The organism is Corynebacterium sp. HMSC061H03 (assembly GCF_001838215.1).
Taxonomy (GTDB): Bacteria; Actinomycetota; Actinomycetes; order Mycobacteriales; family Mycobacteriaceae; genus Corynebacterium; species Corynebacterium jeikeium_D.
The window spans coordinates 1-57473 of sequence record NZ_KV836047.1; the positions used below are offsets into that span (position 1 = coordinate 1).

Genomic DNA, 57473 nt, shown 5'->3' on the forward strand with positions numbered 1-57473 from the left:
CGGAAAAGACACACTTTTCTTTACTTAACCCTGAATAGGTAATCCCAGTCATCGGCGCTCTCCTTATCGGCGGAGGGTCAACGGCTGGGATTGATAGCAACCACTTTAATTGCGCTTCGTAATCGAGTCAATGCCTACAACCCCAGCTCCGCTCGCACCGCAGCCACAAACTCGCTGGTAGTCGCAGTGCCGCCGAGGTCTGGCGTCGGTGCAGTGCGCGTCGCGGCGTAGACGGCCTCGCGCAGCTTGGCAGCGGGCGCAAGTTCTGAGGTCGGTGCCCCAAGGTGCTCCGCGCACATAGCCGTAGAGAGCAAAAACGCAGCCGGGTTGGCAATGCCATGCCCCGCAATGTCAGGTGCCGAACCGTGCACCGGCTCGAACACCGCGAAGTTGTCGCCCACATTCGCCGATGCCGCCAGCCCCAGCCCGCCAATCAGGCCTGCGCCGATGTCACTGAGGATGTCACCGATGAGGTTCTCCGCGATGATGACATCAAAGCGCGCTGGGTCGGTCACTAGCTGCATTGCCACGGCATCCGCATTGGCAAAATCGAATGTGACCTGCGAATACTCCTCAGCCACCTGCTCAACTGCCCCGCGAATCACACGCGCAGAGTCCCGCAGGATATTCGGTTTGTCCGCCACCGTCACCGTCGGCGTGGCCTCCGAATCGAGGTTTGCCGCCTGCCGCGCGAGAGCCAACTTGGCCGCCTGTCGCGCAAGGCGGTGCCACGCAAAGGACGTCGTCACGCGCAAAGAAACCGCAACGTCGCCACGCTTATCGACGGCGCGGGCCACCGTCGAGTCCTCTGCCACCTCTGCCCACAGGTGGTGGTGCGGGGAGTCGGCCGGGGCGTCGTGAGGCGGAAGGAGATAGTCGTGGCTGTAGAGGCCCTCGGTGTTTTCGCGAACGATGGTGAAGTCGGCAGTCGCGCCGGGCAGGGTGACCGGGCGGATGTTGGTGAAGAGATCGAGGCGCTGGCGCAGCTGGAGAACAGGGGAGCGGTAGGTCAGGCCGGTATCGCGCAGATGCGGTGCTAGTTCTTCCTCAGCCTCGCGAGCGGGCTTGGAGGTAATCGCCGCGAGCAGAGCGGCGTCGCTGCGTCCGAGTGTTTCCCAAGTTTCCTGCGGGACGGGATTGCCGTGCGCGCACCACTGGGACCAGCCAATTTGTGCCTCTGTCAGCTCCCAGTGCGGGAAGACATCGGCGATGAGTCCTCGGCAGGCATCGGTGATTTCAGGGCCGATGCCGTCGCCGGGCAGGAGTGTGATGCGGCGCGGTGCCGCTTCTAAAGCAGTCGCAGGCTGGTCGGTTTCCATGGCTCTTAGCCTAGGACTGCGACGCCTGCGCGTGTGCGGTTTGGCTACTTTGCGAAAGTAACCGGGATCTCGGTGATGTCCTCGAAGCCCTCGCTGTGGTCACCGAAGAGCTTCAGCACGCAGTCCTGCTGGGTGCAGTCCACGGCCTCGCCGGTGGGCACAACGCTGAGCTCGAAGTGTGCGGTGTTGTCGTCGGCGATGGTGGTGGTGCCGCCGGACTTCTTGGTAATCCACTGCTGCGACTGGGTGCCGGCACTGCGGTCACCGGTGCAGTCCGGGACGGGGTTGCCTGGAGCCTTCTCGGCGGCGCAGAGTGCGGCGTAGTAGCCGTAGTCGGGGTCGAGACCAGACAGGTCGACGGAGATGACATCGCCCTCGGAGAGGTCGTTGACCGGCTCGGCCTCCATGGTTACTTCGCCGGCGCTGGCGTCGGTTTCTTGATCTGCAGCCGAGCTGGTGGTTTCCGAGGCGTTGGTAGCATCCTGCGCGGCATCGGACGCGTCATCTGTGCCACAGGCGGCGAGAAGTGGAAGTGCGGCGACGGCCGGGATAGCTAGGAGAGCTGCGCGACGCTGGAGTGTGCGAGTAGTCATGGGCGGTAACGTCCTTCCGAAAATTGTAGAAATTACTATCTTTGTTTAAGGGTAGGCTAACCTAGAACTAAAAGATAGCCTAAGATTCTTTGGGTGAGTAGAGCAAAGTCCTTTTTAAGCTCTTTGTTACTAGTGTTAGTCGTTATTTAGTCATTCTTTTTGTCGTCTATCTCCGTGCAGCGTCAGCTCACAGAGGGGGAATATGTTCACCGTGCCTGCCTGTCGCGTTCGCAGTCTTGCCGGAACACTGCTGAGTGTTGTCCTAGTCGCAGGACTAGTCGCCTGTGGTTCCGATGATGCCGCGAGGGAGGGGGCATCGTCGTCAAGCGCTGGCGTGACGACGGTTCCGCGCGCCGACAACATTTCCGCTCACGGTGCCGCGCATGCGAACCTGCCTTCGGAAAACCCCGAAGTGCTGCTGAAAGACCCGAAACCGGCGGCGGACAAGGACTACCAGCGTATTCTCACGCTTGACCGGGCGGGAGCACTCAGTCGTGCGGTCTACACGCTTGGTCTCGGAGACCGTCTGGTGGGGCGCGACGCCACCTCCGATTTCCCGGCGGTAAAGGATTTGCCGAACCTCACCATCGGCGGGCATGCGGTCAATGCTGAGTCGGTGATGAAGCTGAAGCCGGAGCTCATCATTACCGATGGCTCGATTGGCCCCAGCCGCGTGTTCGACACGTTTGAAAAAGCGGGGATCACCGTCGTCCATGTGTCGGACGAGCGCACTCCCGAGACCATCAACACGCTTATCGACGAGGTTGCGGGCGCAGTCGGCCTGGCTGACCAAGTTGGCCCGGTGAAGGAGCACCTGGACAAGGAGCTGGCGGCTGCGACCGAGTACGCGCAGGCCAAGGCCGATGGCCGCAAGATGATGATTCTGTATGTGCGCGGAACCGGTGTGGCCATGATTGCGGGACCGGATTCTGGTGGGCGTTCTCTGATCACTCGTCTCGGCGGTGTTGATGCCGGTGAGGGCGTGGGTATTGAGGGTGCGTTCACGCCGATTACTCCGGAGTCCCTGATTGCTGCGGCTCCAGACACCATCCTGGTTATGTCTGGTGGCCTGGAGTCCGTCGGCGGGATTGAAGGCTTGAAGGAAATCCCGGGCATCGCACAGACCCCGGCGGGCCAGAATGAGTCCGTTGTGGACGTGCCCGATTCGCAGCTGCTGTCCTTTGACTCGCAGTCGCCGCGTGCGATTCGCGCCATTGCGGATGCTCTCTACGGTGGCGGTGCTGGTGATGGCGCTGACAAGACTGCGGGAAAGTGACTGGCTGAGCAATGCAGACAACCGCGAACAAAACTAGTCCGTTCAGACAGGTGGCCGTTTTCATTGGACTCGCCCTAGCGCTGGTGCTGGCAATAGGTTGGTCGGCCTCCGTGGGGCAGTTCGGCGCTACCATCGGCGAATCACTGAGCTCAATGGTGAGGCTAGTGTTCAATGGCGGTCTCGGTGACGCGCCAGAGCCCATCGACACCGTGCTGTGGCAAGTGCGACTGCCGCGCATCGCGCTGGCCTGCCTCGTTGGCGCGGGGCTCGCCCTCGCAGGTGTGGCGCTGCAAGCGGTGTTCGGCAACCCGCTTGCCGAACCCGGCCTCATCGGCGTTTCCTCCGGCGCCGCGGTCGGCGCTGCCACCGCCACAGTTTTGGGCACCGCCGCCGGGCTTTCCGGAGTGCTCGGCGGAGTGTTGAGTGTCTTCGCCAGCAGCTGGGCCATTGCGGTCTCAGCTTTTATTGGTGGCGCGGTAGCCACGGCTATTGTGGCCGCCAATGCGCACGGTGGCCGCGATATCGCTCGAATCATTCTGGTCGGTGTGGCTGTGAACTCCATCTGTGGTGGTCTGGTTTCGCTCCTGACATTCGTAGCCTCCACGGCTGCCCGCGACCGCATTGTGTTCTGGCAGATGGGCTCGTTTGCCAGTGCCACCTGGACGCAGGTTGTCATTATTACGTTGGTGACAGTTCCGGCCGTGATTGCCATGTGGGTCAGCTACCGCAAGCTGGACATTCTGAGTCTTGGTGAAGCGCAAGCCCGCCACCTGGGTATTAACGTCGTCACGCTGCGTCGCGCCATCATTTTTGGCACGTCCCTGGTCGTGGCGGCTGGAGTGGCATTTTCCGGCATCATCGTCTTCATCGGCCTGGTCGTGCCGCACGCTGCACGACTGCTGCTGGGACCAGCGCATCGCACGCTGATTCCCGCATGCATCCTCGGCGGCGCGCTGGCCACAACGCTGGCCGACCTCGCGGCCCGCACCATGATCACCGGTGCGGACCTGCCGCTGGGAATGCTCACCTCGATTGTCGGTGGCCCACTGTTCTTCTGGCTGCTCCTGCGTTCGAAGAGGGCGGTGCACTAATGGAAATTCACTCTGGCCTGGGTATTTCTGCCGAAAATGTCAGCATCACCCTGGGTGGTCACCGCATCCTCAACGATATTTCCGTGGTCGCCGAGCCCGGAAAAGTCACCGCGCTGGTCGGCCCGAATGGTGCTGGAAAGTCGACACTGCTCGCAGCGCTTTCTGGCGACCATGAGCTCAGCGGCGGCAACGTCCGGATTGGCGAGCACTCCATTGCCGAGCTCTCCATCGCCGACCTGGCCCGCTACCGCGCCGTCCTGGTACAGAGCCAAGAACTGTCCGTGCCATTCACCAGCCGTGAAGTCATCGACTTCGGACGCAACCCCTGGGGCTGCCCGAACGAGGAGCTGCTCGCGGAAGTGATCACTGAATGCGACGTCGCGCACCTCCTTGACCGGGAAGTCCCGACCCTCTCCGGCGGCGAGCGCGCCCGCGTCCACAGCGCACGCGTGTTCTACCAGGACACTCCCGTCGTGCTTCTCGACGAACCGACTGCAGCCCTGGACCTCCACCACGCCGAAAAAATCATGGGAATGATGCGCGCCCGCGCGGCGGCGGGCAAAGCCGTGGTCGTGGTCCTGCACGATTTGTCCGCCGCAGCGGCGTATGCCGATCACGTTGTGGTGGTGGCGCAGGGGCGCGTCGTAAAGCAAGGACCGCCTGCGGAAACCCTGGATGCACAGACCGTCAGCGAAGTCTACGGCATCGGTGTGGAAGTGCTTCAGGACTCCGCGGGCAACCCCGTGCTGGTGCCTCAGCGCGCGAGCCACAATCTCTCACCCCAGTCTCCGAACCTCACAGAGAAAGAAGAAAACCATGGTTGAAAACACGATTAAAGAAGGTGACAAGCAGGCTGCTCAGCCCCTGGCAGAACGACTCAAAGTGGAGACTGCGGGTGTCCACAGTGAAGCGGAGAACTCCGACTTCATGTCGAGGCTGCTTGCGGGTGAACTGAATGCGCAGGCGGCCATCGATCTAACTGGTCAGCTGTACTTTGTGTACGAAGCGTTGGAGCAGGCCGTGCGGTCCACTGCGGAGTCGCCGCAGGTCAGCGCGGTCTACGATGCGCAGCTGGAGCGCCTGGAGGCTCTGGCGGCCGACCTTGAACATTTGGTGGGGCCTGACTGGCGGGAAAAGATCTCGCCAGTGGAGGCGACAAAGAACTACGTGGCCGAGCTTCGTGAAATCGAAAGCAACGGCAACGCCAACGCCGCATTGGCACACCATTACGTTCGCTACCTGGGCGATCTTTCTGGTGGCCAGGTGATTGCGTCCATGCTGGCCAAGCACTACGGCATCGGTGCGGAGGGAACCCGATTCTATGACTTCTCCGCGATCGGAAAAATTAAGCCCTACCGCGACGGCTACCGACAGAGTCTGTCTGAGCTGGGCATTTCGGATGCCGACAAAGATGCCGTGGTTGACGAGGCGAAAAAGGCATTTCGTCTCAACCGGGCCATTTTCCACGACCTAGCTGGCGGCCTAGACGACGCAGTGGCGTAGGTCGCGGACTGGAGTGCTGTGACCGTGGCGGTGGGCGGTATGCGTTAGCCGATGTACACCACTGCGTTACGGCCGCCCGTGCACTTGATGTTGCTGCCAGCAGGACGGCACCACATGTTGTAGGTCAGGCCAGTCGTTGGGCTGTAGGCCGTGATGGTGCCGGATTCCGCACCAGTGGAATTGCGATAGCGGACGTAGGCGCTGTGTACATTTCGAACGAACGGATCGCTCGTTGAGGACGTGCCCTTCCATGCGCTGGAGAGGTTGCCGCCAGCCAGGCCCGATGAGCGAGACGAGCCCGAATTACCGGATGAGCCACTCGAATCTTGAACAACCACGGTCTCAGTCTGTGTGACCGGTGGGTTGGGCTGGCTCGAAGCATCGGCAGCGGCCTGTGTAGTGGCAGCCGTCTGTGTGTCGGCCGCAGTTACCGAGTCATCTTTACTCAGGGTGACATAAAGTACCGCGCCAACCAGGCCCAGCAGGACCACGACCAGCACTGAAATGAGCGCAATCATTGCGCCGGAAGTACCTGATCTTTGCTGCGGATACGCCGGGGCTGTGTAAGCGAAAGTTGGTGCCGGCTGCGCAGCGAATTGGGGCTGCGGCTGTGGTTGGGGTTGAGGTGCCTGGTTCGGGTACACGGGGCCGAAAGAACCGGTGGAAGGATTCGAATTGTAGTTGGGGTCTGAGCTGGGGAACTCGTTATGCGACATGCTGGACGTACCAATCACGAGGAGGAAGTGTTCCCCCTGTGATGAGCCCAACCCGCGTAGCGAATGGTGTTCCATCCCCTGGGGACACGGTTAACGGCTTTTATTGTATTACTGGGAAAACTGTAAAGCATGTTAGGAGACGCATGTTGTCCGCAAAATGCGGCAAGGACGGGTTTAGCTAGACCCGAAATGAGGTGGTGAGCTTCAAATGAGGTTGTGACCATCGAGAAACTGCCTAAGTTTATGTCAGTTTCGGCACTAATTTCTGCTTGTTTTTGTCATAAACCTAGTCAGTAACTTGTGAGCCGGCCCAAGACTCCGGGCTGCACATGCGAAACTGGGGTGCGCGTGAAACCCCACGGCCATTTTTCGGCCGTTTTGTTCATGCGCACCCCAGTTTGTTGCGAGGTGTAGCTGGTAGCTGCCTATTGGTTAGCTGCTTAGTGGCTACATCCCCAGGATTTCCTTGAGTTCGGCCTTAATCTGGTCGAGCCGCTCGGCCGCGGCCACGTGCGGAATCGCGGCCGAAGCGACCGGCAGCACGACTTCCAGGTAGCACTTCAGCTTCGGTTCCGTGCCGGAAGGCCGGGCAATGACGCGGTCGTTGGCCTCGGTGAGGATGAGAATGCCGTCGGTAGGCGGGATGTGATAGCTCTCGCCCTTGGCGTCGACCATGTCAAGGCCATCGTTCATGTCTGTGACCTGCGTGACCTTCGCTCCGGCCAGTTGTGCAGGCGGGTTGGCGCGCAGAGTGTCCATGCCCTTGGTGATCAGCGAGCGGTCCTCGACACGGAAGGTCAACGGTGCGGTCTTGTAGAGACCATGGGCACGGGCGACATCATCCAGAAGGTCCTGGATGCCAAGACCCTGGCCCTTCAGCCGCGCCACCGCGTCAGCGACACGCACCGCCGCGGATACGCCGTCTTTGTCTCGCACGACTGCCGGGTCAGTGCAGTAGCCAATGGCCTCCTCGTAGCCGAAGACGAGCCCGTCCACACCAGCAATCCACTTAAAGCCGGTCAGTGTAGCGCGATAATTCAGTCCGTGACCTGCGGCAATCTTGCCCAGCAGGCGTGAGGACACAATCGAGTTAGCCATTGTGGCCGGGAACTCTGCGCCCTCATCATTGGTCACGGTCGCAATCCCACGGGCCTCCGCATCCGCAGCGATGACTTCACCCAGAAACGCACCGATGTCGTCGCCGGAGAGCTGTCGCCAGCCGCCATCGACGCCGCTGTCCGGAATAGCTACCGAGCAGCGGTCCGCATCCGGATCAGCCGCGATGATGACATCCGCGTCTTCAGCACGTGCCAGCTCAAACGCAAGATCCAGCGCACCGGCTTCCTCCGGGTTCGGGAACGATACCGTCGGGAACTCCGGATCCGGCGCGAACTGCTTCTCGACCACGCTGACATTCGAGAAACCTGCCGCGTTCAGTGTGCGCACGATGGTCTCGCCGCCGACGCCATGCATCGGGGTGAGGACAATCTTCGCTGCCTGCTTCTCTTCGCTTGACGACGTCGTTGCGAGCGCAGCCGCCCGTTTCACATAGGCGTCCAGTAGTTCAGGACCAACCTGCTCGACGGCATCGAAGTCACGCGGGACCTCATCAGCTGGTGGAGCAGCGGCGATGGCTTCCGCAATCTGCTTGTCATGGGGCGCGATAATCTGGACGCCTCGGCGGGAATCAGACTCCACCGCGCGGCCACCGAGGTAAACCTTGTAGCCATTGTCCTTCGGCGGATTGTGGCTGGCTGTGACCATAATGCCGGCATCGGCATTGAGGTGGCGTACGGCAAAGGCGGTCACCGGTGTGGGCAGCTGCTGCGGCAGAGCCAGGGCCTTGCCGCCGGCTGCGGCGACAACCGCGGCGGCATCTCGGTGAAAATCAGCGGAGCCGTGGCGGGCATCGCAACCAATGACCACGGTGAAGTCGTCGCCCACAATGTTCTTCAGATGCGCAACCAGGCCAGCGGTGGCACGGATGACCGTGGCACGGTTCATGCGGGACTGACCAGCTGCAACGACACCGCGAAGACCTGCAGTGCCGAATTCGAGTGGCCCGGCGAAACGGCTTTCCAGCTCGGCAATCGCATCGGGGTTGGCGGCCTTGGCTTCGTCGTAAAGCGAAGAGAGCTCGGCGGCGGTGGCCTCGTCCGGATCGTGGGCGATCCAATCGGTGATGGTGGCTTGTAGCTGTTCGGAGAGCATCGGGGTTCGCCTACTTCAGACCATTGAGGACGGCGGCGGAGGAGGAAAGGCCCAGGCGGGAGGCGCCAGCGGCGATCATTTCCTCAGCGGCAGCGGCATCGCGGATACCGCCAGAGGCCTTGACGCCCAGGCGGTCGCCCACGGTTTCGCGCATGAGCTTCACGGCGTGAGCGGAAGCGCCGCCGGCCGGGTGGAAGCCTGTGGAGGTCTTGACGAAGTCTGCGCCTGCGGACTCGGAGGCCTTGCAAGCTGCGATGATTTCCTCATCGGTCAGGGCGGCCGACTCGATGATGACCTTCAGGATCTTGCCCGGAATGGCATCGCGAACAGCCTTGATTTCGGCCTCGAGGTCGTCGAAGCGGTGCTCCTTGGCGAAGGCGATGTTGATGACCATGTCGACTTCTTCAGCGCCATCGGCCACAGCGCGAGCGGCTTCAGCGGCCTTGATCTCGGCCTTTACCGCGCCGGAGGGGAAGCCGACGACAGTGGCGATGTGCAGGCCCTCAGGCACCTCGACTGGGAGCTGCGAGGGGGAGATGCAGATGGAGTAGGTGCCGAGCTTGCCGGCCTCAGCGATAAGAGCCTTGACCTGGTCAGAGGTGGCTTCTGGCTTGAGCAGGGTGTGGTCAATCATCTTGGCAACATCAGCGCGGGAAGTCATGGGAGAAATCAAGTCCTTTCGGAAATTTGGGAGAGAGCTTAAAAGTAGGGAGGTGGCGGGCTCGAGGCGGGAAGTGGCGCCGGCGCGAGTCTGTCAGTAATTTTCTAGGACACGCGATCGAGGATAATCTCGCGCTCGGCTGTCGGCGCGGTGTCGCCGATTTCAATGCCCGGCTCGATGGACTCGAGAGCGCGCTCGAACTTATCCGGAGTTTCAGTGTGCAGCGTGAGCAGCTTCTGACCCTTGACCACCTTGTCTCCCGGCTTGGCGAAAATCTCAATACCGGCAGTGGCCTGCACCGGATCATCCTTACGCGCACGTCCCGCGCCCAAGCGCCAGGAACCAACGCCGAGAGCGAGTGCATCCAGCTTGGTCAGGTAACCGTCGGCCTGCGCAACCACATCGTGCGTGTGAGGTGCCACCGGCAACGCGGCATCCGGATCGCCGCCCTGAGCGCGGATCATCTTCTTCCACGAATCCATTGCGCGGCCGTCCTTCAGAGCCTGCTCCACGTCGGCATCGTGCACGCCGGCCAGCTCCAGCATGTTTCGGGCCAGTTCACAGGTCAGCTCCACGACGTCTGCGGGGCCGCCGCCGGCGAGAACCTCCACCGATTCGCGGACCTCGAGGGCGTTGCCGATGGTCAGGCCCAGCGGAGTGGACATGTCCGTCAGTAGCGCGCGGGTGTTCACGCCCGCATCGTTGCCCAGGTCAACCATGGTGCGGGCCAGTTCGCGGGCCTGATTCAGATCCTTCATGAAGGCGCCCGAGCCGACCTTGACATCCAGCACCAAGCTGGAGGTGCCCTCCGCAATCTTCTTGGACATGATCGACGAGGCAATCAGCGGAATGCAGTCCACCGTCGAGGTGATGTCACGCAGCGCGTAAATCTTTTTATCCGCAGGTGCCAGGCCCGCACCGGCTGCTGCGACGACCGCGCCGGAATCCTCCAGGATCTGCATCAAGCGGTCATTCGGAACATCAGCCTGCCAGCCCGGAATGGATTCCAGCTTGTCCAGGGTGCCGCCGGTGTGGCCGAGGCCGCGGCCGGACAGCTGCGGGACGGCCACGCCGTAGGAGGACACCAGTGGGCCCAGCGGCAGTGTGATCTTGTCGCCGACACCACCGGTGGAGTGCTTGTCCGTGGTGGGCTTGCTCAGCGATGCGAAGCTCATGGTCTCGCCCGAGTCAATCATCGCCTGAGTCCAATCCACAATTTCGCGACGGTTCATGCCGCGGATAAAGATGGCCATGTTCAGCGCCGCCATCTGTTCATCGCCCACGACGCCGCGAGTGTAGGCGTCAATGACCCAGGAAATCTCTTCCGGACTGAGTTCACCGCCATCACGCTTTACCTTGATGACGTCAACTACATCGAACTTTTCAGCCATTGTTCGCTCCTTTTATAGGCGATTGTGCTTAGCGATATTGGTCTTGTGAACTCTGCTGATTCCGATTATCATCAGCACTAGAACAAATGTCAATAGTTAACTTTCCATTTGTACCCACATAAGTATGTTTGCATAAACACCTCGCACAGGCTCGGGGAGGGAGAGCACAATGTCCCACATCTCAGACGAAGAACTACTGGCTAAGGCCTACGCAGCCACGGAAAACTCGTACGTCCCCTATTCAGGTTTTCCGGTCGGTGCCGCACTTCTGCTTGACGACGGCACGGTGGTCACAGGCTGCAACGTGGAAAATGCGTCCTATGGGTTGACCAACTGCGCAGAGCGCACAGCCGTGTTCCGCATGGTCGCGGAGCACGGCGGCAACCATAAGATTGCGGCCTGTGCCATTGTCGGGCGAAAGGCGGCACCGTGCCACCCCTGTGGTGCCTGTCGGCAGGTCCTGCACGAATTTGGGTGCAAGCGTGTCATTGTGGAATCCGAGCGCCCGGAAAATGGTGGTTTAGGCGCTCCGGCCAGCATCGACTTCGAAAAAATTCTCCCTTACGCCTTTGGTCCCGAGGACCTGTAGGCATCATCACCACAGCCTCTTTTATCAAGAAAGAAGACCTTAGTCATGGATAGACTGCAAGGCTTACTGGGCATCATCCTCGTCATCGGATTTGCCATTGCTATCTCAAAGAACAGGAAAGCCATTAACTGGCGCACGCTCGGCGTTGGCCTGCTGCTGCAAGCGGTGTTCGCGCTGGTAGTGCTGAAGTGGGAACCCGGCTTCCAGGCGTTGAAGAGCGTCGCCGGTGCCATTGAGAAGATGATCGACTTTACAAATGAGGGCACCTCATTTGTCTTCGGTAATCTTTTCGACGGCACGGGGAAAAACTTCGTCTTCGTGCTCAACGTGCTGCCAGTGATCATCTTCCTGGGCGCAGTCCTCGGTGCCCTCTACTACCTGCGGGTAGTGCAGTACTTCGTTGAGTATGTCGGGTCCGCACTGAAGTTCATTATGGGAACCTCGAAGGTAGAGTCCGTCTTCGCTTCCACGGTGATTTTCCTCGGGCAGTCGGAGGCTCCGCTCGTCGTTAAGCCGTATATTCCGAAACTGACCAAGTCGGAGCTGTTCGCATGTATGTCGGGCGGTTTTGCTTCGGTGGCCGGATCGACGTTGATTGGTTACTCCCTGCTCGGTGCGCCATTGGAGTACCTGCTGGCGGCATCGGTAATGAACGCGCCGGGCTCGCTGCTGATTGCGAAGACTTTCTGGCCGGAGACGGAGGAATCCGATCTGGATGCGTCGGTGAAGGATGTCCGCGACACTGAGTCGAAGAACGTCATTGACGCGCTAGGATCGGGTGCGTTGGCCGGCGGTCGTATCGCTGTGGTTGTGGCATGTCTGTTGATTGCGTTCATCGCTGTGATTGCGATGCTGTCGGCCATGATTGGCGGCATCGGCGGCTGGTTCGGTCAGGAAAACTGGTCACTGGAGGGGCTGTTCGGCCTGATCTTCGCGCCGATTGCCTGGTTGATTGGTGTGCCGTGGGAGAACGCAGGGCTGGTCGGTAGCTTCATTGGTGAGAAGACGATTCTGAACGAGTTCGTCGGCTACACCTCGTTCTCGGAGCACGTCGACTCGCTGGATCCGAAGTCCATCATGCTGGCGACCTTCGCCCTGGCTGGCTTCGCCAACCTGTCTTCCATTGCAATTCAGATCGGTTCCTTCGGTGCGCTATCGCCGGAGCGTCGCGGTGAGATTGCCAAGAACGGTCCGCTGGCGCTGATTGCGGGCCTGTGCACCAACCTGCTCAACGCTGCAATTGTGGGTGTGATTGCGCTATAGCTCTTCCTCAGTTCGGAATTCGGCCGCCTGCTTTTCTAGATTCTGATGGATTTTCTGCTCGCCCTCGGCGGCAGCGGTAGCTCGAGGCGGAAGCTGGATGTATCGCTCTGAGGGCAGGCCAGCGCGCAGTTGGCGCATCCTCTCAACCTCGGCATCCAGCTTGAAGCCGAAGACCACGACCACATTAATGCTCCAGAGTGCGGTCATCAGCGCGATAACCGCACCCATGGCGCCATAGGGATTCGAAGCCGCAAAGTTGAATAAGTACAGCTGGAGCGCCTTGCCGATGATCAGCGAGCTAATAATTGCCAGTGCCGAACCTGTGCTGAGCCAGCGGAATTTGCGCATGCGCACGTTCGGCGTGAAGTAGTACAGCGAGCCAATCAGAATCATCGACATGACGATAATCACCGGCCAGCGCACCCAACTCCAGACGGAGATGCAGAAGTCAATAATTTGGCGCGTGGTCGATTCAATACCCAATGGGCGGGCAACCGGTTCGACAATGGTGATAACTAGCTGGTCATTGACAATAATCGCAATGAGCAGTACCACAGTGCCGATTAACAGCAGCAGCGTAATGGCGACCATGAGCAGGTGGTAGCGAATCAGCGTGCGACCTTCGGAAACACCGTAGATGGAGTTCGCCGTGCGCGAAAAAGCGCGCGTGTAGGCCGAGGACGAAATCAGTGCAAAGACAATACCGATAGTCAGTGCGACAAGACCGCCCGTGGCGGAGCCGATAATCGTTGAAATGACATTGCGGATCGGTTCGGCATACTCAGCCGGAATGTAGCTGCGGATGAAATCTTCGGTCAGTCGGTTGAGGTCTTCTGTATAGCCGGCCAGCATCAGCGTGGCAATCGAATAAATCGCAAGCAGTGCGGGCGCGAAGGTCAACACCGTGTAGTAGGTCAACTTCGCGGCAGCGTCGAAACCGAGCTCCAAGAAAAATTCGATACCCGCACGCTTGAGGGCGTAGAGCGCTCCTTTCCACCCCACGGGTGGCAACTTCTTCGCGGACTGGGCAAATGATGCGTCCGCCGACTCGTAGGCCTGGAGTGTGTGCTTGATTTGCTGTGCTGGTGACACCTAAAGAATCGTCCTCTCCGACCGGACAGCGGCTGCAACATATATGCGGACATGTGCGCTCGCTTAAGTCTATCGGTCGAAGAGGACAAAGACGCTTCTCGGGCCCGGGTGTCAGTTCTTTGTACTGATGCGTCCCGAGACAGCTAATCCGTGGCAGAGGGAGGGGTGGAGCTAGTGGGTGAGTCTGGCGAGCCCGGTGAGTCCGATGAGTCGAGCGAAAGTAGGCGCTCGGCGGTGGCATCGTCAATGACCAAGTGAGTGGCCAACTTTGTTCGAAGGGCCACATCGATAGCCTCGGCCTTGTGTGCGCCACCGGCCACAAGTACCCGAGTGGGGATCCGGCGCAGGTCAGAGAGGCTGATACCTACCGTGCGGGCATCGACCTCTGGCAGCGCAATGCCACCGTCCGGGCGGTAGAAGCGTGAGCAGGCATCGCCCACTGCGCGCTCCACGAGTAAGTCCTTTTCGGTTGCCGACAGCTGCCCCAAGTTCAAGGCCAGCGAATCATGGTCGACTGCGCCGACAGTGAAAACGGCAATGTCCACCGTCCGGCCAAGCGCCAAAACGCTGGCGATGAACCGATCCTGTTCCACGATGCGCTTGGTCTCGACCGAATCGAAAATCACCGGCAGCGGCAATGTGCGGGCATAGGCGTGGAAAGCGTGGCAGAAACCGCCAATAGTGCGGATGTCGTTCGTGGACTTATCAGAGTGGCTCATTCCTCCCTTGAGCTGCACAATTTCCACGCCCGAGACATCCTTGGACTTCAATTGCGTGGATACGGAGTACATGGTCTTACCCCACGAAACACCGACGAGGGTACCGTCGACCACCAGCTCGTCGAGAAGCTCGGCGCCCACACGCCCCAACTCGCGGAGTAAGACTGCGTTGCCAGCGCGTGCCGGTTGCGCCAGGCGCACATCGTTGAGCTGGTAGCGATCCCGCATCTGCGTCGCGGTCTCTGAGGCTTCCTCGCGCGGGTCGTGGATTTCAATGCGCACGTAACCGCGCTCACGGCCAAGGTTGAGCAGTTTAGAGACCGTTGGGCGGGAAACCCCGAGTTCGGTTGCAACCTGAGACTGTGTGAGCCCCTCGCCGTAATAGAGCTTGACGGCGGTGAGTGCCTGGATGTCGCGACTGTCCACAGCGGCCTCCTCCAACAAGAGCACTTAGCAAGCGCACTTGTAACAGGAACCTCGCTTGATTGTGGCCCTGCCCGACTTGATCATCGGGAAAGCGTGCGCCTCACCTGTGATTTTAGTTCCATGTTTGCAAAAACAAAAAGTCACCTTTTGCATTTGTAGTAAACGGTGAGGCGTTGGCTTTCCCCGGAGGGTGTCGGAGGGCATCGGAGGCCCCTCCCGAAGGCGCCGGAGGGGAACGCAGCGCAGGTTTGGTTCCCGCAGAATTACCAGATATTCACGCGCTCATTCGGCTCACGCCACATGCCGTCGCCCGCTGAAGTGCCGAAGGCCTCATGGAACTCATCGATGTTGCTGGCAATGACGTTGCAGCGGAACTCCGCTGGTGAGTGCGGGTCAATCGCAAGCAGCTGACGCGCGAACTCCGGGCGAATCTTAGAACGCCAGACCAGTGCCCACTGCTTGAACAGGTCACGGTAGGTCTCTGGGGCGTCCTCCAGTCCAAGTTCTTCACCGCGGGCAGCGAGGAAACGGCGGAAAGCGACGACGGCAATGCCGAGCCCGCCCAAGTCGCCGATGTTCTCGCCCAGGGTGAAGCGGCCATTGACACCGGGCAGGTCAGCGCCCTCCTCGGCCTGCTCGCGCAGTGCCTGCGGCACCAGTCCCTCGTACTGATCGACCAGTGCGGCGGTCAGCTTCTCAAAAGCTGCGCGATCCTCATCGGTCCACCACTGGTGGAGGTTGCCGTGCCCGTCATACTGCGAGCCCTGGTCATCAAAACCATGCCCAATCTCGTGACCAATAACGGCACCGATACCACCGAAGTTCTCCGCCGGGGAAGCGTTCGGTGAGAAGAACGGCGACTGCAAAATCGCAGCCGGGAACGTGATGTCATTGACCACCGGATTGTAGAAGGCATTGACCGTCTGTGGAGTGCCATGCCACTCATCGCGATTGGCCGGAGTACCCAGCTTTGCCACCTCATAATCGTGCGCAAAAGCACTGGCGGCGCGGACATTGTCCATCAGTGAATCCCCGAGCTCCATCGCCGAGTAATCACGCCAACGCTCCGGGTAACCAATCTTGGCCTTGAACAGCGACAGCTTCTCCAGTGCTCGCTCTTGCGTCGCCTTCGTCATCCACGGCAGCTCCGAAATGCGCTCCCGGTATGCCGCCAGCAGGTAGTCCACCAGTTCCAGGACCTGCTCCTTGTACTCCGGCGGGAAGTGCTTTTCCACATACAGCTTGCCGACGTCATGGCCAACAGCACCGTCGGCAAAGGCAACACCACGCTTCCAGCGTGCACGCTGCTCGGTCGAACCCTGCAAGGTGCGGCCGTAGAAGTTAAAGCTCTCCGCAGAGAAGTCATCCGATAGGTAGGCAGCACGCTGGTGGAGAACGCGCCACAGCGCCCACAGGCGCAGATCTGCCAGGTCAGTATCCTGCCACAGCTTGCTCAAGTGCTCGAAGTACGACGGCATCATCACCACGATGGTGTCGATGGCAGTCTGGTTCGTCTCATTGACACCGGTGGCCGCGAGCCATTCCGCGACCGGGAAGCCGGTGGGGAGGTCAGCAATAGCGGTCTTGTTATAGGTCTTCAGTGCGTCGCGGGTATCGACCACATTCCAGTGACCAGCGGCAATGCGCTTTTCAAAAGCCACGATGCGCGCCGCCGCAGCGGCCGGGTCCACCAACTCGAATGCAGCAAGTGCAGTGGAGAGGTCCCCCGCGCCGTCGTCATGCGAGGAGAGGAGCTTCAACATAGCGGCAACATGCTGCTCATAGGCGGCGAGAGTGTCGGCGTGGCCAGGCTCGCGGTAGTAAGCCTCATCCGGGAGGCCGAGGCCCGACTGCAGCAGGTAGAGAGCATCCAGGTCCGAGCCGGAATCCTTCTCTACCCAGTACCCGAGCGCACCACCGACACCGAGGCGGTCGAGGCGGCCGAGTGCCAACGCCAGCTCATGCGCGTTCTCGGCGGAGGCAATCATTTCTAAGTCCTGCGCGAGCGGAGCAGCGCCGGCGTCATTAATAGCGGCTTCGTCCATAAAAGAGTTGTACAAGCAAGCGACGCGGGAATTCGGATCCGCATCGGCGGCAGTGGTGATGAGCTCGCGGACGTTTTCCTCCGCCTCATCCCTCAGCTTGTAAAAGGCGCCATCGATGGGGCGGTCAGCCGGGATGACATGATTGCTAATCCACTCACCGTTGGTGGCCAAGTAGAGGTCATCCTGTGGGCGAGAAGTCGTTGAGAATTGGGACGTTGCGGACTGGGTCTCAGTATTAGTGCTATTTGTCATGCCGCCAGTCTAGGGGCAAGGGCGGATTGAAGCTGTGACTGGAGGGACGGGATAAGTTTAGGCTTACGAATGGGGCGGAAGAGGTTTAGGGGGTAAGGTGCAAACCATGAAATTTCTTCCACTTTCCGCGACCGCGGTGCTGAAGCGACGCCCGGGCCGCGCCACTTTGGCAAGTATCGTGGCCGTTGCGCCGCTGACCTTGGGTGTTATTGCACCGGCTGACGCGCAACCTCAGGACGCATCTGCACACTCCAACCCGTCCGCTGCTGATTCCAAGGGGTCGCTCGACTTTTTGACCGAATCACCGAGCGTCACCGATGCGCCGCTGGTGTCGGATGCTCAGGAGCCGCAGGGCTCTGGTGCCAACGGTTCCTCAACTGGTTCGGCTACCAGTGCATCGTCGAACTCGGCGCGCACCGGCTTCCACATGGGGCCGACCGGTGTGGACGTCTCCAAGTGGCAGCGCCCAGGTGGTGTCGCGCTGAAATGGGACGAGGTCGCAGCTAGCGGCCAGAAGTTCGCTTTCATTAAGGCCACCGACGGTGTCGAAGGTGACCAGAAGTACTTCCTCGAGGACTCCATCGCGGCTGCGAAGGCCGGCCTGTACGTGGGCAGCTACCACAAGGCACACCCGGATCGTTCCGCAACCGCGCAGGCTGACCAGTACGTAGAAGCACTGCAGCAGCGCGATGAACAAATCTCCACAGACAAGACACTGCCGCCTGTGCTGGACATCGAGCTGGACAATGGCCTCAACCCAACCCAGCTGCAAAAGTGGACCAAGGACTTCCTCGAGCGCGTCGAGGAAAAGACCGGCGAAACCCCGATGATTTACACCTACCGTTGGTTCTGGCAGAACCCGATGGGTAACTCGACCGACTTCACCGACTACCCGCTGTGGCTCGCCGCTTACGAAGACAGCGCTCCGACCTCGCTGCCGGGCGGTTGGGAGAGCATGGCCTTCTGGCAGCGTTCCTCCACCGGCCGCATTGATGGCATCCCGACCATCGTGGACGAGGACGTCTTCAACGGCACCGAAGCTGAGCTGCAGCAGCTGGCTGCTGCTCACTAGCCGTGTGCTGGGGGTAGGCTAAAACTTCGTCCGCCCCGCACGCCACGCAATCAACGCAGGCAGGAGCTTGTCGACGTCGTCGACGACGATAAGCGCATCGAGAAGCTCCGGCCGCACAAAGCCCGCATCCACAACATTGCGCAGTAGCGCCAACAGGGGCTCCCAGAAGCCCGAAGGTCCCAGCAACGCCACTGGCTTGGCATGAATCCCCAGGTGCTGCTGGGTCCACACCTCGAAGAACTCTTCCAGTGTGCCCGCACCGCCGGGGAGCGCAACAAAAGCATCGCCGAGCTCATACATGCGCGACTTTCGATCGGCCATAGTCGCAACAGTTTCCAGGTGAGTCAGCCGCGGATGGGAAATTTCCTTCTTGACCAGGACCTCGGGGATGACACCTGTGACGCTGCCGCCGTCGTCAAGCGCTGCGTTAGCAACCGTGCCCATAAGACCAATCGCCGCGCCACCGTAGACGAGCTCCACTCGATTTTTCGCGAGTGTCTGGCCGAGGCGTTCGGCGGTGACGCGCCAGGCGGGATCGTTGCCGAAGCCGGAGCCGCAGAAAACAGTTAGTGACGACAGTGCGCGCTGTGGCTGTTCACGGCCAGCGGCAAGCTGCGGCAGCTCTTCGCGGAGCTTCGGCAGAGTGGTCTCGGCCAGCATAGGGGCGATTTTCCCGGTCGGCAGCCAGGGGTCGAGCCAGCGGACCTCTTCAATCTCGGCATGGGGCTGAACGTTCGCCAGCTCATCGGTGAACTCTCCGACATAGCGCACATGGTGGCCGACGACCTCGAAGCCCGCCTCGTTGGCAGCAGCTGCGCGGGCGATACTCCACGGACGCAACAGCGAAAGGTCGATGTCCACGCCGAGCTCCTCGGAGACCTCGCGCGCGGCGGTGACCTCCGGGTTATCGACGGACTCACCCGGCTCGAACTTGCCGCCGGGCAGCATGAACGTATCCGTACCTCGCTTACGAACGCACAAAACCCGCCCCACCGGGTCAGTCACAACCATTGCGGCGACAACGATGGAACGGGTTTGTGCAGTCACGCGGGCTCCTTAGGTGAAGGAAGCGCCGAGGCTCTTTCGCCTAGGGATCCTTCACAATCATCTTCCCGGGCGAGTATAGACCCGAGCGAGTGATATCTTCATACTCAATTTCGGCGACATCCGGCTTGACCTTGTCCTTATTCGGACGCGGCGAGAGCTTCTCGACGGAACCCCAGTCGCGGCGCCAGTCGTTCTTGAGGTAAGTCGGTACGGACGTAGCCTCATTCACAGCGTCGGAGAATCCGAGCGGACCACCGCCGTCGACCGATTGCCAGACATCTGCGCCGACGACCTTCAGGCCACGGTCCGGAGTGATGCGGTACTCCGGAAGTTCCGCGACACCGGCGTAGTGGTCGAACGGACGCTGGCACGGGAACTGGAAGGCAACCGGCCAGTCCGGGATAGTCGCAGTTTCCGGTGAGATGACATCAGTCATCGACTGCAGTTCGGCCAGGCGAGGCGGGGTCAGCGCCAGCCACTGATCCTCGGAGACATCATTGTCCTCCGCGACCAGTCGCACAGCGGTGGCTCCCTCTGGGATCTCCTCGGTCAGGAAGCGCAGGTTACGCCAGGTCGGAGCAGGGCCGATATCAATCGGCTCCGACTCGGAGAGGACCTCGAAGCCGTCCTCGTCGCCGCCCTTGCGACCGTACTGTGCCACCAGCTTGCGACCCGGCTGAGCCACACCGTTGATGTCGTGGTGGAAGATACGGCCGGCCGCCGATACGACGAGTAGCGGGTGGTCCTCGTCAATCTCAGGCAGCTGGAACCAGGAAGTTTCCAGGCTTGCAGGACGCTGAATATCCTCGGAGTAGGAGCCAAGCACCGGCACCTTATCCGGATTCAAGCCAAATGGCAGCTCGACCTGCGAGCCGTTGACACCCTTGTCGGCGCGCTTACCGCCGTCGGTGCCCGACGCGGAACCGCCCTCAACTGTGGCTTCCGGATCAGAAGATTGATCATCAGTGTCGGCAGTACTTGCCTGGCTCTGGCTGGTGTCCACAGCTTCGGCCTTCATGTTTGACGGGACGCCGTTCGGGTCGAAGCCACGGCTCTTGCCGCCACCGCGCAGCGATTCCGCTAGCGGGTTGCCATCGACGGTATTCAGGAAGCCATCGTTCGGATCGGTTTCCATCAGCACATCGCTCGCCAGATTACATGTCTGACCAGCCAAGGAGCGGATATTACCCGCGGCGACCGAGTAGGCCGGGTACTGCGATACTGCGCCCTTGCCCAGCGAAGCCACCATGAACATCGTCACCAACAGTGTCGTCACCGCAATCGGGGACGATGCAACTGCATTGATGCGCCGCGCGCGTGCCGACTTTTCCTGCGACTTCGGCTTGGCACGGAACTCCTGGACGAAGTTCATTACTGCACCAGCCAGCAGCAGTAGCAAGGCCAGAGCCAATACTGCTGAACCCAGCTGGTGGCCGCGCAACTGAATGGTCTTGTCGAACCACGGCACACCGTAGGACGACACATACCACCAGCCGTTAATACCCATCAGCGAGAAAGCGAGGATGAAGGTGAAACCACCGGCAAAGAACAGCTGGTTGCGCGGGTTACCTGCTACCCAATGGCTAATGGCCATGGCGGCAAGTGCTGCCAGGGAAGCCGCGATGCCCGCGTATACGCCGAAGTGGTGCGTCCACTTTGTCGGCGTGAAGGTCAGGAAGAACATGGTGCCGATGAACATGAACACCAGGCGTGCCGACGGACCGGCCAGAGCCCCCGGAACGGTGCGGTGACGAAGCAGCGCGGCAATCGTGATGCTCAAGCACGCCAGTGCAATCAGAACCGGGAAACGACGCGGGAACGCGCCGTCGACCGACTGCAGCACCAGCCAGTAGTAGCGGACGTACTCGTTGTACCAAGGCTCCGACGGGCCGATGATGCTGCGGACGCGAATGGACTCGCGGACCGTGGCCAAAGTCTGGTCGCCGAAGACACCGACCAAGATGGCGGTGCCCGCGGCCAGGAATGGTGCAATCTGCATCAGTGGGGCCTGCCATCCACCACCGAGAGCCTTATGGCGCTCAACGACAATGCGCACCAGCATCGGGATGCCTGCGAGCAGGGCAGCAACTGCCATTAGGCCCGTTGGGCCCGAGCCCAGTGCCAGCGTGGCGATAACCACTGCGACTGCAGCTGGCAGCAGGCGTCGAGTTAGAATTGCGCGCTCGATAAATACCCAGGTCAGCAGGGATCCCAGAGCAATGACCGGCTCCGGGCGCAGTCCGTTGTTGTACGGCAGCCAGAAGGCCAGCAGCACACCGGCAGCAGACCAGTAGGCCACCCGGCGCTGGGCAATCTGGTCGCCGAGGCGCGGGATAACCATGCGGGAGATAATGAACCACACCAGTAGTGCGGACAGCAGCGCAGGAAGTCGCATCCACAGAGATGAGGTGGACACCTTCACCATCAGCGACAGCAGGTCGTAGTAGGGGCTGCCGAACGGTGACTCAGGAGCGCCGAACCAACGGTAGTAGTTCGCCATGTAGCCCGACTCGTCGGAGACGCGCGCCATGGTGAAGATGTAACCGTCATCGGAAGTGTTGCCACCGATGAAGTGCCAAACAACCAAAATCGTGCCAACCAGGATGTCCAGCGGAGTCGGCTTCAACGCACCGCGCTTGAACAGCGGAGTGAAGGAGGAACCGTCGATACGGTCAATGCGAGCTAACGCGACCAGAGAAGCCAGCGTCAGAAGCAGACCCAAGTACATGACGATGTACTTCACCACTGTCGGGTGTGAGGTGTAGCGGGAGTCGATGTTCATGTGGACATCGAGTCCATCGGCTACGGCCTTGGCCGCGTCGCCGTCAGCGGGCAGGTCAGTGTAGATACCGGTGACCTGCGGACGGTAATCGCCGTGTACGACCGCGGTGAGCTTCTCGCCATCGGCATTCTTACCACCGTCGATGTTGACGGTGGTCTCATGCTCGTTTGAGCGGATCTCCAGGATCTTGCTCTTGTTGCTGGCAAGCTCCTTCTTATCCAGGCTCATCACCACGCTATCGCGCAGAATGATGTCGAGGCCGTCCTTGCCCGAACGCACCATCAAGCCCCGTTTGGTCGGCTTATCCGCGGTCGGCGGGATAGTCGACAATAGGGTTGTCCGCTTGTCGGAAAGTTCATCCGTCAGCGACAGAGGCAAATCGACGCTCAGGTCCAACGGTGCCTGCGCCATGAGTGGCGCATCCACTGAGTTCAATGTGTCGCGCTGAGGCCAAGACACGGAGGACTGAGTATTCACGACCGGGAGGAACGGTGTGATGACAAAGCAAATGAAACCGACGATTCCAGCGATAATCGCTGTCCAACGAGTCAGTGTCGTAGGAGAGGGGCCGTCCATAGGCGGTCTCTCCACGCGGTCGATGGTCACTTCGGGTGAACCGTCGACACTTTCTTTGATTTCTTTAGTTTCGGCAGTCACAAGGAAAGATACTACGGTAATTGGCCTTTTTCTTTGAGTTTGCAACGCGAAAGTTACATCACAGTTTCCACATTAGTAACAGGAATCACGTTTGCGGCAGGGGATAGCCGCCCAATATCTACTTGCCAACACCTATTTGCGAACCGCCACTACAAACGGGCCGACCTGGTTTAGCTCCCAGTGCTTCTCAAATGCAGAGCGGGCAAAATTCAGGCTCCGGAAGACCACATTCGGATTGTTCGGATAGATATCATCCGCGATGTCCAACGTCAGCGGAGCGGCATCCTCGCCATCAGGCGTCTCAACTTCGCCCCGCAGCACAATGGCATCTGGTCCGCGCCACGGCGTTTCGTCCATTGCCTGCACGAGCTCATCGGGGTCGCGAATCTCCGACCATTCCTCCAACGCCTGATTACGGCGGTCAAACTCACCCAGAGGGTTAGCGTAGTGGCTGGTCAGTGCCTGGAATCCGTACCAGGGATAGAGTGCCTGGAAATTCTTCTCATCCGTCAGCACCACTGTCTGGGCCGGATCGAGCCCAGCCTCCTTCAGCGTTTGGTCCACCGCTGAGTACCACGCCCCGGCATTCGGTGGGAATCGGTCCGCGCGCTCGCCGTTACCGTCGGTGTCGGTATGCGCCAAGTCGATGGCGCCATGCAACTTATTCGGAATCGACTGTGCGTAGCCAATGCCCGCCAGCAACAAGACTGCCGCCATTACCGCGGAAACACGCTTGGCAATGTGAGCTGGTGCCGTCTGCGGCCAGTACTTCTCGATGCCGTTGAGACGGGCGTCGGCAAGCGCGACCACACCAGCCGCGATCAACATGAACGTAATCGGTGCGGTGAGGCGAAACCCCAGCAGCGTGCGTCCGAGCAGTGTCGCCACCATCGAGGCCACTACCCAGCCGTAGAGCACCAGCGTGCCCAGGCCGAGCGCGCGCGCATCCGGCTCTGTGGCGCTGACCAGCATGCGCACGACACCGATGAAACACAGCACACCGATCACGCTGGCAGCGAGCATCGGCAAAGGCAGCTGCGCGCCCTCTGGCGGCAGGTAATGCGTCGCTGTCGCGCCCGAGCGCGGTGCCCCCGCCGCAACCGCCAGCATGTACGGACCCCACACCGTCGCCGCAATCAGCATCGATCCCACGCCCATTATGATCAGGCGCACTACAGGCATCCACGAGCTTGACGACGTCCACGCGACCACGGCCAACACGACCACAATAAGCGCGCCTACGGCAGTGTAAAGAGTGTAGAAAGTCGCAGAAATACCCAGGAAGACGAGCACGCCAAACATGGCGGACCAAGCGCCGGTGAGACCGCGCCAGGCCATCACGGTCATCGCCGGAAGACCCATAGCAACGACTGCGGCGTAGGGCTCATCGGCGACAGTGGCCAGGGCGACGGCCGTGGTTGTCAGTGCAATGCCAGTGGCTACTGGCAGGGAGCCACTCAGGCGTTGCCACACCGGAACCAAAACACAGCCAGCAGCGGCGAGTGTCATCAACGCCCAGGGCTGGAAGACCTCCCAGCCGGCAATGCCCAGGATATTGGCCAGGCGTCCGCCCAGGAAGAACCAACCAGCGGGGTAGAAAGACGGGATGTCGATGTACGACATGTCATGCAGGCCAGGCTCCGCGGCCATCCTGGTGAGGTATTCAGTGCGGAACTCCTGGTCGACAGAAAGGCCGTCCAGCCACAGCCTGGTCGAGCCCAGCGGCAGACCGACGGCAGAGACCACCAGAATGGCCGGTGACATGTAAGCCATCAGGTACGTCAACCACGTTAGCCACCTGGGGCGATTGTCTTTGCCCTTGGTGGCGAAGAAATACAGCAGGACGGTGGTGAGCGTCAGCGTGATGACAATCAGCGCTGTTGCGACCGCCCTGGTCAGCTGCGAGCCGCCGAAGGCCGGCAACGACAGGCGGTGGAACACAAACCAGGACGCCAGAGCGATAACCGAACCGCCCACAAGCGCTGCGACCAGGTAGAGGAAGGCAGCCTTGAGGGAGAGCTGGTCGTCGTTGAAGATCTCATAGCGATCTTCGTCAACCAGCTCACTAAAGGATCGTGCGCCCGTTGTGTTGGCGCTAGTGTTGTCGGCACCCGTGGTGTCAGCGCTCGAGGTTTCGGCCTGCTTGTCTACCATGCCCTCAAGTTTTGCACAGGAACCGGACTCCGACGAACGGCGGAGCTAAAGGTGGGTACGTCAGCCCGTCAAGCCCCGCCGAGTTCTATCGAGTCCCTCGAACCCCACTTTTAAATCGGCAGCTTCTTGAAGATCGGGCGCGGGATGTGCTTCAGCACCATCATCACTAGCTGGAATGCCGGTGGAGCCCAGACCAGGGTCTTACCGGCCTCGACGGATTTCACTGCGAGCTTGGCGACATCTTCCTTGTTCACGGTCAACGGAGCCTCGTCCACGTCAGCGGACATACGGGTACGGACCTGACCCGGGCGGATAACCAGGGTCTTCACGCCGTACTCCTCCAGGGCCTCACCCAGGTTCAGGTAGAAACCATCCAGGCCGGCCTTGGTGGAACCGTAGACAAAGTTGGAGCGACGCACGCGCTCACCAGCAACGGAGGACATGGCAATGAACTGGCCGTGACCCTGCGCCTTGAACTTCTGACCAACCAGAACACCCATCGACACCGCGCCGGTGTAGTTGATGTTCGCAGCCAGGACAGCCTTGCGCTGGTTCTGCCAGAGCTCCTCGGCGTCGCCAAGCATGCCGAACGCGACGATGCAGATGTCCACGTCGCCGTCGGCAAATGCCCTATCGACGACCTCCGGGTGGGAGTCGAAGTCCGTTGCGTCGAAGTCGAGGGTGACCACCTCGGAAGCGCCGGCGGCCTTCATCTTCTCAGCGGAGGCCTCGCGCAGTGGATCGTTGGGCAGGGAAGCCAGGATGACCTTGGCCGGGCCCTTCTTCAGGAACTCGGCGGTAATGGCCAGACCGATTTCACTAGTGCCGCCGAGCAGCAGGATGGACTGGGCAGCGCCTACAGCATTAATCATTGGGGCTTAAATCCTCTCGGTTGTCTTAGTGCAGTTCCAGTCGACGCGACATGTCAGAGGCGAAGACACCGTGTGGGTCAATCTCATTGCGGGTGTCCAGCCAGCTCTGCATCTCGGGGTACATCTGGTGGAAGTTAGCGGCGGAAGTGCGCGACTCCTTGGCCAGGTAGAGGCGGCCGCCGAACTCCATGACGCGCTTATCCAAATCATCGAGGAAGGCGCCGAGACCCGGTTTGATCGGGAAGTCCACGCAGACGTTCCAACCCGGCATCGGGTAGGACAGCGGAGCGCGGTTACCCTCGCCGAACAGCTTGAATACGTTCAGTGCCGAGTAGTGGCCGGAGCGCTGGATATCGCGGACAATCTCCTTGAACGGCTCGACGGCCTCGCGCGGAACAACGAACTGGTACTGCAGGAAGCCCTTGGAACCATAGCCGCGGTTCCACTCGCCGATGAGATCCAGCGGCTGGTAGAACTGCGTGAGGTTTTGCACCTGGTTCCGGTAGGTACCGGACTTCAGCCACCACAGCTCACCAATGCTGATCATGGTCAGCTTGTTCATGGTGAAGGACGGGAAGATATCCGGCACGGTCACCAGCTGCGGAGCGTTGAACTTCAGCGGGTCCTTGGCCAGCTTCGGGGCGTATTCCTCCAGCTGAGCCAAGGTTGCCAGCGAACCGCGGGAAATTGCGGCGCGTCCCAGCTTCGGCTCCGGCGAGATGGCATCGAACCACGCGGAGGAGTAAGTGAAGTTCTCCTCGGAGCCATCGGAGTGGAACTCGATGGTTTCGTCCAGAGTGTGGGTCATGTCGCCATCGGCGATGAAGTACGCCGTCTCGGTCTTGGTCATCTTGATCCGAGCGCGGACAATAATGCCGGTCAGGCCCATGCCGCCGACAGTTGCCCAGAACAGCTTGCCGTCCGGGTCATCTGCGGAGCCCTCCGGCTCGAGATGCAGAATACGACCGTCGGCGACCAGCAGCTCCATCGACAGCACATGGTTGCCGAAGGAACCTGCGGAGTGGTGGTTTTTACCGTGAATGTCCGGGCCAATGGCACCACCGATGGTGACCTGGCGAGTACCCGGCAGTACCGGCACCCACAGGCCGTAGGGCAGCGCGGCCTTCATCAGCTGGTCCAGCGTGACACCGCCGTCGACATCAACAATCGCCGACTCCTGGTCAATGGAGTGGATTTTGTTGAGCTTCTGCATGTCGATGACAAGACCGCCCGAGTTCTGGGCGGGGTCGCCGTAGGAGCGGCCCATACCGCGGGCAATCACACCGCGGCGCAGGTGGGCAGGCTTGTCGGAGTTCTGGTCCGCGACAGCCTTGACGGCGTTAACGATTTCATCCAAGTCCGGCGTCGACAGCACCTGGGACTTAGCGGGGGCAGTACGACCCCAACCGGTCAGGGTCCTGGCTTCTGTGTGTACGGCTCCGTAGGCACCGTTCGAAGCATCGGTGCTGGACTTGCCGTTAGTGTTAGTGGACATCAAGGCTAGGCTACCCCCTTGCACCGGCTCCGTCGCCCGTGACGCTCCGAGGTGTTGGTCACGCTTGAGGCCGCGCACGGGCCGTCGGAAAGCGAGCGAAATGTACGGAGGGGCTATAGATCCATAATTTTTCGGATCTCTTCCGGCAGCATTTCCTGCGAGGTGATCTGCGGGCCGTCGTATGCCTCGAGTGCGCGGTAGACCTGTGCGCGTTCCTTGCTGTCGAGGATGGGCAGTTCCTCGGCGAACAGCATGACCATCTGGTTCGACAGCGGGGTGTTGGTGTACTCGGCGGCCATGTTGATGGTTTCACGCGGCTTCTTTTTGAAAAAGTCGAACATGCGATAAAGGCTACCCCGCGTGGGATCCGTCACTCGCGATACCATCAACCTCATGACTTCCACGCCTGCTGCTGCTCCGCAGACCCTTGCCGTATGTAGTTCCACATCGCCCGTTGTCATTTGGCATGTGGAGCTCTCGCCGTCCTTTGCAGGCGAGAGGTTGTCGGGTGCATGGCTGGTGGATCCGCTTGACGACGGAGCCCCGGAGACCGCCACCAATCTGCTCACCGGTTGCTTTGTTGCGTCTGTGACCGCGGGCGATGGTGACGGTGACGCTGCGGCAGAGAGTGCAGAGAGCGCTGAGGGGGCGGACCTGCTATCGCATGCGATTGAACAGGCAGGGGCCACGGTGATTGACCTGACGGCATCCGTGGCCGGCATTCGTGACCACATCGGACAGCTGCGTGCTGCCGCGAAGGAAGAGAAGGCCAAGCCCGGCAAGGGAAATCTGACGGAGCCGCGGTTCCCCAAGGTCAACGACGTAGAGGTTATTGATTTTCCGCATGTAGGCGAAGAAGTCGCAGGGCCGGTGCTGGGGCTTGCCCGCGGGGTAGAAGAGCTGGTGGCGCAGTGGACCGCGGTGGAGTCGCAGCGCCTGCGTCGCAAGTACTTGGTAGAGCCGTGGGGTGCGGAGCCGCGCCAGATTCCGCTGGTAAAAACGCGCGCATTGTAGCGAGTTTTTGCCATCCAGGCCACATTGTTTTTCCTGCGTACGCTGTGAGGTATGGCAGCACAGACCGATAACGTAGTCGCCTTCCCAGGCGTTCGCGTGGCCACGGAACCGGCCACGCTCATTATCGGTGCCTCTTTAGAGGAAGAACCGTGCAGTGCCCACCGCGTCTTCGGGGTCAATGACCAGATGGATCTGCGAAGCCTGTCCCGCGTGTTAGCAGTCATCTTTGGGTGGGGCGAGGAAAGCGTGCCGACGAAGTTCCATTTGCCCGGCTCTGCGGTGGAGTCTGCGGCGCAGCTGGTGACTGGCGGCAGACCCGCAGCGGTCGGAGTCGTCGATGTTCCCCTGTCCACCACAGTTGCCGAGGTGCTGCAAAGTCCCGGCGATACCCTTATCTGGCAGTGGGGCCTGTGGGAACATACCTTGCAGGTCAGAGAAGCTTTTGCCCGCGATGAGGCCACCCCGGATGCCCTGTGCATCGGTGGCTCGGGCTCTATCCGCGCACTGGGGGATGTGGACGCGGAGGAGCCGGTAGATATTGCCGCAATCAATAGGGAACTGACCGGACGGGACTCTATTCAAAATACGTTGGCCACCGCTCGTGCCGATATCGTGGACATCATCGAGAGGTCGGGGGTGTTTGAATTCGTGCCCCTGTTACAGGCTCTGGACCTGCAGAGGTCGGAATCAACCGCGCTGGAATTGACCGGGGAGGCGGGGGAGAGCGTCGTTAAGCGATTGCGCGCATTGCCTATAGAGGACGCCGAGAAAGACCCGGCCGGGCACGATGCGGCGTTGGTAGAGCTGCTGTGTTTGGCGGCGCTGACCTCGGATGAGCTGCGGCATGATGTGGCGGCGCATGTGATGGAGCGCCTCGGCTGGGAGAGTGACGAGGGCATCCCGCTATCCGGTGAGGACGTGGAGGAATTGGCGGCGGCTAGCTGGGCGGAGATGAGCGCGTTGGGGCTAGCTGGGGAGGATGCGCTCTCGCCGGTGGAGCGGCTGGATTTGCTGCGTGAGGCGCTGCGGCGTTAGTTCTTTTCTCCTCTTTATTGCCTGTTTATGTTCGCGCTGGCTGTTTGTTAGCTGGCCGGTGGCCTAGAATTCCTAGGCGTGTCAGCGAATGAAACAGCAAATGAAAACCCGAACCGCGACAACGGCAAGCTCGGAAACGGCTCCCACGAAAACGGTTTTGTCGTAGAGGACTCGGCCGCAGTGCCAATGGCGACGGAGACCAAGGACGAGCACGGACTGAAAGTGCAGATGATGCGCTTTATCATCTCCGGCGTCATCGCGGCGGTGGTGGACTTCGGCCTGACGTTCATCATGCTCAACGTCTTCGGGGCGACCAACTTCTGGGGCAAGACGGTCGGCTGGGTTTTCGGCACGATTACGGCGTACATCATCAACAGCCGCTGGACCTTCAAGTCGAAGTCCTCGGCGAAGAAGGTGCTGGCAGTCGCGGTACTGTACCTGATTACCTACGCCACCCAGGTCGGTATCTTCAACGTGTTGCAGCCCTGGCTCGTCGAATCCTGGGGCTGGAACGCGCAGTGGGCACAGTTCGGCGCATTCGTCGTCGCGCAAGGCGTTGCGACGGTAATTAACTTCATCATTCAGCGTGTATTCATCTTCCGTGTGAAATAGCGCGATACGCTGGGGGACGTGACTTCGACTGCTTCTAATAAGGAATCCACTCAGCTGACCGCCGAAACCGATGTTGACATGCTGACTATTCAGCGCGTGCTGTTTGCTCCGCCCGCAGACTGGGTGGAGCCGGATTTGTACTACCGAGTCGAAGGCGTTGGCGCCTACGACAGCTCGGTGCAGGCCACCCGTAACTCGATCACGCTCGGTCGCCACACCGTGGTGCGCACTGACACCTACTTCGGTCGCTTCCGAGCTTCTTACTGGCAGCGCTGGACCTCAATTAAGCAGGTCGAAATCCGTGCGCGCGTGGTCGGTTCCGCGCGTGTGCTGGCCTACACCGAAGATATTGGGGGCCACCTTCGCTTGGAGGACTCCTGGGCAGCGGGCGGCTCGGATGCCGACGGCAACTGGACCGGTGAGCACTCGCCGATGTCGGGCTCTGCAAATGAAGAGGTGCGCCTGACCGTTCCGCTGGACCGCTTCGCCGATGGCGGTGCCATTCACCTGCGCTTCGACACCGAGGACGCAGGCGCAAAGATTTCCGATGTCCGCTATGTTGTGCCCAAGTCGGCTATCAAGCGCGATATTCCGACTGACCTGGTCATTTGTTCCTACAACCGACCGGTTGACTGTGCTCGAACCGTCGCCACGCTGGCTGAGGACCTGCCAGCCCTTGAGCGCGTTCGCACCATCCGCGTCGTTGACCAGGGCGAACAGCACCCGGCTGACGAAGCCGACTTCATCCAGGCCAAGGAGATCCTCGGCGAGCGCCTGAACGTTGTCCACCAGCCAAACCTCGGCGGCGCCGGCGGTTTCTCCCGCGGCATGCGCGACGCCACCGCTGCGGGCGACTGCATGGTTCTGCTTACCGACGACGACATCCGCCCCGAGCCCGAAACCACCCTGCGCCTATCCGCCCTGGCCGTATGCGCGGAAAAGCCGATGCTGCTCGGCGCGCAGATGCTCTTCCTGTTCAACCCGACCAGCCTCTTCCGTACCGGCGAGACCTACAACTGGAAGGCGCTGACCGTCGAGGAGAACGACCCCAAGTTCGGTTACGCCGACGTGGATGTGCGCAAGTACCACCAGCTGCGTCGCTTGGGCGTTGACTACAACGCCTGGTGGACCTGCCTGGTGCCGTCCGAGGTCATTAAGAAGATTGGCCTGGCGTTGCCGCTGTTCTTCCAGTACGACGACATCGACTACGGTTTCCGCGCCGCCAAGGCCGGTTACCCGACTGACACCATTCCGGGCGCAGCCGTCTGGCACGCCGATTTCTACTGGAAGGACATCGAAAACGCCGCCCAGTACTTCGGCCTGCGCAACTCGCTTATCGCCGCCACCATGCACGGCGATGTCACCGCAAAGGACATGGTCAACGTCGCTTCACGACGAATCCTCTCGAACCTGGTCTCCATGCGCTACGGCCTGGCCTGGACGCAGATGGAAGCTGTTCGTGACCTGCTGCGTGGCCCGGAGGTGCTGAAGAACGCATCGCAGGGCGACTTCGCTCGCATTTCTGCTGGTCGAAAGAACTTCCCGGAGACCGAGCTGCTGCCGATGCACGAGATGCCGGGTGGTCTGACTCCGGTTCGCCCGCCGTCACACGAGATTTCCAGCGAAAACAAGACGATGGCAAAGCGTTTGGCTTATACGCAGATGGGTAAGAAGCGCCCTGGTCCGGTGGCTGTGGCCTTCGAGGACTCCTTCTGGTGGCACATTTCCACGTTCGACGATGTCTGGGTCACCGATGCCTCCCAGAACGGAGTGCGTCACCTGGTCCGCGACCTGGATAAGGAAAAGTCCATGCGCGCCGAGACCATCAGCCTCATGCGCGAACTGTCCTCCAAGTGGGACGACCTTGCGAAGCAGTGGCGTGCCGCCGTGCCATCTTTGACCAGCGAAGACAACTGGGAAAAGTTCTTCCAAGGCGAGTAGTCCTGGTGAGATTGGGCTGAGCCCGGACGGGGTTAATCCCTAGAGTGCAGAAACCGGCGGATAACAGGAAATTCGCCGGTTTCGTGCTCTAATAGTGTTTACTCACCTTAAAAATTCATAAATTTTCGAACGGAGTCTCGCCTCGTATGACTACGCCCATGCCCCCGAATAACACAGGCGACAAAACACGCAAACAGCTCATCACCATTCTGGTGCTGCTGGTACTAATCATCCTTGCAATGGTCGTGTTCCTGTTTGTCAAGATGTCCAGCGATCGAGGTGGCGATTCGCCGGCTGCTGAGGCCAGTGGATCGTCGTCAAGCGAAAATGGCGATGCGCAGGTGCAGGCGCAGGCGGAGAAGGCCGTCGTTGTGTACAAGCAGGTGCTGGCGAATCCAGCGCCACTGCAGACTTTTGTCGGTGAAGTTAGTCCTGGTGGGGCGATGAAATACGCGCTCGTGCATCTTGATGATGGGTGCGTGCCCGAGCTGGTGCTGAACTATGGCACAAGTGCGATGAGCGCCGAAATTGATGCGATTGGTGTCTACGGCGTTGACGAGAATGGTCAGGAAATTCAGTTTCAGAATTCCTACCATGACGGCGTGACTTCTGTGGGCGGTGTACGTCGCGCTCTTCAGCGAGCTACTGGTCAGCCGGGTATGTTCTCGTTTTCTGCAGAGAGGATGGGGCGCGATCAGGAAGATTTGCTGGTGACGCGCCAGGGCAATGAGCTGGTGGAAACGCCTGCGAATCCGGGTGCCGGGGAGTTCGAACAGTTTAACTGGATTCCGGTTGACAACCTGGATGTCGTCGAGGCCATTGCTGCTGGTAATGACTGCGCGCCGGGCTCGGGCTCGAATGGTACTGGCGCTGATGGTTCTGGTGCTGATGGCGCTAATGGTGCCAACGGTGGCCCGAATCCGACGGTGGGGCAGCAGGCTGAGGGCTCGGGTTCGAACTCGGACTCGGGCTCGGGTTCGCAGTCTGGGGCTTCGGACACGGGTTCTTCGTCGAGCAATGGCACCAGTGGCCAGCAGACGGTGACCGGCACGGTGAAGATTTTCCAGAATCGCGCCGAGGTTCTCGCTTATCAGCAGCGCGAGGATCCCAACCCGCATCTCGCCGATGACCGACAGTTTGCGATTTTGGTTCTTGACCAGCCAACTGACGTGACAGCCAAGCTAGCAGGAAGTAATGAATCTGAAACACGCACTATTGACCATGTCGTGATTAACCCAAATCTCCACAGCGACGGGGAAAAGGCAACGATTAGCTTCTCGACTGACAAGACATACTGGCCGTCGGACACGGGCATCCCGTTCGGTCTCGCTGTTGAGGACGGCGCCAAGGGGTAAGTAAGCCACAGTTGGGTATCCGCAGCTAGTTATCCACAGCCGCCAAATTGTCCACAGTTAAGGGCCATTCGGCGGCTTTTCTGCTGCCGACTTTCGCACATTCGGCAATAACTAAAGGCACTGAACCCAATTCCCGCAGCCAAGCTGCAACCATCCTCGGAGAGTGCCGAACACCAATGCCAACCTGGACTTACGACGCCGATGGCCTCATCCAAGCCGCTGCGCAGAAGCAAATCAAGCATCCTTGTGAATATGTCAGTGCCAAGTCAGAGCTAGGTGATCTACACGGCCACGTCGATATCACTAATGGACGGAATAAATCCCTGCTCAGACTGGCGTATGGAACCTACATTGATTGCTCTCGATGGAATGCGCTGTCAGCATTCGAACGCTTTCAACTGCAGATAAAAGCGCTGGTCAAGCCAGGGTCTGGAACAATCATTACAGGCGAAGCAGCCGCTGCGTTGCATGGTATCCCGTTGCTTGTTCGAAATGCCACAATCGCGCTTGCCAATTCCGGCCTGCGCCGACCTGGCGGCGGATTGCGCCATGTCGGTGGCAAAATCCTCGAACAAGACATCGTTCGCATTGGTGGGCGCTGCGTTACCGATGTGCCGAAAACCGTCATCGATGTTTGCCGCACCAGCGAGTCCGAAAACGGGCCAATCGTCGTTGACACCGCACTACGGCAGTGGTGTGACCTCGAAGAATTGCGTACAGTCTTCACAAATTACCCACGTTCGCCGGGGACCCGTCGCGCCCGCGAGCTACTTCGAACTGCCAGCGAACACAGCGAAACCATCGGTGAGTCGATCACAAAGAAATGCATAATCGACTCAGGAATTGCCACGCTTTACGACGAAAAATGCGTGCTCATGCAGCAAGTCGAGTTCTATGACAGTGAAGGATTCATTGGGCGCGTCGATTTTTATGTGCCTCATCTGAATTTGATCATTGAGTTCGATGGGCTGACTAAGTATTCCGGTGGCGGGGTAGCAGCTACGGAGACTGTGCTTCTGAAAGAGCAAGCTCGCGAGAAGCGTCTGCGAAACCTCCACTTAGATGTACTCCGCTTCCAATGGTCACAGGTCATTAATGGGGACTGCGTGGAGGTCTTGCGACAGTTCGCTATTCGGCAGAGGCAGCGCATTCAGGCAGGTGGATTGGTATTTTCGTCCGAAGTTGGGCGTTTTCGTCAAGCCACTGTCCCGTATAAAGATCGGCAGCTCCGTGAGTCCAGAATCCAGGAGCGTAAGCAGCGTTTGCAGCTTCTGGAAAATGCACCGGCCTCGCGCGACTCAGGCTAAGTTCAGCTGCTGACCTGTTGCAATTGTGCTGACTTATGGCCAACTTTCCGCCACTTGTCGATGAGTTTTCAGGACTTATGGCCACGCTGTTGGCCTGGCCCGCGCACTTATCGTAGGACTATTCACTTATGCGCAGGCTGTAGCGCATCGATGAGTGAATACCTCATCGATATGTCAGTGGAGGAGAAGGGAACCAGGGGTTAGGTAACAGTTTTGCGTACTGAGCACTCGAAATGCGGACAACACGACCCGGGCGAGATCAAATATGCAGGCCAGCGCCACAGCCTCAGCCCCACCAGCCGCAACGCCAGCCCGAACTACTTCGACTTTGGATCGAAGCGCTCGAAGTTCTCCGCGCGCCCCTGCTTCAGTAGCTTGAACCAGCGGTAGAAGCCGCGGACATCGCGGCGCTGGACCAGGAAGAACCAGCCGAAGCGCAGGAACTCCTGTGGCATGAGCTTGCGCATGCCAGGCTGGCTCATCAGGTAGCCACGGTTGCGGTAGGTGAAGTAGCGCTTGAAGTCATTGGTCGGGTACTGCGTGTGCATTTTGCCGCCGAGAATGGGCACAAATTCACCCGAACCGGAGGGGTGCAGGTAGGCCGTCGTCAAGCATGTGCCGAACCGGAGGCCGGAGCGGACCAGGCGGCGGTGGAATTCGACCTCGTCGCCGCGGATGAATAGGCGGTAGTCGGGAACGCCGAGCTGTTCCAGCGAGCGGGCGCTAAACAGCGCGCCGTTGAACAGGGATGCGATGCCGGGCAGGAGGTCGTGGTTGCCGTCGATGGTTTCGAGGTCGCTAGGCAGTTCGAGCCCGGTCGCAGCCTTCTGATCTGCAAAGTTGGTGAACCATCTCCGCCCCTCAGAGTCGTTCACTGCCGGGAGTTTGGGGTTGATGCCGCTTTCGAAAAGCTCCTCGCGATGACGGCGCCACACCAGCCCGCGGCGCAGGGGGAATGCCAGCTTGTTCGGGGCCTTAATATCGCAGACCACCGGCGAGACAGCGTCGAGCTGGTGGCGTCGCGCGCAGCTGTGCAGCGCCTTCAGCACGTAGGAGTCCTCCGGGCGCCCGTCGTCATCGGCGCACCAAATCCACTCCGCGCCGAGCGACAGCGCGGTCAGCATGCCCAGTGCGAAACCACCAGCGCCGCCCAGGTTCGTCTTGGAACCGACGTAGTGAATCTCCGGCGCCGATCCGCTTTCCGACGACTGCTGCGCCGCCACCTGCTCGGCGAGTTCCTTGACCTTCGGGTCGTTGCCGTTGTCGACGATGATGAGCCACTTCGGCATGTGGGTCTGGCTGGCAACGATGGGAAGCGATTGGCGCAGGTCCTCGATGCGGTTGTGAGTCACCACGATTGCGGCCGTTGCTGCCTCATCGTGATTTGGGTGGTCAGCCGAGTTTTCGCTCACTTCGTTCTCCATCGGGGACGTACCGTTTATTACTGTTTTTATTGCTGTCTATCTTGCCATGTTGCTCCGGGTGAGCAATTCCAAGCATCCGTGCCGCCCGCCAGCCGCCGGCCGGCTGCCCGCGAGCCGCTCGCTCGGCCACGATGGGGGAACCGCGCCCGGACTCCCGGCGAAGCTGCTACCGTCGCTGCGCGAGCACGCGGCGCACTTGGTCGGCGGCCTCTTTACCTTCGTAGGCTTCGACCACTTCGTCGACAAGCCCTGCCTGTCGAACCGTACCGTGATCAATCCACAGCGCCGTGTCGCACAGCTGCGCCAGGAACTCATTTGAGTGCGACGCAAACACCAGCAGACCGGAGCGATCGACCAATTCGGTCAACTTCGTCCGGGCCTTCGCCATGAATGCGGCGTCGACGGCTCCGATGCCTTCGTCGAGAAGCAAAATCTCCGGCTCAATGGACGTGACCACGCCGAGCGCCAGTCGCACGCGCATACCGGTGGAGTAGGTGCGCAGTGGCATGTGCAGGTAGTCGCCGAGTTCGGTGAACTCTGCGATTTCGTCGAGCTTGGATTTCATCTGCTTGCGCGTCTGCCCCAGGAACAGACCGCGGATAATGATGTTTTCCAGGCCTGAGATCTCCGGGTCCATGCCGACACCGAGGTCGAACACCGGAGCCACACGGCCGCGCACATCGGCGGCACCGCGCGTGGGCTCATAGATGCCCGACAGCAGTCGCAGCAGCGTGGACTTACCCGCTCCGTTGTGGCCAACCAAGCCGACGCGGTCGCCCTCACGCAGGTGGATGTTGATGTCCTTCAGCGCCTCAATGACCACGACATTGGAGTCATTGCGGCCAATCGCACCACCCGCGGCGCCGAGGAACGCCTTCTTCATCGACCGCGATTTGGCGTCGAAAATGGGGAAGTCAACGCACGCGTTGTAAGTATCAATGCTGACCATGCTTATCCCTTGCTAGTTCTATTCGCTTAACGACGGCCTTTGCGGCCTAAACCCAGTAGCTCACGCGGGAGCGCCACAGGCGCATGGCTCCGAGTGCCAGCAACAGGCCGACTGTGGTGCAGGCGAGGACAATCCACCAGTGGTAGGTATCCACCGGCTGGCCGGTCAATGGGGCGCGGATGATTTCCAGGTAGTGGAACAGCGGGTTGATCTCTGCGATGCGTGCGCGTTCGGCGACGGCACCGCCCTGTTCCTCCAGCGTCTTGGTGGTCCACACAATCGGAGTCATGTAAAACACCAGCTGAATTAGGGAATCCAGCAGTGGTGCCACGTCGCGGTAGCGCGTAGCGATGATGCCGAAGAACATCGTCACCCACACGCCGTTGACCACCAGCAGCGCCATCGCGGGGATGACCAGGAAGAAGTTCCAGCCCAAATCCGGCCGGAAGACCAGCACGAGGATCAGCCAGATCACCATGTTGTGGGCCAGGAAGAGCAGCTGCCGCCATACCAGCCTGTAGACGTGAACGCTCAGCGCGCTGGGCAACTGTTTGATCAGGCCTTCGTTTTCAATGAAGACGGTTGCGCCCTCGCGCACGCAGCCGGAGATGAATCCCCAGATGATCAGGCCAACGGTCACGTGTGGCAGGAAGAACGCCAGCTCCTGCTGGAACAGCAGCGAGTACAGCAGGCCGAGAGCGAGGGCCATGGCGCCGGTGGCAATGGTGATCCACAGTGGGCCAAGCGTGGAGCGGCGGTACCGCTGTTTGATGTCCTGCCAGCCCAGTTGCAGCCACAGCTCACGCTGGCCGAAGCCGGTAACCAGATCCTGCCAGGCAGCGCCCATGGTGCGGGAACGCGACTTGAAAGCCGGTGCCTCACCCGTTGCGTCAGTTATGCGCGCAATGTCGCGACGGAGAGTTTCCTCCGTGCGGATAGCGGAGCCATTGCGCACAGTATCGGCCGGCTGGTCGGCTGCAGCTGCGGATTGGCGATCATTTTCTGCGTTAGTCACGTCTCCAAAATACTAGCTAGGGCGGTTTAGATTGAATACCGACGGCACCGGGCGAGCCATTATTCCACGTCGTGACGGCGAACAACGGTCGCGTGGGACGGTCGTCATTGGTGGTGACGTGGTGCTTCTGAGGCTGTTTCCACGGTTGGTTATGTGACTGGTTATGTGACCCTGGAAAACTTACATACAATCGCCGCTGTAACTGCTTTATGGCATGCAGCTGGTGCATATGGTTCACGCATCGGGAGTGCTTGCGCATGGCTACAGGCAAGAAAAGTTCGTCCAATTTTAAGCAACTACTAAAAAGGGATAAAGATTATCCTATAGGGGGTTGCTTCGATAGAATTGGTTCCAACTAAGATGTGCAATCGATACACGGTTCGGGGCATGGATGCTCGATTCGTGGGTGATTGCACAGTTAACTCTGAAATAGATATCGCAGCTTGAATTCGAAACCGGGAAAGGGTTTTCATGGCCTTCGATGTGCCGACAACCAGGGGTGCTTACTCGTCGCTTTCCGACGGGTGGACATACCTCAATGCGGGTCAACGCACCCAGGTACCCGAGCGTGTCCAGGCTGCGATGATTTCTGCATTTCGCAATGCCCAGAAGTCCCTTCCTGGTGAGACTGGGGCGGGGGCTCATGGCCAGTCGCGCAGCTCGGGCGTTCCCGCTGCAGCGGAGCTAACCGCCAGTGCGCGCCGGGCTTTTGCCGACCTCACTGGCGGCCCGGTCGCCGGCGTGGTGTTGGGATCTTCGCGTGAGGTGCTCATGGAGCAGTTCACGTCCGCAATGAGTCGACGCTTGACGCTCGGCTCTAACCTGGTGATTTCTCGCATTGGTTCGCAAGTTGTACACGCACCACTACGCCGGGCAGCCAATCTCTACGGAGCTCAAGTCCGCATTGCTGAGGCCGACTTGTCCTCGGGTACGTTGCCGTCCTGGCAGTTCGACGAGCTCGTAGACGAGCACACTCGCCTCGTTGTCGTCCCGGCCGCGGATCCGTTCATTGGCACCATTGCCCCGGTAGCTGACATTTCTCGGCGGGTGCATGAGCACTCCAACGCCTGGGTTTTGGTTGATGCCTCGGATATTGTCGCCTACCGCGATGTGTCGATGAGCAAGCTGGGCGCCGACATCATGCTGGTTGATGCCTCCGTGCTGGGCGGGCCTGAGGTCGCAGCATTGGTGTTCAAGGATCCCGAGATGTTCGAGCGCATGACGTCGTTAAGCTATGTGCCGAATGTGCGCGGCGTCGAGCGGATCGAGGTTTCTCCGGTGTCGCCGGCATTGCTCGGCGGGGTGTCGGAATCGGTGCTGCACTTGGCATCGCTGGATAGCACGGCGAGGGGGTCGCGTAGGCATCGCATTGAAACGGCGATGCCGCAGGTTTCTCGCTACTTGACGACGTTGTCGGAACGCCTGATTGCGGCGTTGATGACCCTGCCGCGGGTGTACATCATCGGCATGGATACCGAAGATGATTCTTTCGCGAGTGTGTCGCGGGCACAGCACATTCCGCGCGTTAGCTTCCTCGTCGATGGGGTGTCGGCGAAGGTAGTCGTGGACAGGCTGCTGGATAATGGCCTGGTGACCAGCATTGTTGATGCATATGAATCACCACTGCTGGAGGCCATGGGCATCGATGAGGCTGGAGGCGCCGTGGGAGTCGGCCTCCAGCCGTTCAATACGCCGCACGACATTGACCAGCTCGTGCGCGCAGTTGCCTCGCTCGGTTAGCTAGGCAGCCGGTTAACTAGACGGTCAGCACAATCTTGCCGCTGACCGCGCCGCTGTCGAGCAGCTCGTGGGCCTTGGCTGCGTCGCGCATATCCATGACCTCATGAATTTGAGGGGTGACGGTGCCGTCGGCAAGCATTGGCCAGATGGTGTCCTCTGTGGCGTTGACGATGCGAGCCTTGTCAGCGAGATCGCGGTAGCGCAGGCCGGTGGCGGTGATGGAGCCGCGCTTGCTCAGCAGGCGGCCGATGTTGAGCTCGCCCTTAACGCCGCCCTGCATGCCGATGATGACCAGGTGGCCGTCCTTTGCCAGGGCCTTGACGTTTCGGTCGAGATACTTTGCGCCCATGATGTCCAGAATGACATTGGCACCGCCCTCAGCTGCGACGATCTCCTCGAAGTCCTCTTCCTTGTAATTGATGAGGATGTCGGCGCCAAGCTCCTTGCACTTAGCCAGCTTCTCCGCTGAACCGGCGGTGACTGCGACGCGAGCGCCGAGCCGCTTGGCCATCTGAATAGCGAAAGTGCCGATGCCGCCCGCGCCACCGTGGACCAGCAGCAGGTCACCTTCCTTGAGGCCGGCAATCATCACGACATTCGAGAACACCGTGCAGGCAACCTCGACGATAGATGCGGCCTCGGTGAAGGAGTAGCCATGTGGCAGGGGGAGAATCTGGCCGACCGGGACTGCGACCTTTTCGGCGTAAGCGCCACCGGAGAGAAGGCAGCAGACCTCGTCGCCGACTTTCCAGCCCTGGGAGTCCCCCTTGACCTCTTCAATGACACCCGCGCACTCCAGGCCGAGGGTGTCGGTCACGCCTTTCGGTGGCGGGTAGTGGCCAGCGGCCTGCAGTAGGTCAGCGCGGTTTACGCCAGCGGCTTTGACCTTGACCAGCACCTGCCCATCCTCGAGAGTCGGTTCCGGAGCATCGGCCCATTCCAGGGCGCGGGGGTTGGAAAGATCAGTCTGAATGATTGCCTTCATAGTCTTCAAAGGTAATGCAAAAACTGGTTATGCACGCGGTATTTCAAGCTCTTTTGCAATTAGCAAAAATAGTTATGTCTGTAGAGGTGGATGCTTGGGGTGTGGTTTCCGATGAAGGGTTTGCGAAAGGTGCTGGCAAGGGGTGTTATGAGGGCGTTTGCTGCCTTACGGCGGTATGCGGTTATGATGTTGGCGTTGGAAGTATGGCAGAGCGGCCGAATGCACTGGTCTTGAAAACCAGCGAGGGTCACACCTCCGGGGGTTCAAATCCCTCTACTTCCGCAGATGAAACCCTCGGTAGATTTTCTACCGGGGGTTTCTTCATTTCTCTTAAAAGTTGGCGTATGTGCTCAGGTCCGCGACGGATAGTCGGACCTTTGGGTGGTTTCCGTGGTTAACCCCGTTATGGGGTGGTCGGACGGGCATGTAATTGGGCTCTTTGGATACCCCTGAACAGCGTTACAGGGGGCAGGCTGGGGTGTTTTGTCGCGGGATGGAAAATGGGGGCAATTTTGGCAGCGGTGGGGAACAGCCATTTCAGGGCAGTGCGTATTTCTATAGTTAAAAGTATTCCAGCCGGCCCAAACCTGTAACGCATGTGCGGACATGTGACTGGTGTGACTGCTGTGGCGACATGGTTTTCGATTTTTAGGTTGATGTTCGAAAAATGGCTACTTGTTGCCGCCGTCGATAGGTGTCGTATTAACTATCGCCAAGTGAATCGCACGCCGATGCATCACGCGTGCATTCCTACTGGAGAGCCGCCATATTTGGCCTACTCCGACCGCAAGTCTTCGCATCGTTAAAAGGAGCCCGTGACAGATGGCAACTCGCACCGTACGTAACCGCAGCATTGCTCGCATTGCTGCACTCTCTCTAGCCGCAGGTATGACCTTTGCGGGATTCGGTAATACCGCACATGCTCAGGACCTGCTGAGCGTTGATTCCATCACTCAGACTGTCACCGACGCCATTGGTGAAGTCACCGGTACTGGTTCCTCCAGCGCGACGCATAGCTGGAGGAACTCCAATGTGACGCGATCCGTTGAGGTCAATGGTGTCGCGGGTGCCGTCGTCAAGCCTGGCGATGTCGTGACCTTTACTCTGACCTACACGGACAACAACATCTGGGGTGCGAAGTCCTACATTCAGCGCATGACCGATGTCATTCCGGATGGCCTGCAGTACGTGGCCAACTCGGCGACGTACAAGGTCGGCGACGATGAGTGGGCAAACCAGAACGAGTCAGACAAGTGGCTGGAAATCGTTAACAACGGTGCGGTGGAGTTTGCAGCCGACAGAATCACACAGGCATGGGGTTCCCCGACCACGTCGACTGTGAGTTTCAAGTGGAAGTACCGCGTCACGGACGCAATTGCCGACGGTGCGTTGAATACCGGAACCGAAATCCACTTCAACCCGAGCAATTCGGTGGAGAAGCTGCATGACATGGGGCCGAAGCTCACTGTGAAGCGGGAGGCGCCAGCTCCGGATATTCCGGGTATTCCGGATGTCCCAGGTGGCTCGCTGGGCTCCCCGAGCCTGCCGTCACCGGGCTTCCAGTCCCCGGGGCTGCCGTCGCCGGGCATTAACCGCTAAGTAATTCCAGCTTTTCCACCGCGCCTGTTTTCAGGTTTTCACAGAGAGTTTTCCCATCATGCGCAATATGCACTCCAAGAACATCGCGGCCTCTCGTCCGCGACGTCGCTCCCGTACCGCCATTGCCGCAGTTACCCTCGCAGCTGGCTTGACCTTCGGTTTCGGCGCTCCTGCCATGGCGCAGTCCCCGGGTCTGCCCTCGCCGAGTCTGAACTCGCCAGGACTTAATTCGCCTGGTCTGACCCTGCCGGGCTCGAGCGCCCCGAAGAAGAAGCTCGGCACCATCGGTGGCCCGGCATGGTCTGCTGATGTTTACTCGCAGATTATCCGCGGTAAGGAGGTCCGACCGGGTGACGAGGTCACGATCCGTATTGAGGTCGTCGGTGTCAACGGCAACGCCAAGCTGCGGGGAATCGGCCACAACATCCCGGCTGACTTTGAGCTCGTTCGTGTGACTCGCCAGTCGCAGGACAATATCCTCGGCGGCGGTATTTACACGCTGAAGGAGGGGAGTACGTCAACACCGAGCGCAACGGTAATCGTCAGGTGCGCCTGTCCTGGACGGAGGGCGGCTTCCTCGGTGCCTTCAAGGACAACCCGACTGTCAGCAGTTCGAAGTCTGTCTCCGTTGACTTCACGTACCGGGCTCCGGACTACGAAGGTGAGTTCGACAACGGCGGCTACGCCCACGTGGGCGCGCTTTTGAGCCCCAACGAGAACTGGGTTGTCGGCGGCGAAAAGGTAGTCGTGAACAAGAATGCGAAGCCGTCGTGGTGGCCGTTCTAACGACTGTTCTAGGTCGCGATTAGCGGCAGTTCTCCAGGGATGAGTAAAAACTTCCCCAGATAGAGAGCGAATTACAGAACGTAAACCCCCGGTCGCATGCGGTCGGGGGTTTCGTGTGTCCGAAATTTGCCACACGTAGTTTTACGGAGACAATTTAATTGCTCCGACCAACGTGTACTGTGGCCTGAAACAATACGGGCAAATTGCTAAAACCGGTAAGCTCGGTCTTGCTGTAATACAAACCCAGCGTCATGCTGGCGGACGGTATTGAGGAAAAGGTCGAACAATGGCAACGAATCGGAGCAACCACTCGGACGACTCGTTCGGTGAGTGGAGCATAAATCCGGGCACGTCAGATGATCAACCCTCCGCTGATACGCCGGCAAATGCGTGGAGCGCTGTGGATGGGTCACAGTGGGAGCAGCCTGAGGGGCAAACCCAGTATCTGCAGCAGCAGTATCCACAGTCCCAGCAGCCTGAACCATACCGCCCTGCCCCCTATGTTCCAGGTCCGCAAGCTGGCCCGGCTGCTGCGCCGCGCAATGACAACAAGGGGCTGACCATCGCGGTTATTGTCCTGGCACTCGTTGCGGTCGCTCTCTTCGTCGGCGCAATGGCATACTTCTACTTCTCCGATTCGAAGGGAGTGAATTCGGCCGGCAGCAACTCGCCCCAGTCGGTTCAGTCCGCTAGTGCTGAGGATTCCTCCACGTCGTCGACTGCTGAGCAGAAGCGTCGCGCTGAAGGGTTCCAGCCGCCATCGAATTGGCGCCACTGCTCCGGCTCAGGCGATCCGGGTGATTTGAACTTGGTATATGCAGAAGATGTCGGCGGTAACACGACGACCTGTCAGTTTGCCACCAACGTCCGCAATTCCTTCGTTGAGCAGTATCAACTTACGAAGAAGCTCAACGGTACTGTCACCGCTAGCAGCCCAACAACAGGCAAGACATACAGCATGACCTGCCGCGATAACGGTGAGGTTGTCACTTGTACCGGCGGTACGAATGCGACGGTGCACATTGTCTAAACGTCTCCGAGCGGCTCTGGCCGCAACCGCCGTCGTCACGCTCGGCCTTAGCGCCTGCACCATTGGCACCGATTCGGCGGGCATGCCGTCGCCGACGCTGTCCAATCCGCTTGACGACGGCCCCGGCGGCGCATCCTCCGACGGGAAAGTTGTGCCCGGTGAGATGCCTCGCGAAGTTGTCGAGGCCGTGAAATCCGCGCAAAAGGAACTCGGTGGTTTGGCCGGCGCCGCTCTGGCAACGCCGGATAAGGATTCCGAAGTGGTTTCCACGGGTGACTTCAAAACGGGTCCGGCCTGGTCGACCTCCAAGGTGCCGATTGCGGTGGCTTATGTGCGCCAATCGGGCGTGGATTCCCTGGTCGAAGACGCAATCACGGTTTCCGATAACGATGCGGCTGAGTCCATGTGGTACTCCCTGGGCGATGACGCGACCGCGGGCGCGACCACCGACGAGATTCTCCGAGAGGGCCACGACACCCGCACCGTCATGGGCACTGACCGCATCCGTGCGGAATACACCGTCTTCGGGCAGACGCAGTGGGATTTGCGCGACCAGGCTATTTTCGGCGCCAATTTGCAGTGCATCGAGGCGGGCCCAAAGGTCGCTGACCTCATGGGACAGATTGCCGACGAGCAGTCCTACGGCCTCGGACGCATCCGCGGCGCCCACTTCAAGGGCGGTTGGGGTCCCGATGATGAAGGCGTCTACCTTGTGCGGCAGTTCGGCTATCTGCCGGGCAAGAAGCCGGGCACCTTCGTTGGTGTAGCTATCGCAGCCCAGCCTGACGACGGCACCTATGAGACCGGCCAGCAAATGCTTGACCGCATCGCAAAGGCGATTGAGCGCAGCGGTGGCGCGACCACCGGCCGCGCCGGTAGCTGCTAGCTGAGCGATAGCTGTTAGCGCTCAATTCCTAGCGCAGCCAGCAACTGCGAGGTCTCGTCCTCAGTAGTGATGGTGATACGAGCACCTTCGCCGGCAAAGCAGCGGATGAGAATGTTGCGCTGCGCCAAGAAGTCACCGAGATCCGTGGTGGTGGCCACCGAGACGTCGTCAAGCAAAGAGAGATCCGCAATCCGACCCTCGTCAATCCAAATGAAGTTGGCCTGCGAGTTCGGCAGCACCGTCTCGCGGCCGGTGGCGGCGTTGATGGCCTCTGTGACGGCGACGCGCTGTGCGCGGACCTCAGCAATGCGGGCGGTGAGCTCTTCCTGTGCGTCGAGCGAGGTGAGCGCGGCAATCTGCGCGAGAGTGTTTACGGAGAAGGGGATAGCGACCTTATTCACGGCCTCCACAAGCTTGTCCGGGCCGAACATGTAGCCCACACGAAGCCCGGCCAAACCGTAGACCTTGGAGAATGTGCGCAGGCCAACCAGGTTGGGGTAGGTATCCAGCAGCTCATGCGCCAACGGGGTAGCAGCATGAGTGGCCTCGTCCACCAGCTCGATGTACGCCTCGTCGAGAGCGACCACAACATCGCCCGGAACCTGCGCCATAAACTCCGCGAATGCCTCGCGAGTGATGGTCGTGCCCGTCGGGTTATTGGGATTACAGACGAAAACCAGGCGTGTGCGGCCGGTGATAGCGGCAGCCATTGCCGAAAGATCATTGCGACCCTGCGCATCCAGCGGCACCGGCACCGGAGTAGCCCCAGCGACGCGAGCGAGAATGGGGTAGGCCTCGAAGCTGCGCCACGGGAACACGACCTCATCCCCATCCGCACAGGTGGCCTGCACGAGCTGCAGGCACAGAGCAGAGGAGCCGCAGCCGACCGCGACCTGCTCCATGGGCAGACCCAGGTGCTCGCCGAGCTTAATGCGCAGGTCAACCGCGCCCATGTCCGGGTAGCGGTTCGGGCTGGTGGTTGGGTCAGCGATGGTCTGTGAGATGGCCTCTACCACCGAGGGCAGTGGCGGTTGGGTCATTTCATTGGACGCGATCTTCAGCGCGCCGGGCACAGCCTTGCCCGGGACATAGGCCGGAACCTGCTCGAGGTCGGCACGGGTTTTGGGCTGAACTGAAGATGCATCGTTGGTCATAGGCCTAACTGTAGAACATGGCCCGGATTGGGCAGTACAGAATCCCCGCAAAATCCCAAGGTGTGGTCGCTATTTGTGGCGCCGTATTTGGTGGCTCCGCGGGTGTTTTGCTTTTCAATTCTTGTGTTCTGTAGGATTGGCTGCGGTTATTTGGTCTCGTCCACGCAATGGCGAACAGCTTTGCTGAAGCGGGATCGATGCCAGTGGTTTTGGAGGCGTGCCAGAGCGGCCGAATGGGGCTCCCTGCTAAGGAGTTGCCTGTCTTGCGACGGGCCGGAGGTTCGAATCCTCTCGCCTCCGCCACACGCGCCCGTAGCTCAACGGATAGAGCATCTGACTACGGATCAGAAGGTTAGGGGTTCGAATCCCTTCGGGCGCACCATGCAGACCCGCACCTTGTAGGTGCGGGTCTTTTTGTTTTATTACCTGGCAGTGCAGCGCGAGCCGGGGCATTGCGGGGCGGGGCAGCGCGGTCCTTCACTTGTGGCCAGGGTTCGGCCACTTATCGATGGTTTCTCGTGGCCTGTCGATGGTTTTGCGCCACTTATGCGCGCGCTGTGGGTGCTACGTGTGCACTTGTCGATGCGCTGTTCACTTGTGGCCAGGCTATAGCGAATCGATAGGTGAACTATGCATCGATAAGACAACGAACCAGCTCCCTTGCTTCAGCAACGCGCAGCAACAGGTAGCAAAGCGCAGCAACAGGCACCAACCCGGACCTGCCGCCCGACTCGCCACCTCCCTGAGCAGCCACGGCCGTACCTCCAACACCCCCGCGCAGCCTTTGCCCGGCTGAATCCGATTAGCCTGGCCTTGTACTTGGTCAATCGGGGCCTCCGCCCCGCGACGCTTCCGCCCCGCGCCGCCCCGCGCCGCCTCGCGCACCGGGGGACATTTTCCTATCCTGAACAGTTGCAATAGACTTAGACCCCGGTTGCCCTCCCCGTATTTCGATAGGAGCCTTGATGGACGCCCGTCTAGCCGTTCGCCGTAAGCCCGAGTTCCGCAATGAGGAAGCTACGCTGCTGTCCTCGATCGGCCAGGACGGCGAGGTGGCAATCTACTATCTCTACGATGCTTTCGATGCGACGGAGGAGGATCTTGTCGCGCTGCGTGAGTCGGTAGTTGCTGATTCGCGTGTCGACGAGCTGGTCGAGCTCCCGGCCCCCGCCGAGCTGGGGAACTACCTTGCTGTCGAGCCGCTTCCTGGCCAGTACGACCAGCGTGCCGATGCCGCCGAGCAGGCCCTGCGCCTGCTCCGCCCGGAAACGCAGGCGCAGATCACCTCGGCAACGCTGTACGTTTTCGATGCTCCGGTGAATGACGCCGTGCGCTCCTTCCTCATCAACCCGGTCGAATCGGGGGAGAAGAACCTGAGCGTCCTGCGCCGTCCGAGCATGGGCGAGATCGAGCCGCTGAACGAGTACCCGGGCTTCACCGAGCTGGATGACGAAGGCCTGGCCGAGCTGCTCGCAGCCGACGGTATGGCCATGTCGCTGGCCGACCTGAAGACCATCCAGGATTACTTCCGCTCCGAGGGCCGCACTCCGACCGAGGTAGAGCTGTCCGCGCTGGATACCTACTGGTCGGACCACTGCCGCCACACCACCTTCAACACCGAGCTGACCTCCATCGAGAACAACGAGCCGCGCTTTGCCGCACAGCTCGACCGCGCGCTGCGTCGCTACGACGAGCTGCGTGAGCTCAACGGCCGCACCCACAAGCCACGCACCCTGATGGACATGGGCACCATCATGGGCCGCGAACTGCGTCGCACGGGTGTCATGGATGACCAGGAAGTTTCCGAGGAAATCAACGCTTGCTCCGTCTACGTCGATGTCGAGGGCGATGACCGCAAGTGGCTCCTCATGTTCAAGAACGAGACTCACAACCACCCGACCGAAATCGAGCCATTCGGTGGTGCCTCCACCTGTCTCGGTGGCGCTATCCGCGACCCGCTGTCGGGTCGCTCGTGGGTCTACCAGGCCATGCGTCTGTCCGGCGCAGGTGACATCAACACTCCGCGCGAGCAGACCCTCGAGGGCAAGCTGCCGCAGCGCGATATTTCCTTCCGCGCCGCAGCCGGCTACTCCTCCTACGGCAACCAGATCGGTCTGGCCACCACTGGTGTGCGCGAGCTGGTCCACCCGGGATACGTCGCTAAGCGAATGGAACTCGGTGCCGTCGTCGCCGCTGCCCCGGCAGACAACGTCAAGCGCCTCGAACCTGCGCCGGGCGATGTGGTGATTATGCTCGGTGGCCGCACCGGCCGTGACGGCGTCGGCGGTGCGACCGGCTCGTCGAAGGCTCACGATGAGGACTCGCTGGGCCGTTCCGGCGCCGAGGTACAGAAGGGCAACCCGGTCAACGAGCGCAAGATTCAGCGCCTGTTCCGCCGCGAGGACGTCGCCACCAAGATTGTCCGCTGTAATGACTTCGGCGCTGGTGGCGTGTCCGTTGCGGTCGGTGAGCTGGCTGACTCCATCGACATTCACCTCGAGCGCGTGCCGCTGAAGTACGCCGGTCTGAATGCCCGCGAAATCGCGATTTCCGAGTCCCAGGAGCGCATGGCGCTGGTCGTGCGCCCGGAGGACGCTGACTTCATCATCGCCGCCGCTGCCGAAGAGAACATCGAGGCCGTCGCGCTGGCAGACATCACCGACACCGGTCGGCTGCGCATGTTCATGGGCGACGAGGTCGTGTTCGACCTCTCCCGTGAGTTCATCGACACCAACGGCGCCGACCGCGCCCAGAACGTCGAGATGGTTGCTGCGGAGGGCGGCGTCGTAAAGCAGGCTCCGACGAGCGTACTGGAGTCGCTGCGTGCGGCGACGGCGGGCTCCCAGGAGGGCATGATTGAGCAGTTCGACTCGACCGTCGGCCGCTCCACCGTGCTCATGCCGTACGGCGGTGCGACGCAGAAGACCGACGAGCAGGCGTCGATCCAGACGCTGCCGGTCGATGGCGGCACGAGCACCGCGTCCATCATGACCTGGGGTTACTCGCCATCGCTTGCCGACGAGTCCCCGTACCTCATGGGCTCCTACTCCGTCGTGGAGGCACTAGCTAAGCTCGCAGCGGCCGGTGGCGATCCGCGCGGTGCCTGGCTGAGTGTGCAGGAGTACTTCCAGCGCCTGGACCAGGATCCGCAGCGCTGGGGCGAGGTTGCGCAGGCTCTGCTCGGTCTGCTCGAGGCTCAGGACGGCTTCCAGGTTGCGGCCATTGGCGGTAAGGACTCCATGTCCGGCACCTACGGCGAGGACCTGCACGTGCCGGCGACACTGGTGACCTTCGCAGTTGCCGCGATGGACGAGACCGACGCCGTATCCGCTGCAATCCCGGCCGGTAACTTCGACCTCTACCTGTTTGCGCACAAGCCGCTCGAGTCCGGGGAACCGAACTACGAGCAGCTCAATGAACTGTTTGCTGCTGTGCGCGAGCTGCGTCCGGCTGCGGCCTCGGCTGTTACCAACGCGGATCTGGCCGCGACTCTGGTCAACATGGCTGTGGGCAATGGCGTGGGCCTGGAGGCATCGCTGCCGGAGGCTCCGCTGGGTTCCATCGTTGTGGCTGTTCCGGCTGGTCAGGCTGTTGAGGGTGCTGTTGAGGGTGCCGTTGCGGAGGCCGTTGCGGAGGCCGTGAAGATCGGTGCCACCGACGAGTCGGGTACCTTGCGCTTCGGTGCGGAGTCCTTCACGGTCGCTGAGGCTCTGGAAGCGATGGAGTCCGGTTACCGCGAGGTCTTCCCGCTCAATGACTACGAAGGCGAGGCTCTGCCAGAGTTCGCCAACCAGGTCAACGAAACCGAGACCGACCTGCAGAGCCCGGGCAAGAAGGATGTCCACGTGCTGCTGCCGGTCTTCCCGGGTACCAACTCCGAGTACGACATGGCCGAGGCGTTCGTCGCGGCTGGCGCTACCTACGAGTTCCACGTGATTCGCAACCTAACTCCGGCAATGCTGGCGGAGGACACGAAGGCGTTCATCGAGAAGCTCAAGGACGCTGACATCCTGGCATTCTCAGGTGGCTTCTCCCTGGGCGACGAGCCGGACGGATCTGCGAAGTTCATCGCCGCGTTCCTGCGTTCCGACGACGTCGCAGCCGCCGTCAAGGAGTTCGTGGCCGGAAACGGTCTTGTGCTCGGTATTTGTAACGGTTTCCAGGCGCTGGTCAAGTCCGGTTTCCTGCCGTACGGTGACCCGGCGCAGCTCCGTGAGGATTCGCCGACCCTGGCCCACAACCGCCAGCTGCGCCACGTTTCCCGCATCGCCACCACCCGCGTGGCTACCGTGAATTCCCCGTGGCTGCGAGGTTTCGAGCCGGGCCAGACCCACCTCATGCCGGTTTCTCACGGTGAGGGCCGTTTCGTGGTTTCCGAGGACGAGGCTCGCCGACTGTTTGAGGCCGGTCAGGTCGCTTTCCAGTACGTCGATACCGATGGCGATGCCGACGGTGGTGCTGAGGGCGTGCCGACGATGCAAGCACCAGCTAACCCGAACGGTTCCTCCTACGCCATTGAAGGCATTGTCAGTGCTGACGGCAGGATTCTGGGCAAGATGGGCCACCCGGAGCGTTTCCGCGAGGGCCTGATGCGCAACATTCCAGGCATTGGTGAGCAGGACATCTTCGGCAACGCTGTCCGCTGGGTCCGCGGCGAGTAGTTCCTCGGTTTCTCCGGTCCGCGCCGGTGCTGGACTCCGGGGGCCGGTTAGACCGGGGTAACCGCAACGAAACCTGTTGTTAATGTGCAACGGATATGTACTTGAATAAGTGCCCAAAAAGGTTGCGTGAACAGGCGATTTTGTAAAACTTCGCAGGATGAGTAAAGTATCTATTCGTTGCAGGGGCCGAGGGAATTACCCCAGAGTCGCTGAATAACAACCAAATGCGCCCGTAGCTCAACGGATAGAGCATCTGACTACGGATCAGAAGGTTAGGGGTTCGAATCCCTTCGGGCGCACAAAGCAGACCCGCACCGATAAGGTGCGGGTCTTTTTGTCTGCCCGACTTGTCGACGGTTCTCCGGCACTTATGCGCGCGGTATTGGCTCTGCCTGCGCTCATGTCGATGAGCTATTCACTTGTGGCCAGGCTATAGCTCATCGATATGTGAATACCTTATCGATAGGTGAGGGGCGGAATTGCCAGGTGAGGGGCGGAGCGGTGAATCAAGCAGGGAACCAGAGTATTCGTGCCTTTTCGTAAGTGAAGTCGACACGAAGTCCGCATTTCCGCCCACCCGCATCCGCAAACGGCCACCGCCACCCGCAAACTACATCCGCAAACCGCACCCGCACCCGCAAACTGTCACCGCCCACCTGCACCCATGAGCCCGTCCACCCACGAGCCACCCCAAACCCCAAAACCCCAAAACCCCAAACCCCAGCGCCTCAGTATTCGAAGCATCTCAAACTCGCAATATCCGACTAACGGTCTAGACTGTGGAACCATGATTCGTACTGAGTCCATTCTTGACCTTGCTACCGTAGCCTCGGGGCAGTCCCACGCCGACGCCCTACAGGGCTCCATCGATTTGGCGCAGACAGCGGAAAGGGCTGGTTATCAGCGTATTTGGTACGCAGAGCACCACAATATGAACTCCATCGCGTCCTCGTCGCCGGCAGTTCTTATCGCAGCCGTGGCTGCAAAAACCGAGAGCATCACCCTCGGCTCCGGCGGCGTCATGCTGCCGAATCATGCACCGCTGACGGTCGCGGAACAGTTCGGCACGCTCGCGAATCTGTACCCGGATCGCATCGAGCTGGGGCTTGGTCGCGCGCCGGGCACGGACCAGGCCACTATGCGCGCCCTGCGGCGTGACCCGCGTTCGTCCGATTCCTTCCCGCAGGATGTGCAGGAGCTGCGCGGTTACCTCTCCGACGAGTCGCTGATCAAGGGCATCAACGCAATTCCGGGTCGCGGCACCCATGTGCCGCTGTACATCCTGGGCTCCTCGCTCTTTGGTGCTCAGCTCGCGGCAGCGCTCGGCTTGCCGTACGCATTTGCTTCGCACTTCGCTCCGGACGCGCTTCGCGATGCCATCGCGGTCTACCGTGAGCAGTTCCAGCCTTCTGAGCAGCTGGATAAGCCGTACGCTTTTGCGGCTATGAACGTGATTGCGTCGGAAAGCGAAGAGGATGCGCAGCAGCAGTACTTCGCTACCCGCAGGAACATGGTCAGGCGTTTCCTCAGCCGCGGTGGGCATCATCTCACTGACGATGAGGCAGAGATTCTGATGGATACCCCGCAGGGGCGCCAGGTGCAGAACATGTTCCGTCATACGGCAGTCGGCACGGTGGCACAGGTGCGTGAGCAGATTGCGCAGTTCGGTGAGTACTCGACGGCGGATGAGCTGATCGTGGCTCATCAGTCGTTGAAGGTTCCTGACCGACTGCGTTCGGTGGAGCTCACCGCGGAGGCCACGGGGCTGACCGCGTAAGGCTCCAGGCCCAGGAGTACGTCGAGGCACGCGGCCTTAAGTCGCCCTCTTACTCCACCGCAGCCAGTGGCAGCGCCTTTTCGCTGGCAAGCTGCATGATTTCGGCGTTGGTGCGCTCGCGGAGGAAATCCGCAAGTTCCTCGCGGTTGCTCGCGCCAGTGGCCTCGGTCAGGGCGGCGGCAAAGTGCGGCTCCAGCGCCGCCACGGCCGCGTAGCCGTCGGCGCTGGGGTAGAGGCCGTACGTCCACAGGCCGCCACCGAGTAGTCCGCCGGGCGCCGTCATGCCGTACTTCAGCGGCGCGGCTCCGGCCTCACCAGCCTGCTTCAGGCCGATGCGGCAGTGCAGTCCAGGCTGCTTTACGACGTCCGCCCCAGCACCCGCCCGCTTAATCAACCCGGCAAGGGCAGCGGTGACCGCAAAGTGTGCGCCCAGAATGTCGCCCAACAGCACCGGGGGCATGGCCGGAGGCGTGAGGGTTCCGGCCTCTGCCTGGTAGGTCAGGTCATGGCCGGGTGTTTCTGGAGCTTCGGTATCACCGACAATGTCGATATGTACCGGCCCATTCGGGCGCTCGTGGAGGCCCGCCAGTCCCATGCGTTCCAGCGCGGAGGGGCGAACCGAGGTGATGACCACATCGGCCTCATCGATCAGCGAGCTCAGCTGTGCGCGCCCCTCATTGCTCTTCAGATCCGCCTGGATAATCTCGTGACCTGCGGACATAGCTTCATACCAGGAGCGGCCGAAGGAACCGAGCGGGTCGCCTGTGGGTGGTTCGACCTTAATCACCCGGGCGCCTAGCTGGCCCAAGTGCTGAGCGGCCAGTGGTCCCGGTACGTTAATGGCGAAGTTGACGACAGTGATGCCTGCGAGGCTGGTGTGCAGCTCGGGGGAAAACATAGTTCTACACTAGAACACATCTATCTGCCCGCCGACGCTTTCGGCCAACTTCAACTGGTTGATCCAGCCGCCCTCGCCGACGCGCAGTCGGAAAATCGGGCGGTGAGCAGGGCGAGCCTCGTAGCGGACACGGGCAATCTGACCGGTTTTGGCCAGGTCCATAGCGGTTCCCTCGGTGGCCAACTGGGTGCGCGCGGCGGTGAGGCGCTCGATGACGTCGTCAAGCGCGGTGAGCACGGGTTCGGTGTTGTTCTCACACCAGGACATGACCATGTCAGGAGCAGCGGCGGCGACGCGGGTGCAGTCGCGGAAAGAGCCGGCTGCAAGCGAAATGGCCAGGGGGCCACCGGCTTCACCGGCGGCGGCAATTGCGTAGGCCGCTAGGTGTGGCATGTGGGAGATGCGGGCGACGCTGGCATCGTGGTGATCGCTCAGCGCTGGAATGAGTTGACTGCCAAGAGCTGCTCCCAAGTTGGCGACCTGCGAAAAGACTTCAATCCACCGCTCCGGGACGGGCTTGCCTGCAGCGTCGGCAGCAGCTGCCAGGTCGTAGGTGATGACCCAGGGGGCGCCGTCGAAAAGCCCTTCGAGCGTGGCGGACCAGCCCGCCTGCGCGGAACCCGCCATTGGGTGCGCGCCGACGAAGCGTTCCTCCATCCCGCGAGCGGAGACCTCGGCGGCGACGGCCGCCTTCACGGAGACCACATCCGTGATGCCACAGCTGGGGGCGTGCTCGTTGATCGCGTCGAGCATCGTGCCGACGACTGTCATGGGGGTGCCAATTACGATGAGCGCGCGGCTGGCCTCAGCGCGCTCGAGCGTGGCTTGAAGATCTGTACTGGCGTCGAATCCCTCCTTCGTGGCTTCCTCGACCGTCGGGGACGAGCGATTCCAACCGAAGCATTCGACGTTATGGGCCCGCAGGTCGCGCATCATGGAGCCACCGATGAGGCCCAAACCGAGGATGCATACCGCGGGTAGTTGTGCAGCTGACAGGGAGGACGAAGCAGGGGAGGGGGACTCGAAATTGCTCACCTGACAAGCATGACATACAGCGACTAGCGTTGTGGGTTATGAGCACGACCTTTTCCGGAGGGTACACCTCCGATGACGACCGCTCCTTCGCGGTTGCCGTAACTATGGGGGAGCGCGGTTGGCGCGTCGTCGATCTTGGGGACGACGCCACCGATTCCCTCGCTGACGCTGCACAGGCGCTGCGCAATCTGCGTTCGGAGCGCGCCGCTGTCGGAATGCTCAATATCGACGACGATTACTTTATTCTCGTGCGCCAGGGCGTTGGGTCGCTGCGCGTTGTGCTTTCCGACGCCACCGCCGCCGTCACCGACGACATTGCGGCAGATGTGTTCGACGAGCTGGATCTGGATATCCCCGACCTCGACGAGGACGAGCTCGACGATGTCGACGCCTGGGCCGAAGGAGATATGGATATCCTCGCTGACCTGGGCTGTTCGGAGGAAGCCCTGGAGTCCATCTGTGACGATCAGTCGCTGTGGGCGTCCGAGCAGCTTCTTGCCATTGCCGAGGAGCTGGGGTGCGCCGAGGAGCTCGCCGATGTCGCCGACCTGGATTACGACGGCGACGATGACGACTATGATCCCTATGACGACTAACCCTGACAAAGGTCATCTGGCCGGGCGGCCAAGCGCCCTTGCGGCCAGCCAGCCAGCTGGTCGGCCAGGCGCCCTGCCCCGTCGAAAACAAGACATTCTCGACGAAGAGTGGATGCGCCTGGCTATCGCCGAAGCTGCTCACACGGCCCCCGGGGATGTGCCGGTGGGAGCTGTGGTCGTGGATGCCGAGGGCAGGGTTGTGGGCCGGGGCTCGAACCGTCGGGAAGCTGATGGTGACCCGCTTGCCCACGCCGAAGTCATTGCGTTGCGCGAGGCCACCCGCGCTGTTGGTGACGGCTGGCGGCTGGAGCAGTGCACGTTGGTCGTGACGCTGGAGCCGTGCGTGATGTGCGCCGGCGCGTGCGTCATGGGGCGCGTGGGGCGCGTGGTCTTCGGCGCGTGGTCGCCCAAGACCGGCGCGTGCGGCTCAATCGCCGATGTCATCCGCGATCCCGCCCACGCATTCACGCCGCAGGTGCGCGGGGGTGTGCTTGCCGACGAATGCTCCGTTTACCTGCGGGAATTCTTCGAGCGGCAACGGCAGTTGGAAGCGTGAGCGGGGTCACAGTTAGGTCACAATTCCCGTCGTGGCCGTGACGGGTCTTCATTTTCACGTACCGTCGGAACTAGTGGAGCTGCTAGACGGTGGCTCTAGAGAATAGATAAGTCGTTTACATAGGAGGCTTACATAATGAGCGAGCTGCAGAACAAGGCCGACGAGTTGGGCGGCAAGGTTAAGGAAGCTGCCGGCGACGCCGTTGGCAACGACGACCTGGCAAACCAGGGCAAGGGCGAGCAGGCTGCTTCGAAGGTCAAGCAGGGTGCTGAGGACCTGAAGGACAAGGCTACTGAGACCCTGGGCAAGCTGACTGACAAGTAAAGCGCTTAGTTCTCGGGTAGAGATAACCCCAACCGTCTCCGCGTCTGATATGCGGAGGCGGTTGGGGTTCTTTGTGTTTCGATGGCCGGCTGCCAGCGTTGGGGCTGGTTACAGCTTCTGGGCCACCAGGTCATCCAGTGGTTCGGCGGACAGTAGGTACGGGGCGATCTCGAAGACGGTACGGGCACCGGTCTCGCCGGCCTGCTTCAGGCGGTAGGCAGCGCGACCGTAGGCAACCTGGACAGCTGCGGTGAAGTCGGGGTTGCGCTCCAGGTCGAGGCCGAACTCGATGACGTGACCGGAAGTACCGGCCTGGCCGCGGGTAATGACCTGGCCACCGTGCGGCATGCCCTGGTGGTCGCGGTCGAACTCCTCCTCGGAGATGAAGTCCACGATGGTCTCGTAAGGGGCAAAGTAATCTGGCATGGTCACGATGGTTTCGCGGATCTGCTCCTTGAGCTTGGCGTCCTCGTCGGCGTTGCCGGTCTCTTCAGCGACGACGAAACAGTGGCGCAGGTGGCATTCGTTGCCCTTCAGGTCTGCGCCCTCGCCCTTCTTTACGGCCTCGATAGCTTCCGGGTTCGGCTTGGTGTACTGGACACCCTTCTTCACTCCCGGCACACGACGCACGGCATCGGAGTGGCCCTGCGACAGACCCGGTCCCCAGAAGGTCATCTGGTCTGCGCCCGGCAGGATAGCAGCGCCCAGGACGCGGTTCAGGGAGAACAGGCCCGGATCCCAGCCGGTCGAGATCATGGCGATGTTGTCACCTTCGCGGGCGGCGGCGTCCATGGCCGCGCGGTGCTTCGGAATCTCGTGGTGGTTGTCGTAGGTGTCGACCGTCGTAAAGTTCTTTGCCAGCTCAGGGGCCTGCTCCGGGACATCGGTGGCCGAGCCGAGGCACACGAACAGTACGTCTACCTCATCCTTGTACTTTGCGACATCCGCCGCCGGGAGTACGCGGGCCTCAGTGTCCAGCGAATCGCGACGGGAGAAAACGCCGACGAGTTCCATGTCCGGCTGGTCAGCGATGACCTTTTCGACGCTGCGGCCCAAGTTGCCGTAGCCGATGATGGCGGAACGAATCATGAGGGAGAACCCTTTCTGTGTGGCTGTACTTCTGTGTTTAAGTTTCTAGATTTCAAGCTACAGACTATTCCTTACATATCTCAGCGGGCGTTGGCCACCCCGAATAGCGCGGTGGAGGGTTGACGGGCTTGGGGTGGCGCAGGATGTAGTGCAGCGAGAGCGGCTTGGCGAAGGCCTGGCTACTCTGACCTGGGGATTTGGTAGATAAAGGGGCTACCTGTAACGTTTTCTAGCGGTGACGTGTCCGAGCGGCCGAAGGTGAAGCACTCGAAATGCTTTGTGCGGTAACCCCGTACCGAGGGTTCAAATCCCTCCGTCACCGCCAATAAAACCCCCGGTGGTTCCTTTAAGTAGGAGCCCCGGGGGTTTTGCATTTAATCGGCCCTGATTGTCTGGGGGTGGTGGAGGTGTGGGAGGTGTCCGTCGTAAAGCGGCAAATGGTGAGGCGCCCGACCTGGAGCACCTAAATCACAAAATTA

46 protein-coding genes and 5 tRNA genes are annotated in these 57473 nt (G+C 60.6%); 28 read left to right on the forward strand and 23 right to left on the reverse strand.

What is annotated here, in order from left to right; genetic code table 11:
* Positions 1–134: 134 nt before the first annotated feature.
* Together HMPREF2787_RS00225 and HMPREF2787_RS00230 are read right to left on the reverse strand one after the other, a co-directional pair.
* Positions 135–1319, reverse strand: coding sequence for an isocitrate/isopropylmalate family dehydrogenase (locus tag HMPREF2787_RS00225; RefSeq protein WP_049189799.1), 1185 nt, complete (start codon positions 1317–1319; stop codon positions 135–137).
* Between the two features lie 44 nt (positions 1320–1363).
* Entirely contained in the window at positions 1364–1912 is a 549-nt protein-coding gene (locus HMPREF2787_RS00230) for a neocarzinostatin apoprotein domain-containing protein (RefSeq protein ID WP_070858080.1), read from the reverse strand.
* Between the two features lie 202 nt (positions 1913–2114).
* On the opposite strand from HMPREF2787_RS00230, the gene HMPREF2787_RS00235 reads away from it, so the two are divergent.
* From HMPREF2787_RS00235 to HMPREF2787_RS00250, 4 genes are read left to right on the forward strand one after another with little or no spacing between them, the layout of a single operon-like run.
* Positions 2115–3188: a heme/hemin ABC transporter substrate-binding protein gene (locus tag HMPREF2787_RS00235; protein ID WP_070858081.1), complete on the forward strand. Its 1074-nt coding sequence runs from the start codon at positions 2115–2117 to the stop codon at positions 3186–3188.
* Between the two features lie 11 nt (positions 3189–3199).
* Positions 3200–4279, forward strand: coding sequence for a FecCD family ABC transporter permease (locus HMPREF2787_RS00240; protein ID WP_049172506.1), 1080 nt, complete (start codon positions 3200–3202; stop codon positions 4277–4279).
* Complete coding sequence (locus tag HMPREF2787_RS00245) at positions 4279–5103, forward strand: heme ABC transporter ATP-binding protein (RefSeq protein WP_083325582.1); 825 nt, start codon at positions 4279–4281, stop codon at positions 5101–5103. The genes HMPREF2787_RS00240 and HMPREF2787_RS00245 overlap by 1 nt, the downstream gene beginning before the upstream one ends.
* A complete protein-coding gene (locus tag HMPREF2787_RS00250) occupies positions 5096–5782 on the forward strand; it encodes a biliverdin-producing heme oxygenase (RefSeq protein ID WP_070642739.1) in 687 nt (228 codons plus the stop codon). Before HMPREF2787_RS00245 ends, HMPREF2787_RS00250 begins: the two co-directional genes overlap by 8 nt.
* A gap of 44 nt (positions 5783–5826) precedes the next feature.
* On the opposite strand, the gene HMPREF2787_RS00255 is transcribed toward HMPREF2787_RS00250, so the two are convergent.
* From HMPREF2787_RS00255 to HMPREF2787_RS00270, 4 genes are all read right to left on the reverse strand, one after another.
* Positions 5827–6516, reverse strand: coding sequence for a hypothetical protein (locus HMPREF2787_RS00255; RefSeq protein ID WP_246824108.1), 690 nt, complete (start codon positions 6514–6516; stop codon positions 5827–5829).
* Positions 6517–6945: 429 nt separating this feature from the next.
* Positions 6946–8709 (reverse strand): phospho-sugar mutase, encoded by a 1764-nt coding sequence (locus HMPREF2787_RS00260; RefSeq protein WP_070858083.1) that lies wholly within the window; start codon positions 8707–8709, stop codon positions 6946–6948.
* Between the two features lie 10 nt (positions 8710–8719).
* Positions 8720–9370, reverse strand: a complete 651-nt coding sequence (gene deoC, locus HMPREF2787_RS00265) for a deoxyribose-phosphate aldolase (RefSeq protein WP_070858084.1) — start codon at positions 9368–9370, stop codon at positions 8720–8722.
* A 104-nt stretch (positions 9371–9474) separates the two neighbouring features.
* The gene (locus HMPREF2787_RS00270) at positions 9475–10761 is read right to left on the reverse strand and encodes a thymidine phosphorylase (protein ID WP_016421814.1); all 1287 of its coding nucleotides are present in this window, start codon (positions 10759–10761) and stop codon (positions 9475–9477) included.
* 169 nt (positions 10762–10930) lie between these two features.
* On the opposite strand from HMPREF2787_RS00270, the gene HMPREF2787_RS00275 reads away from it, so the two are divergent.
* Both HMPREF2787_RS00275 and HMPREF2787_RS00280 read left to right on the forward strand, forming a co-directional pair.
* Positions 10931–11350 carry a cytidine deaminase gene (locus HMPREF2787_RS00275; protein ID WP_049189792.1) on the forward strand — a complete coding sequence of 140 codons (420 nt, stop codon included), beginning with the start codon at positions 10931–10933 and terminating at the stop codon, positions 11348–11350.
* Between the two features lie 45 nt (positions 11351–11395).
* A complete protein-coding gene (locus HMPREF2787_RS00280; protein ID WP_048732023.1) occupies positions 11396–12613 on the forward strand; it encodes a NupC/NupG family nucleoside CNT transporter in 1218 nt (405 codons plus the stop codon).
* Here the strand turns inward: HMPREF2787_RS00280 and HMPREF2787_RS00285 are convergent.
* The 3 genes from HMPREF2787_RS00285 to HMPREF2787_RS00295 all read right to left on the reverse strand — a co-directional run bounded on the left by HMPREF2787_RS00285 (position 12608) and on the right by HMPREF2787_RS00295 (position 17147).
* Positions 12608–13705 carry a YihY/virulence factor BrkB family protein gene (locus HMPREF2787_RS00285; protein WP_070858085.1) on the reverse strand — a complete coding sequence of 366 codons (1098 nt, stop codon included), beginning with the start codon at positions 13703–13705 and terminating at the stop codon, positions 12608–12610. The genes HMPREF2787_RS00280 and HMPREF2787_RS00285 overlap by 6 nt on opposite strands.
* A gap of 143 nt (positions 13706–13848) precedes the next feature.
* Positions 13849–14850, reverse strand: a complete 1002-nt coding sequence (locus HMPREF2787_RS00290) for a sugar-binding transcriptional regulator (protein WP_070858113.1) — start codon at positions 14848–14850, stop codon at positions 13849–13851.
* A gap of 263 nt (positions 14851–15113) precedes the next feature.
* A complete protein-coding gene (locus HMPREF2787_RS00295; RefSeq protein WP_070858086.1) occupies positions 15114–17147 on the reverse strand; it encodes a M13 family metallopeptidase in 2034 nt (677 codons plus the stop codon).
* Positions 17148–17253: 106 nt separating this feature from the next.
* Between HMPREF2787_RS00295 and HMPREF2787_RS00300 the strand changes: the two genes are divergently transcribed.
* A complete protein-coding gene (locus tag HMPREF2787_RS00300) occupies positions 17254–18219 on the forward strand; it encodes a glycoside hydrolase family 25 protein (protein ID WP_070858087.1) in 966 nt (321 codons plus the stop codon).
* A gap of 18 nt (positions 18220–18237) precedes the next feature.
* Here HMPREF2787_RS00300 and HMPREF2787_RS00305 read toward each other — a convergent pair whose 3' ends face one another.
* The 6 genes from HMPREF2787_RS00305 to HMPREF2787_RS00330 form a co-directional block, all read right to left on the reverse strand.
* Positions 18238–19266, reverse strand: coding sequence for a TIGR00730 family Rossman fold protein (locus HMPREF2787_RS00305; protein WP_070858088.1), 1029 nt, complete (start codon positions 19264–19266; stop codon positions 18238–18240).
* A gap of 40 nt (positions 19267–19306) precedes the next feature.
* Positions 19307–22705 carry an arabinosyltransferase domain-containing protein gene (locus HMPREF2787_RS00310; RefSeq protein ID WP_070858089.1) on the reverse strand — a complete coding sequence of 1133 codons (3399 nt, stop codon included), beginning with the start codon at positions 22703–22705 and terminating at the stop codon, positions 19307–19309.
* A 132-nt stretch (positions 22706–22837) separates the two neighbouring features.
* Positions 22838–24859, reverse strand: coding sequence for a galactan 5-O-arabinofuranosyltransferase (locus HMPREF2787_RS00315; protein WP_070858090.1), 2022 nt, complete (start codon positions 24857–24859; stop codon positions 22838–22840).
* A gap of 110 nt (positions 24860–24969) precedes the next feature.
* Positions 24970–25731, reverse strand: coding sequence for a decaprenylphospho-beta-D-erythro-pentofuranosid-2-ulose 2-reductase (locus HMPREF2787_RS00320; RefSeq protein ID WP_070858091.1), 762 nt, complete (start codon positions 25729–25731; stop codon positions 24970–24972).
* Between the two features lie 25 nt (positions 25732–25756).
* Positions 25757–27226: a decaprenylphosphoryl-beta-D-ribose oxidase gene (locus HMPREF2787_RS00325; protein ID WP_016421825.1), complete on the reverse strand. Its 1470-nt coding sequence runs from the start codon at positions 27224–27226 to the stop codon at positions 25757–25759.
* A gap of 113 nt (positions 27227–27339) precedes the next feature.
* The gene (locus HMPREF2787_RS00330; RefSeq protein WP_005510976.1) at positions 27340–27567 is read right to left on the reverse strand and encodes a hypothetical protein; all 228 of its coding nucleotides are present in this window, start codon (positions 27565–27567) and stop codon (positions 27340–27342) included.
* A gap of 19 nt (positions 27568–27586) precedes the next feature.
* Between HMPREF2787_RS00330 and HMPREF2787_RS00335 the strand changes: the two genes are divergently transcribed.
* The 6 genes from HMPREF2787_RS00335 to HMPREF2787_RS00360 all read left to right on the forward strand — a co-directional run bounded on the left by HMPREF2787_RS00335 (position 27587) and on the right by HMPREF2787_RS00360 (position 34490).
* Positions 27587–28240, forward strand: a complete 654-nt coding sequence (locus HMPREF2787_RS00335) for a hypothetical protein (RefSeq protein WP_070858092.1) — start codon at positions 27587–27589, stop codon at positions 28238–28240.
* 51 nt (positions 28241–28291) lie between these two features.
* Positions 28292–29275, forward strand: coding sequence for a hypothetical protein (locus tag HMPREF2787_RS00340; protein WP_070858093.1), 984 nt, complete (start codon positions 28292–28294; stop codon positions 29273–29275).
* 78 nt (positions 29276–29353) lie between these two features.
* Entirely contained in the window at positions 29354–29887 is a 534-nt protein-coding gene (locus tag HMPREF2787_RS00345) for a GtrA family protein (protein ID WP_070858094.1), read from the forward strand.
* Between the two features lie 18 nt (positions 29888–29905).
* Positions 29906–31828 carry a glycosyltransferase gene (locus HMPREF2787_RS00350; protein ID WP_016421829.1) on the forward strand — a complete coding sequence of 641 codons (1923 nt, stop codon included), beginning with the start codon at positions 29906–29908 and terminating at the stop codon, positions 31826–31828.
* A gap of 146 nt (positions 31829–31974) precedes the next feature.
* Entirely contained in the window at positions 31975–33183 is a 1209-nt protein-coding gene (locus HMPREF2787_RS00355; RefSeq protein ID WP_070858095.1) for a hypothetical protein, read from the forward strand.
* 47 nt (positions 33184–33230) lie between these two features.
* A complete protein-coding gene (locus HMPREF2787_RS00360; RefSeq protein WP_246824110.1) occupies positions 33231–34490 on the forward strand; it encodes an endonuclease domain-containing protein in 1260 nt (419 codons plus the stop codon).
* 317 nt (positions 34491–34807) lie between these two features.
* Here HMPREF2787_RS00360 and HMPREF2787_RS00365 read toward each other — a convergent pair whose 3' ends face one another.
* The 3 genes from HMPREF2787_RS00365 to HMPREF2787_RS00375 all read right to left on the reverse strand — a co-directional run bounded on the left by HMPREF2787_RS00365 (position 34808) and on the right by HMPREF2787_RS00375 (position 37878).
* Positions 34808–35914, reverse strand: a complete 1107-nt coding sequence (locus HMPREF2787_RS00365) for a glycosyltransferase (RefSeq protein WP_049193884.1) — start codon at positions 35912–35914, stop codon at positions 34808–34810.
* 166 nt (positions 35915–36080) lie between these two features.
* On the reverse strand, positions 36081–36863 hold the full coding sequence (locus tag HMPREF2787_RS00370) for a galactan export ABC transporter ATP-binding subunit Wzt/RfbE (protein WP_005510871.1): 783 nt from the start codon (positions 36861–36863) through the stop codon (positions 36081–36083).
* A gap of 46 nt (positions 36864–36909) precedes the next feature.
* Positions 36910–37878, reverse strand: coding sequence for a galactan export ABC transporter permease subunit Wzm/RfbD (locus tag HMPREF2787_RS00375; RefSeq protein WP_083326609.1), 969 nt, complete (start codon positions 37876–37878; stop codon positions 36910–36912).
* 471 nt (positions 37879–38349) lie between these two features.
* On the opposite strand from HMPREF2787_RS00375, the gene HMPREF2787_RS00380 reads away from it, so the two are divergent.
* On the forward strand, positions 38350–39618 hold the full coding sequence (locus tag HMPREF2787_RS00380; protein WP_070642713.1) for an aminotransferase class V-fold PLP-dependent enzyme: 1269 nt from the start codon (positions 38350–38352) through the stop codon (positions 39616–39618).
* Between the two features lie 16 nt (positions 39619–39634).
* Here HMPREF2787_RS00380 and HMPREF2787_RS00385 read toward each other — a convergent pair whose 3' ends face one another.
* Positions 39635–40603, reverse strand: coding sequence for an NAD(P)H-quinone oxidoreductase (locus HMPREF2787_RS00385; protein WP_070858097.1), 969 nt, complete (start codon positions 40601–40603; stop codon positions 39635–39637).
* A 197-nt stretch (positions 40604–40800) separates the two neighbouring features.
* On the opposite strand from HMPREF2787_RS00385, the gene HMPREF2787_RS00390 reads away from it, so the two are divergent.
* From HMPREF2787_RS00390 to HMPREF2787_RS00415, 5 genes are all read left to right on the forward strand, one after another.
* Positions 40801–40885, forward strand: a tRNA-Ser gene (locus HMPREF2787_RS00390).
* Between the two features lie 540 nt (positions 40886–41425).
* Entirely contained in the window at positions 41426–42202 is a 777-nt protein-coding gene (locus HMPREF2787_RS00395; protein ID WP_070858098.1) for a hypothetical protein, read from the forward strand.
* A gap of 58 nt (positions 42203–42260) precedes the next feature.
* A complete protein-coding gene (locus HMPREF2787_RS10970) occupies positions 42261–42908 on the forward strand; it encodes a hypothetical protein (RefSeq protein ID WP_141763251.1) in 648 nt (215 codons plus the stop codon).
* Positions 42909–43274: 366 nt separating this feature from the next.
* Complete coding sequence (locus tag HMPREF2787_RS00410) at positions 43275–44018, forward strand: hypothetical protein (RefSeq protein ID WP_016421838.1); 744 nt, start codon at positions 43275–43277, stop codon at positions 44016–44018.
* Entirely contained in the window at positions 44011–44904 is an 894-nt protein-coding gene (locus tag HMPREF2787_RS00415; RefSeq protein ID WP_242451355.1) for a hypothetical protein, read from the forward strand. The genes HMPREF2787_RS00410 and HMPREF2787_RS00415 overlap by 8 nt, the downstream gene beginning before the upstream one ends.
* Before the next feature lie 14 nt (positions 44905–44918).
* On the opposite strand, the gene HMPREF2787_RS00420 is transcribed toward HMPREF2787_RS00415, so the two are convergent.
* Positions 44919–46058, reverse strand: a complete 1140-nt coding sequence (locus tag HMPREF2787_RS00420; RefSeq protein WP_070858101.1) for a histidinol-phosphate transaminase — start codon at positions 46056–46058, stop codon at positions 44919–44921.
* Positions 46059–46269: 211 nt separating this feature from the next.
* Between HMPREF2787_RS00420 and HMPREF2787_RS00425 the strand changes: the two genes are divergently transcribed.
* From HMPREF2787_RS00425 to HMPREF2787_RS00450, 5 genes are all read left to right on the forward strand, one after another.
* A tRNA-Ser gene (locus HMPREF2787_RS00425) sits at positions 46270–46361 on the forward strand.
* Positions 46362–46364: 3 nt separating this feature from the next.
* Positions 46365–46440 (forward strand) — tRNA-Arg (locus tag HMPREF2787_RS00430).
* A gap of 583 nt (positions 46441–47023) precedes the next feature.
* Entirely contained in the window at positions 47024–50719 is a 3696-nt protein-coding gene (locus HMPREF2787_RS00440) for a phosphoribosylformylglycinamidine synthase (protein WP_070858103.1), read from the forward strand.
* A gap of 226 nt (positions 50720–50945) precedes the next feature.
* Positions 50946–51018, forward strand: a tRNA-Arg gene (locus HMPREF2787_RS00445).
* 488 nt (positions 51019–51506) lie between these two features.
* Positions 51507–52496: an LLM class flavin-dependent oxidoreductase gene (locus HMPREF2787_RS00450; protein WP_070858104.1), complete on the forward strand. Its 990-nt coding sequence runs from the start codon at positions 51507–51509 to the stop codon at positions 52494–52496.
* A gap of 49 nt (positions 52497–52545) precedes the next feature.
* Here HMPREF2787_RS00450 and HMPREF2787_RS00455 read toward each other — a convergent pair whose 3' ends face one another.
* A complete protein-coding gene (locus tag HMPREF2787_RS00455) occupies positions 52546–53394 on the reverse strand; it encodes a CoA transferase (RefSeq protein WP_070858105.1) in 849 nt (282 codons plus the stop codon).
* A gap of 9 nt (positions 53395–53403) precedes the next feature.
* Positions 53404–54429 carry a prephenate dehydrogenase gene (locus tag HMPREF2787_RS00460; RefSeq protein WP_069359005.1) on the reverse strand — a complete coding sequence of 342 codons (1026 nt, stop codon included), beginning with the start codon at positions 54427–54429 and terminating at the stop codon, positions 53404–53406.
* A 38-nt stretch (positions 54430–54467) separates the two neighbouring features.
* Here HMPREF2787_RS00460 and HMPREF2787_RS00465 point away from each other — a divergent pair, with 38 nt between their 5' ends.
* The 3 genes from HMPREF2787_RS00465 (at position 54468) to HMPREF2787_RS00475 (ending at position 55905) form a co-directional block, all read left to right on the forward strand.
* Entirely contained in the window at positions 54468–55025 is a 558-nt protein-coding gene (locus HMPREF2787_RS00465; RefSeq protein WP_005510946.1) for a tRNA adenosine deaminase-associated protein, read from the forward strand.
* Positions 55015–55581: a tRNA adenosine(34) deaminase TadA gene (gene tadA / locus HMPREF2787_RS00470; RefSeq protein ID WP_371441136.1), complete on the forward strand. Its 567-nt coding sequence runs from the start codon at positions 55015–55017 to the stop codon at positions 55579–55581. The genes HMPREF2787_RS00465 and tadA overlap by 11 nt, the downstream gene beginning before the upstream one ends.
* A 135-nt stretch (positions 55582–55716) precedes the next feature.
* Positions 55717–55905 (forward strand): CsbD family protein, encoded by a 189-nt coding sequence (locus HMPREF2787_RS00475; protein ID WP_005510930.1) that lies wholly within the window; start codon positions 55717–55719, stop codon positions 55903–55905.
* Between the two features lie 108 nt (positions 55906–56013).
* Here the strand turns inward: HMPREF2787_RS00475 and HMPREF2787_RS00480 are convergent, their stop codons facing one another.
* Positions 56014–56994: a diaminopimelate dehydrogenase gene (locus HMPREF2787_RS00480; protein WP_070438887.1), complete on the reverse strand. Its 981-nt coding sequence runs from the start codon at positions 56992–56994 to the stop codon at positions 56014–56016.
* A 234-nt stretch (positions 56995–57228) separates the two neighbouring features.
* Between HMPREF2787_RS00480 and HMPREF2787_RS00485 the strand changes: the two genes are divergently transcribed.
* Positions 57229–57319 (forward strand) — tRNA-Ser (locus HMPREF2787_RS00485).
* Positions 57320–57473: the final 154 nt, after the last annotated feature.

Bases quoted from the DNA above. Each gene is read 5' to 3' on its own strand.
- HMPREF2787_RS00365 (WP_049193884.1), bottom strand. From the start codon at position 35,914: ATGGAGAACGAAGTGAGCGAAAACTCGGCTGACCACCCAAATCACGAT.
- HMPREF2787_RS00475 (WP_005510930.1), top strand. From the start codon at position 55,717: ATGAGCGAGCTGCAGAACAAGGCCGACGAGTTGGGCGGCAAGGTTAAG.
- HMPREF2787_RS00270 (WP_016421814.1), bottom strand. From the start codon at position 10,761: ATGGCTGAAAAGTTCGATGTAGTTGACGTCATCAAGGTAAAGCGTGAT.
- HMPREF2787_RS00330 (WP_005510976.1), bottom strand. From the start codon at position 27,567: ATGTTCGACTTTTTCAAAAAGAAGCCGCGTGAAACCATCAACATGGCC.
- HMPREF2787_RS00300 (WP_070858087.1), top strand. From the start codon at position 17,254: ATGAAATTTCTTCCACTTTCCGCGACCGCGGTGCTGAAGCGACGCCCG.
- HMPREF2787_RS00225 (WP_049189799.1), bottom strand. From the start codon at position 1,319: ATGGAAACCGACCAGCCTGCGACTGCTTTAGAAGCGGCACCGCGCCGC.
- HMPREF2787_RS00230 (WP_070858080.1), bottom strand. From the start codon at position 1,912: ATGACTACTCGCACACTCCAGCGTCGCGCAGCTCTCCTAGCTATCCCG.
- HMPREF2787_RS00235 (WP_070858081.1), top strand. From the start codon at position 2,115: ATGTTCACCGTGCCTGCCTGTCGCGTTCGCAGTCTTGCCGGAACACTG.
- HMPREF2787_RS00455 (WP_070858105.1), bottom strand. From the start codon at position 53,394: ATGTTTTCCCCCGAGCTGCACACCAGCCTCGCAGGCATCACTGTCGTC.
- HMPREF2787_RS00480 (WP_070438887.1), bottom strand. From the start codon at position 56,994: ATGATTCGTTCCGCCATCATCGGCTACGGCAACTTGGGCCGCAGCGTC.
- HMPREF2787_RS00450 (WP_070858104.1), top strand. From the start codon at position 51,507: ATGATTCGTACTGAGTCCATTCTTGACCTTGCTACCGTAGCCTCGGGG.
- HMPREF2787_RS00280 (WP_048732023.1), top strand. From the start codon at position 11,396: ATGGATAGACTGCAAGGCTTACTGGGCATCATCCTCGTCATCGGATTT.
- HMPREF2787_RS00295 (WP_070858086.1), bottom strand. From the start codon at position 17,147: ATGACAAATAGCACTAATACTGAGACCCAGTCCGCAACGTCCCAATTC.
- HMPREF2787_RS00380 (WP_070642713.1), top strand. From the start codon at position 38,350: ATGGCCTTCGATGTGCCGACAACCAGGGGTGCTTACTCGTCGCTTTCC.
- HMPREF2787_RS00370 (WP_005510871.1), bottom strand. From the start codon at position 36,863: ATGGTCAGCATTGATACTTACAACGCGTGCGTTGACTTCCCCATTTTC.
- HMPREF2787_RS00250 (WP_070642739.1), top strand. From the start codon at position 5,096: ATGGTTGAAAACACGATTAAAGAAGGTGACAAGCAGGCTGCTCAGCCC.
- HMPREF2787_RS00385 (WP_070858097.1), bottom strand. From the start codon at position 40,603: ATGAAGGCAATCATTCAGACTGATCTTTCCAACCCCCGCGCCCTGGAA.
- HMPREF2787_RS00260 (WP_070858083.1), bottom strand. From the start codon at position 8,709: ATGCTCTCCGAACAGCTACAAGCCACCATCACCGATTGGATCGCCCAC.
- HMPREF2787_RS00340 (WP_070858093.1), top strand. From the start codon at position 28,292: ATGGCAGCACAGACCGATAACGTAGTCGCCTTCCCAGGCGTTCGCGTG.
- deoC (WP_070858084.1), bottom strand. From the start codon at position 9,370: ATGACTTCCCGCGCTGATGTTGCCAAGATGATTGACCACACCCTGCTC.
- HMPREF2787_RS00240 (WP_049172506.1), top strand. From the start codon at position 3,200: ATGCAGACAACCGCGAACAAAACTAGTCCGTTCAGACAGGTGGCCGTT.
- HMPREF2787_RS00325 (WP_016421825.1), bottom strand. From the start codon at position 27,226: ATGTCCACTAACACTAACGGCAAGTCCAGCACCGATGCTTCGAACGGT.
- HMPREF2787_RS00465 (WP_005510946.1), top strand. From the start codon at position 54,468: ATGAGCACGACCTTTTCCGGAGGGTACACCTCCGATGACGACCGCTCC.
- HMPREF2787_RS00420 (WP_070858101.1), bottom strand. From the start codon at position 46,058: ATGACCAACGATGCATCTTCAGTTCAGCCCAAAACCCGTGCCGACCTC.
- HMPREF2787_RS10970 (WP_141763251.1), top strand. From the start codon at position 42,261: ATGCGCAATATGCACTCCAAGAACATCGCGGCCTCTCGTCCGCGACGT.
- HMPREF2787_RS00355 (WP_070858095.1), top strand. From the start codon at position 31,975: ATGACTACGCCCATGCCCCCGAATAACACAGGCGACAAAACACGCAAA.
- tadA (WP_371441136.1), top strand. From the start codon at position 55,015: ATGACGACTAACCCTGACAAAGGTCATCTGGCCGGGCGGCCAAGCGCC.
- HMPREF2787_RS00410 (WP_016421838.1), top strand. From the start codon at position 43,275: ATGGCAACGAATCGGAGCAACCACTCGGACGACTCGTTCGGTGAGTGG.
- HMPREF2787_RS00395 (WP_070858098.1), top strand. From the start codon at position 41,426: ATGGCAACTCGCACCGTACGTAACCGCAGCATTGCTCGCATTGCTGCA.
- HMPREF2787_RS00320 (WP_070858091.1), bottom strand. From the start codon at position 25,731: ATGATTAATGCTGTAGGCGCTGCCCAGTCCATCCTGCTGCTCGGCGGC.
- HMPREF2787_RS00245 (WP_083325582.1), top strand. From the start codon at position 4,279: ATGGAAATTCACTCTGGCCTGGGTATTTCTGCCGAAAATGTCAGCATC.
- HMPREF2787_RS00275 (WP_049189792.1), top strand. From the start codon at position 10,931: ATGTCCCACATCTCAGACGAAGAACTACTGGCTAAGGCCTACGCAGCC.
- HMPREF2787_RS00315 (WP_070858090.1), bottom strand. From the start codon at position 24,859: ATGGTAGACAAGCAGGCCGAAACCTCGAGCGCTGACACCACGGGTGCC.
- HMPREF2787_RS00440 (WP_070858103.1), top strand. From the start codon at position 47,024: ATGGACGCCCGTCTAGCCGTTCGCCGTAAGCCCGAGTTCCGCAATGAG.